This is a genomic window from Actinomadura opuntiae, assembly GCF_030283205.1.
GTDB lineage: Bacteria > Actinomycetota > Actinomycetes > Streptosporangiales > Streptosporangiaceae > Spirillospora.
Map to the genome: position 1 here is coordinate 1 of NZ_JASNWF010000001.1, position 53,385 is coordinate 53,385.

Here is a 53,385-nt window from a genome sequence, read left to right on the forward strand (position 1 = left end):
CGCCGACCTGTCCCGCGGCCTGACCGCCGGTCCCCGCGGCGGCCGCCGCGCCCTCGCCGACGCCCGCGCCCGCGGTGCGGGCGGTTCCCTGCGCGGCGCCGGCGGTGTCGCGCGCCGCGTCCGAGCCGGTCTCGGCCGCCGATTTCGCCGCGCCGGACGCGGCCGCGCCGACCCGTCCCGCGCTCTCGCCGATCTTTCCGGGGCCCTTGCCGGGCACCGAGGGGGTGTCCATCTTCATTTCCTTCCATCGAGGGGATTTCGGGGGTGTCCGGTTCCGGAGGGACCGCCGCACGGGGCCGGCCGCTCCGGGCCGGCGGCGCGGGGTCAGCCGCGCACGCGGGGCAGCACCTCACGGGAGTAGAAGTCGAAGAAGCCGTCCTGCTCGGGGCCGATCTGCGTGACGAACACGTCCTCGTACCCGGCGTCGACATAGGCGCGCAGCGCTTGGGCGTGCACCTCGGGATCGGGGCCGCACGGCACCCGCTCGGCGACCATGTCCTCGGTCACCAGCTGCGCCAGCTGCCGGAACTGCCGCGGCTGCGGCAGCAGCTGCGCGGCCTCCCCCGGCAGGTGGTCGCTGGCCCACAGCCGCAGCGCCGTCCGCCGCGCCCGCGCCTCGTCGGGCGCCCAGCACACCTTCAGACCGCCCTGCACCCGCCTGCCCTCACCGCCGGCGTCACGGAACACCTTCACCAGGTCCGCGTCGGGCATCATGCAGATGAACCCGTCGGCGATCCGCCCCGCCAGCGTCGCCGCCTTGTTCCCGAACCCCGACATGTAGATCGGGGGCGGCTCGTCCGGGACGCTGTACAGGCGGGCGGTGTCGAGCCGGTAGTGCTCGCCGCGGTGGGTGACCAGCTCGCCGGTGAACAGCCGCCGCATCAGCGCGACGGCCTCCTCCAGCATCTCCAGCCGCTCGGCCGCCGGGGGCCAGCGCGAGTCGACGATGTGCTCGTTGAGGAACTCGCCCGTCCCGACGCCGAGGGTGAACCGGCCGCCGGTCAGCAGCGCCGACGTCGCTGCGGCCTGCGCCACGATCGCCGGAGGGGTGCGCACCAGCGGGCAGGTCACCGCCGTGCCCACCGGCAGCGACGTCGCCTGCGAGATCGCGCCGACCACCGACCACACGAACGAGGACTGCCCCTGCTCGTCCAGCCACGGATGGAAGTGGTCGGAGATCCACAGCGCCTCGAACCCGGCCTCCTGCGCCAGCCGCGCCTGCCGCACCAGCTCGCCCGGAGCGTGCTCCTCGCTGGACAGGAAGTACCCGAACCTCGCCATCGGCGTCCCTCCCTCCCGTGCGCCGCATGCCCGACGGTCCTGCCCGGCAGTCGTGTCGGACGGTCGTGTCGGACGGTCGTGCCGGACGGTCCCGTAGCGCGGCCTACCCCGCCCGCCACGCGCAAACATTCCCCGGCATACGCCACGGACAGGTACAAAACGGCCCGCGGCCGGGCCGGCCGCGGCGCCCGGGCGCCCCCGATCACGGTTGGAACCGTCCGCCGGGGTATGCGATCGGCATGACGCCACCCACCCCGGAGCCGCCCGATCCGGCGCCGGATCCGCCGCCGGGGCGGTCGTCGCGCCTGCCGCAGGCCGGGCCCCGCGCCGCCCGCACCGTCCCGCTGACCCGCGGCGGCCCGGCGCGTCCGGCCGCCGAACCGCTGGCCTGGTGGGCCGTCCTGTTCGCGCTCTACCTGGCGCTGATCTCCACGATCGACATCATCGAGATCACCGTCGGCGCGGTCGTCGCCGCGTTCGCGGCCGCCGTCGCCACCGGCGGACGGCGCGCCCTGTTCAGCACCGGCACCGCCGGCGACCCCGCCGGTCCCCGCAGCCCCGCCGCCGACCTGGCGCCCGGGCTGCGGCCCGTCCCGCCCGCCCGGCTGGCGGCCCCGCTGGCGCTGCTGCCCGTCCAGATCGTCGCCGACAGCGCCCGCGTCGCCGTGCTCGGCACCTCCGGCGGCACCTGGACCCACGTCGGCGTCGCCCCCGGCGCCGCCAACCGGGGCACCGCCACCCTGCTGGTGTCCACCTCCCCCGCCACCTACGTCGGCGGCGTCGACCCCGAGCACGCGGTGCTGACCGTCCACCGCCTCACCCCGCACCCCTCGCCGTTCGAGCGGCGGCTGCGCGCCACCGGCCTCATCCGCACGCCCGACCGCCAGAACCCCGACGACCAGCACGAACGCGGCGGCGGGACAGGCGCGGAATGAGCATCGCCGTCCCTGCCCTGGTGATCCTGGTCGCCGCCGTGCTGCCCGCGCTGCTGACCACCCTGCGCGGACGCCCCGTCGACCGGCTCGCCGGCCTCATCGTCACCGGCCCCCTGGTCACCCTCGTGCTCGCCCTGCTCGCCTCCGCCTACGGGCGGACCTCCTACCTCGACGTCGCCCTCATCCTCGCCCTGCTGTCGTTCGCCGGGTCGCTGGTGTTCGCCCGGTTCTTCAGCCGGACCCTGTGACCCCGACGGGAGGCCCATGACCCTGCTCGCCGACACCCTCACCTGGGCCGGCACCGCCGTGTGCGTGCTGGCCGGGCTGCGGCTGGCGCTCACCCGCGGCGCCGCCGCCCGGCTGCACGCCGTCGCGCCCGTCACCGCGCTCGCCGCACCGCTGCTGCTGGCCGGGCTGGCCCTGCACCCCTGGTCGTCCTGGCACGACGTCGTCAAGATCGCTGTGATCGGGGTACTGCTGGCGGCCACCGGACCCGCCACCGTCGTCACCGCCGGCCAGGCCGTCACCCGCGCCACCAGCACCGGCACCAGCACCGCTACGGGCACCGGCAGAGGGGCGGGCGGCGTGAAGGACGGGGAGGCCCCGTGAGCGACCCGTTCTCCGGCCCCCTCGCCGACGCCCTCATCGTCACCGCGCTGCTCATGACCGCCCTCATGGCGACCGCCGTCGTGCTGACCCGCGACCCCGCCCGCCAGGCGATCGTCCTGTCCGGCTACGGGATGGTCCTCGGCGTGCTGTTCCTGATCCTGCAAGCCCCCGACGTCGCCATGTCGCAGATCGGCGTCGGCACCGTCGTCGTCCCTCTCATCGTCGTGCTCGCCCTGCACGCCACCCGCCGCCACCGCAAGGGCGGCGACACCGGCGAGGACGACACCTCCGGCACCACCGGCCGGGCCGGCCGGGCCGCCGCAAGCGGCGACGGCGGCGGCGCCCCGGGCGGGGACCCACGATGAGGACACCGGCATGAGGACCCGCACCCTGCTGTTCGCCGCCGGCGCCGCCGGCAGCGCCGCCCTGTTCACCGCCGGCGCCCTGGACCTGCCCCACTTCGGCGGCGCCCTGCACCCCTACGGCGACCGCGCCGTCCACCAGGCCCTGCGCGAGTCCACCACCAACACCGTCTCCTCGGTCAACTTCGACCAGCGCGCCTTCGACACCATCGGCGAGGAGCTGATCCTGATGGCGTCGGCGATCGGCGCGGTGGTGCTGCTGCGCGTCGTCGGCAAGGAGGCCGAGGACCAGGGCGCCACCCACCGGCACGGCCCCGCCGAGGTGTCGGACGCCCTGCGCATCGTCGGCTACCTGCTGCTGCCCGTCACTCTGCTGATCGGCGTCTACATCATCGCGCACGGCGCGCAGTCGCCCGGCGGCGGATTCCAGGGCGGCGTCGTCCTCGGCACCGCCATCCACCTGCTCTACCTCGCCGGCGACTACCCCGCGCTGCAGCGCCTGCGGCCCATCCCCGTGTTCGAGTCCACCGAGGCGCTGGCCGCCGGCGTGTTCGTCGCGATGGCCCTGGCCGCCGCCGGCGCCGTCCCCGCCCTCAACGGCGCCGTCGGCGTCGAGGTCGGCTGCGCTCTGGTCCTGCTCATCGGCAAGTTCTTCGAACAGGCACTGCTCGTGCGCGAACCACCCGGGGAGTCCTCGTGAGCCACCTGCCCTACCTGGTCGCCGGCTGGATCATCCTCGTCGGCGTCTACGGCATCGTCACCAGCCGCGACCTTATCCACGCCGTGGTGTGCCTGTCGGTCACCCAGTCCGGCACCTACGTGCTGCTACTGGCGATCGGGTACCGCTACGGCGCTACCGCCCCGGTCTTCTCCGACCGGCCGCCCCACGGACGCCCCGTCACCGACCCCGTCGTGCAGGCGATGACCCTCACCGACATCGTCGTCGGCGCTACCGTCACCGCCCTGCTGCTCGCCCTGGCCGTCCAGGTCGCCAAGCGGCGCGGCACCCTCGACCCCGGCGAGCTGAGGTCGCTGGAATCGTGATCCTGCAGATCACCGTCGCCGTTCCCGTCCTGACCGCCGCGCTGCTGGCCACCGCCGGACGGTGGCTGCCGCGGCTGGCCGTCGACCTGGCCGCCGTCCTGGCCGTCGCCGCCGTCGCCGCGCTGTCGGCCCTCACCCTCACCCGCGCCCCCCACCACGCCCAGGTCAGCTGGCTGGGCGGCTGGGGACCGGCCACCGGCGTCGGCATCCCCCTGGTCGCCGACCCCCTGGCCGCCGGCCTCGCCCTGATCACCGCGCTGCTCACCCTGGCCGCGCTGCTGTTCTCCTGGCGGTACTTCACCGAGGTCCAGGCGATCTTCCACACGCTGATGCTGCTGTTCCTGGCGGCCATGGTCGCCTACGTCTACACCGGCGACCTGTTCGACGCGTTCGTGTTCTTCGAGCTGATGAGCGTCGTGGCGTTCGCGCTCACCGGCTACCGCTCCGAGGAGCCCTCCACCGTCCACGGCGCCCTCAACTTCGGCATCATCCAGTCGATCGGCGCCTACCTCACCCTCGCCGGCATCGCCCTGGTGTACGCGCGGACCGGCGAACTCGGCATGGCCACCGCCGGCCGCCACCTGCTCGGCACCGGCACCGGGGCGGGCGGGCACGGCGACGCGCTCGTCACCGCCGCGTTCGTGCTGATCTGCACCGGCTACCTGGTCAAGGCGTCCGCCGTCCCGTTCCACTTCTGGCTCGCCGACGCCCACGCCGTCGCCCCCACCCCCGTCTGCGTGCTGTTCTCCGGCATCATGGTGCCGCTCGGCGTCTACGGGGTCGCCCGCACCTACTGGGCGGCGTTCGCCGGACTGGTCCCGCTGCGCGCCATCGCCGTCCTCGGCGCCGCCGCCGCGCTGCTCGGCGCCGTCATGTGCGTCCTGCAGCACCACATCAAACGGCTGCTGGCCTACTCCACCGTCAGCCACGTCGGGCTGCTGCTGGTCGGCGTCGCCGCCCACGGCCCCGGCGCCCTGGCCGGCACCGCCTACTCCCTCGCCGGGCACGCCGGGGTGAAGGGCGCGCTGTTCCTGGCCGCCGGCGCCCTGCTCAACCGGCACCAGACCGTCGACGAGCACGACCTGCGCGGACGCGGCCGCGGCATGCCCCTCACCGGCGCCACCTTCCTGCTCGGCGCGCTCGGCCTGGCCGGGCTGCCCCCCTCCGGGATGTACGCCGGGCACGCCGTCACCGAGCACGCCGCCGAGGAACTCGGCTGGTGGTGGTTCACCCCGCTGGCCATCGCCGCGTCCGCGCTCACCGCCGGCGCCGTCCTGCGCGTCTGGCTCGGGGTGTTCCGCGGCACCCCCGCCGAGGAGGACCCCGCCGGCGGCGGTCAGGACCCCGCGCACCCCGCCGGCGGCGGCCACGAGGACCCCGAGACCCGCCCCGCCCTGCGCAACCTGCCCTGGACGATGCTCACCCCCGGCCTCGCCCTCCTCCTGGCCGCGCTGCTGGCCGGGCTGATCCCCGGCGGGCCCGTCGGCGCCGCCGCCGCGATGTTCACCGACCGCGACGGCTACGCCGCGCTGGTGCTGGACGGCCGCGTCCCCCACCCCCACTCCGTCCCCGCCGACCCCTGGACCGCCTCGGGCATCGCCGGGTTCCTCATCACACTGCTGCTGGCCGCGCTGATCGCCGTGCACGCCGTGCGCCGCCGCACCTCCGAACGCGCCTGCGAACGCACCGGCGCCTCCCCGACGGTGCTCTCGCGCGCCGCGACCGCCACGGCCGTCCGCCTGCACGCCCTGCACTCCGGGCACATCGGCGACTACGCCGCCTGGCTCACCGTCGGCATCGCCGTCCTGGCCCTGCTCACCGCCCGCTTCTGACCCATTTCGTGCCCCTGCCCCGCGGATCGCGGGTTGCCGCAGCCCGCACCGGCACGCGACGCTGACACCCGGACACCGCCGGGCACACGGGAAAGGGGCGCGGACGATGGAGCACCGCACGGCCCGCCCCATGACCGCGGCCCGCCGCAGACCGCCCGGACGCGGCGGACTCGCCGCACCCGCCGCCCTCCTCGCCGCGGCGCTGCTGACCACCGCCGTGACCGTCACCGTCCTGCTGCACAAGGACGCGCGGCACCCGCCCGGCGCCGCGCCGCCCGCCCCCGTCCTGTCGCGCTACGAGACCGCCGCGTCCGGCAACACCATCGACCGCGACTGCGGCTACAGCGTCGCGCTCACCGGCCACCGCAGCCTCTGGCTGTTCTGCGACTCGGTCTGGAAGGGCACCCACCCCGGCCTGGTCTTCGGCGCCACCGCCGCCACCGGCACCGCCGCCCCCGGACGCGTCCCCACCGACCTCACCGAACTCCCCGCCCCCGCCCCCGCCCCCGCCACCGGTCGCACCGCGGCGCCGCGCTCCGCCGGCCCGGCCGACCGGCCCCCGCAGCCCCTGCTGGCCACCCCGCCCGGCCTCCTCCTGCCCGGCGGCGCCCCCTGCCACGTGCCCGGCACCGCCTACAGCGCATCCTGGATCTCCGGCGCCGCCCGCCTGCCCGACGGCAGCGTCCTGCTCACCTACACCGACGTGTGCGCGCAGAGCACCACCATCACCACCCAGGGGTACGGCATCGCCGCCTACCGCCCCGCCGACGGCACCCTGCACGGCCAGACCCGCGTGTTCACCCTCCCCGGCGGACTCCCGTTCCAGCTCACCCTCGGCTCCCCCGTCCTGCGCGACGGCCACCTCTACCTGTACGGATCGACCTGCGACACCTGGATCCCCGGTGCCTGCGCCGCCGGCCGCGCCACCCTGGCCCGCGTCCCCGCCGACCCCGCCGCCTGGCGCGACCCGTCGGCCTACCGGTACTGGTCCCCCGCCGGATGGACGCCCGACGCCTCCCGCGCCGCGACCGTCGTCCCCGGCGCCGCGCCCGCCGCCGTCCACGTCGCCGACTACACCGCCGCCGGCAAGGGCCTGGTCCTCATCGAGCAGCGCGGCCTGGACGGACGGTACCGGCTCTGGCGCGCACCAGCCCCGCAAGGCCCCTGGCGGCCCGCCGGCGAAGGCACCCTCCCCTGCTCGGGCGGCACCGGCAACGACCAATGCCGCGCCTTCATCGGACACCCCGAGCTCAGCACCCCCACCGCGCTGATGATGTCGCACTACAACCCCGCCAACCGGCACGTCACCCTCCGCGCCGTCCCCTGGTGACGGGCCGCGCCGGCGACCTCACACGCTCCACAGCCGGCGCCTGCGGTAGCGGGGCTCCCACCGCATCCGGTTCAGCTCCCGGATCTTGCGCGGCAGCGCCGTCAGGAACCGGCTGCGCTCGAGCGGCGCGATCCCGTCCACCATCCACGGCACCGTCCCCTCACCGCAGCCGCCGCCCGGCGCGGCCCAGGCCGACACCGTGTCCTCGGCGAACGCCGCCCAGTCCGCCGGCGTCAGCACCCGCTGCGCCAGCGGCAGCGCCCCGGCCTCCTCATGCCGCAGATGCACCTCCAGCGCCTCACGCAGCCGCCGCACCGCGGCGACGACCTCGCCGGGACCCTGCTCGCCGGGACCCTGCTCGTCGTCCTCCAGCGCGGCGTCCACCGCCGCGACCAGCACCTCGATCCGCGGATGCTCGGCCCGCAGTTCCGCCACGACCCCGAGCTCGGCGCGGCGCCCGGCCACCGCGCGCTCCACCCGCGGCCACAGCACGCCCTCCTGCAGCCGGTTGTGCAGGCGCAACTGCTCCTTCAGGTTCTCCCAGCCCGCCCGCACCAGCGGAGCGCGCGCCCGGCCCGCCGCCGCGGCCGCCGCCAGCCGCTCCAGATCCCGGCGGAACGCCACGTGCCCCGCGTGCGTGAACACGTCCATGAACCCCGGCCCCGCCACGTCCCGCATCCCCTCGGCCGCCCGCTCGCCGCCGGGCGCCGCCGCCGTGCCCCGCACCGCCCTCACCGGCCGTGCGACAGAAGAAACGTCCATACAAGGATGAGGGCTGAGGCCCCCGAAATGTGACGCACCGGCACCGAGATCTGGCTCACGTCGAGCCGCCCGCCGCGCCCGCGGCGGCTCACCGAGGTGCGGCCGAGGCGAGGACCTGCACGTAGTGCGGGTTGGTCATGACGCCCAGGACGTTGCCGAACGGGTCGACGACCGACGCCGTCGCAAAACCCGTGCCGTCCCCGCGCTCGGTGATCTTCTCGTGGATCCGGGCGCCCATCGCCACCAGCCGCTCCACCGCCGCCTCCAGATCGTCGACGTGCCAGTACGCCACCGCCCCACCCGGCCCGGCCGGGCCGGCCTCGCCGTCAGAGGACCCGGGGCGGAACCGGGCGTCGATCAGCCCGAGCTCGTGCCGGTAGTCCCCGATCCGGAACTCGCAGTACACCGCCCGGCCGTCCGGACCCGGAACCCGGAAGTAGGGCCGCGTCCCGAGCAGGTCGGCGTACCAGTCGACGGCCGCCTCCACGTCGTCGGCGAAGAAGCTGATCGTCGCGAGCCCACGCAGCATGGCAGTGCCTTCCGTTTCCCGGGGCCGGAGGTCCCGTCCCCTGCACAACGACGACGCTAGACCGCCATTAGGACAGTGAACGTCCTAATGGGACGGCAGGATGGGACCCATGCGCGACCCGTCCGGACGGCTGCTGCGGCTGCTGTCCCTCCTGCAGACGCCACGCGAATGGACCGGCGCCGAACTCGCCGGCCGCCTCGGCGTCACCGACCGCACCGTCCGCCGCGACATCGACCGGCTGCGCGCCCTCGGCTACCCGGTCGACGCCGCACACGGCAGCACCGGCGGCTACCGCCTCACCGCCGGCGCCGCGATGCCGCCGCTGCTGCTGGACGACGACGAGGCGACCGCCATCGCGATCGGCCTGCGCACAGCCGGCGCCGTCACCGGCGTCGAGGACGCCGCCCAGCGGGCCCTGGCCAAACTCGACCAGGTCCTCCCCCAACGGCTGCGGCACCGCGTCGCCGCGCTCGCGCAGGCCGCAGTGCCGCTCCCGCCCCACGACGACGCCCCGCCCACCGCCGACCCCGCCGTCCTTGCCCTGCTCGCCGCCGCCTGCGTCGCCGGCGAGAACGTCCGCTTCGCCTACACCGCCGCCGACGGCACCGAGACCCGCCGGCACGCCCAGCCGCACCGCCTCGTCACCGCCGCCCGCCGCTGGTACCTGGTCGCCCACGACGAGGACCGTGCCGACTGGCGCACCTTCCGCGCCGACCGCATCACCGGCCCGCAGCGCACCGGCGTCCGCGCCCCCGCCCGCACCCTGCCCGGCGGCGCCGACGCCACGTCCTGGGCCATGGACAACCTCGCCGGCGGGTCCGGCACGATCCGCGCCCGGCTGCTGCTGCACGCCCCCATCGAAGAGGCGGCCCGGCACGTCACCGCCTGGCACGGCGTCCTGGAACCGGTCGACGAGCGCAGTTGCCGCCTGCACACCCGCTCGGATTCCCTGCGCCACCTCGCGCGCCGCATCGCCCTGCTGGACGTCGACTACACCCTGCTCGACCCGCCCGAACTGGCCGACCACCTCACCGTCATCGCCGAACGCACCGCCCGCGCAGTCCGTACTTGACCCCGTTACGGCGGTCAAGGGCCGGCGGCGCCGTCCGTGATCGGACGGCCCGCACGGCCCCGCACCGGCTCCCGGCCGGTCACACGGTCACTTCTGCAGCGGGGCCTGCAGGCTCCACAGGCGCCCGTCAGGGTCGCGGACGGTCATCTCCCGCGTCCCGTAGTGCGTCTCCTCGAACGGCGACACCACCTCGACGGCCGAGTCGGCGCGGAACGCGTCCGCCTCGGGCACCCGCAGCGCCAGCCGCACCTGCGGCTCCCGGTCCTCGGGGATCTCGGCGATGAAGACGTAGGGGCCGTCGCCGTTGCGCAGCTGCCCGGAGTTGTGATCGGTCGAGAACTCCAGCTCGTACCCCAGCGCCTGGAAGAACTTCGCCGCCTTCCCCCAGTTGTGGGTCTCCAGGAACACGGCCTCGATGCCCTCGGTGCTCATCTCACGTCTCCTTCTCGGTCGATCGCCTTCGCGGCGCGCGGTCGTCATCGCGGTCGTCATCGCGGTCGTCGTCGAGATAGGCGCGCAGTGCCTGCGCGACCAGCGCCGACAGCGACAGCTCCGACTCGATGGCACGGTGCTTGACCTGCTTGATCAGCCCGATCGGCAGGTACACGTTGAACTGCTTGACGTCCTCGTCGCCCACACCGGCATGCTAGCAAACTACTTCACTAGACACTCGCGCCCCGGTAACCGGGAACCTGAACGAGCAGCCTCGCCCGGCGCTAAACCCGGCCGGCCGGGAAGGCGGCCCGGACGACGAGACCGCCGCCCGGGCGCGGCCGCGCGCTGAGGGTTCCGCCGTGCGCGAGGACGATCGCGTGCGCGATGGACAGGCCGAGCCCGTGGTGCCCGTCGCCGCGCGCCGACCGGTCCAGCCGCTGGAACGGTTCGAGCAGCCGCGCCACCTGCTCGGCCGGGACGACCGGACCGGTGTTGGACACGCTGACCACGGCGGTCCCGTCCCGCGATCCGGTCGCCACCTCGACGCTGCCGCCGGGCACGTTGTACCGCACGGCGTTGTCGACGAGGTTGGCGACCAGCCGCTCGACCAGCGCGGGGTCGCCCGCGGTCGCGGCGGGCGCGATCCGCGGGTCCAGGCGCGGGCCCTCGGCGGACGGCTCGGGCCGGGCGGCCAGCACCTGCTCGGTGAGCGCGGCGAGGTCCACCGGGACCCGGCTCTCCAGCCCGCGCTCGCTGGTCGCCAGCGTGAGCAGGGACTCCAGCAGCCGCGCCTGCTGGTCGCTGATCGTCAGGATCCGCTCGAAGGTCGCGCGGAACGCCTCGAGGGTCGGCCGGCGGTCGGTGAGCGTCTCCTCCAGCAGCGCGCGTTCGAGCGTGAGCGGGGTGCGCAGCTCGTGCGCGGCGTTGGCGACGAAGCGCTTCTGCGCGTCGAGCGCCGCGTCCAGGCGTCCGAGCAGGCCGTCCACGGTGTCGGCGAGGTCCTTCAGCTCGTCGCGAGGGCCGGCGAAGGCCAGCCGCTCGTGCACGTTGCGCGCCGAGATGTGCCGCACGGTGGCGGTCATCGTGCGCAGCGGGCGCAGCGCCCGCCCCGCGACGAACCAGCCGAGCACCAGGGACACCACCAGCATGATTCCCAGCGCGATCCCGGACTGGACCAGGAACTCGTGCAGCAGCGTGTCCTGCTGCCGCGCCAGCGCGCGCATCGGATCCTGCGGGCCGAGCGGCCGGTACGGGCAGTCCTCCTCGCGGCCGAAGCACGGCACCAGCACCTTGAAGACGGCGTTCCTCCGGACGAGCAGGAACGTGATCCCCAGCAGGCCCGCGCCCGAGACGGTGAACAGCGCCCCGTACAGCAGCGTGAGGCGCATCCGGACCGTCCGCGGCACGCCCCCCATGAGCGGCCTCATATCCGGTAACCGCTCTGCGGGACGGTCTCGATCACCGGCGGGGAGCCCAGCTTGGCCCGCAGCCGGTTGATGGTCGCCTTGACCGTGGTGGTGAACGGGTCCGCCGCCTCGTCCCACACCCGTTCCAGCAGTTCCTCGGCCGACACGACGCGTCCGCCCGCGGCGAGCAGGTACTCCAGCACCGCCAGCTCCTTGGGGCTGAGCGCCAGCCGCAGCCCGGCGCGGGTGGCGACGCGCTGGGCCGGGTCGAGCCGCAGGTCGCCGTGCTCCAGGATCGGCGGCAGCGCCGGCTGCGCCCGCCGCCCGAGCGCGCGGATCCGCGCGACCAGCTCGGCGTAGGCGAACGGCTTGGGCAGGTAGTCGTCGGCGCCGAGGCTGAGCCCCTCGACCCGGTCGGCGATCGTGCCCGACGCGGTGAGCATCAGCACCCGGGTCCGGCGGTGCGGCCCGGCCGCCAGGGCGCGGCAGACGTCGTCGCCGTGCACGCCGGGCAGGTCGCGGTCCAGCACGACCACGTCGTAGTCGGTCAGCGCCGTGCGGTCCAGCGCCGCCCGGCCGTCGAGGGCGACGTCCACCGCCATCCCCTCGCGGCTCAGGACCCGGGCCACCGAGTCCGCCAGCTCCGCGTGGTCCTCCGCCACCAGCACTCTCATCGCCGGTCAGCCTGCCCGACGCGCGGTCACAGCCGGGTCACAGCCTCTCGCACCGTCATGTGACCGCCCCTTCCCTAGAACTGGCCCCGCGAGAACGTCCTCGGAAAGGGGAACGATGAACAGGGCTTCCATGTTGCTGGCCGCCGCGGCCGCTGTCGCGCTGACCGCCGCGGGGTGCGGCGGTTCGGACTCCGGCTCGTCCGGCTCGGACGCGAACCCCGCCGTGGAGCAGGCGGTGAAGTACGCGCAATGCATGCGCAAGAACGGCGTGACCGATTTCCCCGATCCCGACAAGGACGGGAGGTTCACGATCGCGGCGGGAGGGCCGAAGAAGACGTCGCCGCAGTTCATCAAGGCGAAACAGGCGTGCAAGTCCCAGGAGCCCCCCGGTGTGGAGGACAACCCCGCGCAACGCTCCAAGGCCCAGCAGGAATGGCTGAGGTACGCGCAGTGCATGCGCAGGAACGGCGTCCCGGACTTCCCCGACCCGCAGGACGGCCGCCTCCTGGTGCCCAGAGACAAGATCAACGTCAACTCGCCGCAGTTCAAGAAGGCACTGAACGCCTGCCGCAACGTGTCCGTGGGAGGTTCCGAGCATGGCAACGGCTGAGATCGGAACCCCGGCGGGCGCCGGCGGTTCCCCTCAGGCGCCGGAGCGGCGGCGGCGGTGGTGGCGCAGGCGCCGCCGGATGATCGGCGGCGGTGCCGCGCTCGTGGCCGTGGCCGCGGGCGGCGGCGTGGCCCTCGTCGTCACGAGCCCGCACGGCGGCGACGGCACGTCCGCCGCGGGCACCGGTGACGGGACGTCGCTCGCGGCGGTCCAGGAGGGCCCGCTGTCCTCGCAGGTCGAGCAGAACGGGACGCTCTCCTACGCCGGCGGCGCCGACGGGAACCCCTATCCGGTGGTCAACCAGGCGAAGGGGACCTACACCTGGATACCGGCGGCGGGCACCCAGGTCGACTGCGGCGAGACGCTGTACAAGGTCGGCCAGAAGCCGGTGCTGCTGATCTGCGGGAGCACGCCCGCGTACCGGGACCTGGCCGCGGGCGACGACGGCAAGGACGTCCAGGCGCTGAACAAGACCCTGGTGAGCGAGGGCTACGCCGACAGATCCGTGCTCGATCCCGGCTCGCGCCACTTCGGCTGGACGACCGCGGCGGCCCTGGAGAAGCTCCAGGACGAACGCGGCGCCCAGGTGACGGGCGAGCTGGACCTCGGCCAGGCGGTGTTCCTGCCCGGCCCGCTGCGGATCGGCAAGGTGACGGCGCAGAACGGCACGAACGCCGCCCCGGGCCGTCCGATCATGGAGGCGTCGTCGAACCGGCGCGAGGTGACCGTCAAGCTCGACCCCTCCCAGCAGTCCGAGGTCCGAAAGGGCGACGCCGCGCAGATCACGCTGCCCGACAACCGGACCACGTCCGGTGTGGTCAGCCGGATCGGCACGGTCGCGACGTCCTCGTCCTCCGACAAGGACGACTCCGGCGCGCAGGCCGCCACCCTCCCGGTCCACATCACGCTCAAGCACCCCAAGGACGCCGGAACCCTCGACCAGGCGCCCGTCCAGGTGCAGATCACCACCGGCGGCGTCGAGCACGCCCTCATCGTGCCGGTGACCGCGCTCATCGGCCGGGCCGGCGGCGGCTACGCCGTCGAGGTCGCGGCGGCGAACGGCGGCCCGGCCCGGACCGTGCCGGTCACGCTCGGACTGTTCGACAACGCCAACGGACGGGTGCAGGTCTCCGGCGCCCTGACGACCCGCGACCGAGTGGTGGTGCCGTCGACATGAGCGGAACGAACGTCCTCGAACTGGAGCGGGTCACCAAGACCTACGACACCCGGCCGCCCGTCCACGCGCTGCGCGGCGTGAGCTTCACCGTACGGAGCGGGGAACTGGTCGCGATCGTCGGCCCGTCGGGCTCGGGCAAGTCCACCCTGCTGCACATCCTCGGCACGCTCGACCGGCCCAGCAGCGGCACGGTGCGCATCGACGGGCAGGACGCCGCGACGCTCACCGACCGGCAGCTCGCCGCGCTGCGGGCGCGCAGCATCGGCTTCGTCTTCCAGCAGTTCTTCCTGTCCGAGCACACCACCGTCCTGGAGAACGTCGCCGACGGCCTGCTGTACCGCGGCGCGCCCCCCGCCGAGCGGCGCGAACGCGCCGCCGAGGCGCTCGACCGGGTCGGCCTGCAGGACCGGGCGGGCTTTCGCCCGAGCGAGCTGTCGGGCGGGCAGCGCCAGCGCGTCGCGATCGCCCGCGCCCTGGTCGGCCGCCCGGCCATCGTGCTCGCCGACGAACCCACCGGCAACCTCGACAGCAGGACCGGAGCGTCGATCATCGAGCTGCTGCACGAGCTCAACGCCGACGGCGCGACGATCCTGGTGATCACCCACGACGGCGAACTCGCCGCCCGGTTCCCCCGCCGGCTGAACGTCCTGGACGGGCAGATCGTCGCCGACAGCGCGGCGCGTTCACTGGAGGGCGTATGAGGCTGTCCGACCAGCTGCGCGTGGCCGGCATCGGGATCCGGTCCCGCCGCCTGCGGGCCGCCCTGTCCGCGCTCGGCATTGCGATCGGGACAGCGGCGATCGTGGCGGTGCTCGGCCTGTCCGCGTCCTCCCAGGCCGGGCTCCTGGCCGAGATCGACCGGCTCGGCACCAACCTGCTGACCGCCAACACCGGCCAATCGCTCAGCGGCGGGACGGCGCAACTGCCGGTCGCCGCGCCGCAGCGGATCTCGCACCTGCCCGACGTCGAGCACGTGGCGCACGCCGCCGCCATCGACGACGCCAACGTGTACCGCAGCCCGCTGATCCCGGCGATCAACACCAACGCCCTGAAGGTCCGCGCCGCCAGCCTCAACCTCCCCGACGTCATCGGGACCGGTGTGGCGCAGGGCCGCTGGCTGAACCCGGCGACCGAGCGGCAGCCGGTCACCGTGCTCGGCGCGCTGGCCGCGCGGCGCCTCGGGATCGACCGCGTCCATCCCGACGAACGGATCTGGCTGAAGAACCAGTGGTTCTACGTCGCCGGCATCCTGAAGCCCGCGACGCTGTCGACCGACATCGACACCAGCGCCCTGATCGGCTACCCGGCCGCCGAGCGCTACCTCAGCTACACCGCCGTCGACCGGGGCAAGGCGGTGGCCGGCCCTCCGACCACGGTCTACGCGCGGGCCCGGACCGACAAGGTGGACTCGGTGCGGGACGCGCTCGCGCAGACCGCCAACCCCGAATCACCCGGCGACGTCGACGTCAGCCGGCCATCCGACGCGCTCACCGCCCGCGCCGCCGCCAAGGGCGCGTTCAACAGCCTGTTCCTCGGACTCGGCGTGGTGGCGCTGGTCGTGGGCGCGGTCGGGGTCGCCAACATCATGATCATCTCGGTGCTGGAACGGCGCTCGGAGATCGGGCTGCGCCGCGCGCTCGGCGCCACCCGGGGACACATCCGCACCCAGTTCCTGTCCGAAGCGGTCATGCTCGCGCTGCTCGGCGGCGTGACCGGGGTGTTGGCCGGAGCGCTGGCCACCGCCGTCTATGCCGGCGCCAAGGGCTGGGCGGTGGTCGTTCCGGCCCAGGCGTGGGCCGGCGGGATCGGCGCCGCGATCGTCATCGGTGCGATCGCCGGCCTGCTGCCGGCCCTGCGGGCCGCCCGCCTCTCCCCCACCGAGGCCCTGCGGACGCTGTGACGTAGGTCTTCAGATTTTTTCCGCGGTGATGTCGAAAGGCGTCGAGGTCGTTCGTAGCCAAGGTGAGAGACCGGCAACGGCCGGTCGCCGCACACTGGAGGACCGCGATGTCCGTCACCACCACCGCCACGACCGTTCCCGCCAAGCCGCTGATCGTCGGTGGCCTGACCGCCGCGGCCGTCGCCGCCGCGGCAACCGCGAGCATCGCCGCCGTCGGGAAGGCCGCCGGGATCAGCCTCACCGTCGGCGGCGCGCCGATCCCGGCGTCCAGGTTCGCCGTGCTGACCGCCGTGTTCTCCGTGGTGGGCCTGGTGCTCGCCCTGGTGCTGGCCCGCACGGTCCGCCGCTCGCGCATGGTGTTCGTCCGCGCCACGATCGTGCTCACCGCGCTGTCGCTGGTGCCGGATGTGCTCGCGGACGCCTCCGCGGCCACCAAGATGCTGCTTATGCTGACGCACCTAGTGGCCGCCGCGATCGTGATCCCGGCCGTCGCCCGCCGCCTGCCGGCCTGACCTCCCTGAGGAGTCGCCATGACGAACTACCTGCTCGCCGTCCGGTTCGACGAGAACACGCCGGCGCTGTCCGAGGAGGAGATGCGGGAACAGCAGGCCCGGACGGCCAAGGTCACCGACGAGATGCGCTCCGCCGGCTCGTGGGTGTTCGTCGGCGGCCTGCTGCCCTCGCACGCCACCACGGTCGTCCGCCCCGGCGACGGCATGACCACGATGACCGACGGCCCGTTCGCCGAGACCAAGGAGCAGCTCGGCGGGTTCTGGGTGATCCGCTGCGACGACCTCGACCAGGCGCTGGCCTGGGCCGACAAGTGCGCACTGGCCTGCGGCGCCCCCATCGAGGTCCGCCCGTTCCAAGACGCCCAGTGGACCTGAACACAGACAACCGGCACGCGGCGCGTAGACCGCGCCCACCACCCCCAGGCGCTGCTGCAACGCGGCCTGCACCCACTGCGTGACCCGGCGACCGTCCACCTCGACGAGGACGAGGAGAGCACCCGCCGTGACCGAGTGCCCGGTGGGTGCCCTCGACGCGTTTTTCAGGGTGTGGGTGCGGTGAGATACCGCTGGATCGTGGGGCCGAGCCAGTCCACGATCTCCTCGCGGGTGAGCGCCACGCTCGCCGGGAACCGCAGCACGTAGCGCGTCAGCGCGAGCCCCAGCACGGTCGAGGCGCACAGCGCCGCCCGCGCCGGCGCCTGCTCCGGTTCGGGGCCCACCCGGCGGGCCAGCGGGATCAACTGATCGCGCAGCACGCTCTGCATGCGATCGGCGGCGGCCGGGTCGGTGGCGCCGACCCGGATCAGCGCGGTGAGCTCCCCGTTCTCCTCCCACAGGGTGAGGAAGTGGCGCACCAGCGTACGGCCGATCGCCTCGCGCGGTTCGACGGACAGGCCGGGCAGTTCGGGGTCGATCGCGACGGCCGCCGCGAACAGGCCCGCCTTGTTGCCGTAGTAGCGCATCACCATCGACGGGTCGATCTTCGCGTCGCGCGCGATGGCCCGGATGGTCGCCTTCTCGTAGCCGTCCGCCGCGAACCGCTCGCGCGCCGCGGCGAGGATCGCCGCGCGGGTGGCGTCTGAGCGCCGTGCGGCCTGCTGGCCCTCCGTGGTGCCGGTCACGCCAACAAGCGTAGGCCAACACGTGTTGACAGTCCAGCGCGGCGGCCCTACGTTTGCCAACAAGCGTTGACCAACAAGCGTTGGCAGGACGCAGCCGTTGGTGACCGGCACCAGCGATGCCCCTTGAGCGCCCCGTGAATCTCCCGCGTTCCACAGATAGCGAGCGTCGTGAGCGTCGCCGGATCCAGTACGGCGGCGACCGGCCGCGGTGCCGTGAGACAACCGATAGCGAGAGGAAGTACCGACAATGGCCAAGCTGCAGAGCCTTGACCCGCACACGCCGATGTTCGCGCAGTTCAAGGAGGAGACCGGGCCCATCGTCCTGGCCAACACCTTCATCGTCCCAAAGGAGAGGACTGAAGCGTTCCTTACCCTCTTTCAGAGACAGGCGGAGTTCATGAAGGCTCAGCCGGGATTCGTCTCCCTGCAGATGCACAAGGGAACGGCCGACAGTCAACTTCTGATGAACGTCGCGGTCTGGGAATCGACCGAGGCTCTCGCCACGGCGTTCGGCAGCCCGGAGTTCCAGCGCATGGCCGCCGAGTTCCCCGACGACATCGTGTCGTATCCGCACATCTTCGAGCAGATCGACGTATGAGGAGTCACTATGACCGTGGAACTGAACCACACCATCGTCCCCGCCCGTGACCCGCAAGCCTCGGCCCAATTTTTGGCCGAAATCCTCGGCCTGAGTGTCGATCCGCCGGTGGCGCACTTCACGCCGGTCACCCTGGCCAATCGGGTCAGCCTGGACTACGACCAGCTCGACGACTTCGAGCCACACCACTACGCGTTCATGGTCAGCGAGCAGGAGTTCGACGCCGCCCTCACTCGCATTCAGCACGCCGGCATCACTTACTACGGCGATCCCGCATGCCGAGAAATCGGGCAGGTCTATCACAGCAAGCGCACCGAAGGCCGCAGGGGCGTCTACTTCCACGACCCCGACAGGCATCTCATGGAAATCCTCACCCCGGGCCGCACCAGGTCGTGAGGCCAATGGCGATCCGGCGAATCACGGCTTCCAGGGCCTGTCTTCAATCAGCACGTGGTCCGGGAGAGTGCGCGGCCAAGGTCACGGTCGCCTTGTAGAAATCGGCTTGTTGCCCAGCCGCGTCCGCGCCGGCTTACCAAGCTCACGAAGACTTGCAAGGAGAAGAACAGTGTCGCTGAAGAAGATCAACACTGTCCTGGTCGCCGCCTTCATCCTTTTCATCCTCTGGTTCGGGACGGAGTTCATCCTGAGCCCGGAGACGGCGGTGCAGGGCTTCGGTCTGCCGAACCGGCCGTCCGGCGACGGCGGCGGTTTCCTGGTCGTCAAGGGAATCCGCGACGTCGTCTTGGCCCTGGTCCTGGGTGCCCTGCTGGTGACGGGCCACCGCCGGGCGCTGAGCTGGGTGCTGCTGGTGGAGGCCCTCGCCGCGTACGGCGACATGACCACCGTCCTTGCCCACCGCGGCTCCGTGGCCGCCGCGCTCGGCGTCCACGGCCTGACCGCGACGCTGATAGTGGTCAGCGGCCTGCTGATGATGCGCGAGACCCGCAAGATCGCGGTCGCTCCGGTGACGCCCGCCCCGCAGCCCGCCTGATCCCACCGATCCAAGGTGGCCCGCATCCCGGTCGGGTCACCTTTGCGCGTGCTGGTATTTGCGGGTCAGCTTCCGCCGGGAATCAGAAGAAGACCGCCAAGGCGGATTTCAGCGCGGAAGGGGGGTCGCCGTAGTACTCGGGAAAGACCGGGCGGATATAGCTGACCGGCGAAGACGGCACCGAGTTTCAAGGGGCCGGTCCGCGCCGACCTTCAGTCAGGCGGGCGTGTCACATCGGCCCAGCGGAGGTCTTCGCTGGGTCCGTCGTCGCCTTCCCCGGCCACCCGGGCCCGACCAACGCGGCGACCCTCGCGGCCGCGGTCGACCACTACCTGGATTTCATCCAGACGGCCACCACCCGCGCCAGCTACGACGACACCCTCGCCCGCCTCATCGACGTGGCCGGCGGCGCCAGCCTCGTCGCCGACTGACCCCCGAGGACTTCGCCGCGGTGATGGAGCGGTGGAACACCGCAGCGGCCACCACCTGGAACCGGCACCTGTCGGCGCTCACCTCGTGCACCACCTGGGCGCAGCGCCAAGAAGTGCTGGAGAGCAACCCGGCCCGGCGGCTGACCCACCGCAGGCCCGCCCGCCGCGGCGACCGCGCCATCCCCCGCGCCCGCCTATACCAGCTGTTCACCGGTGATGACCACGGCCTGCGCGAGCGGGTGTTGTGGCGGATGCTGTACGAGACCGCCGTCCGGGCCGAGGAGATCCTCTCGCTCAACATCGAGGAGTGGACGCTGCACCAGTTGCGTCACTCGGCGCTGCAGCACCTGGCGGCCGTCGGCCGGACCGCCGCCGAACTGCAGGCCAAGAGCCGCCACGCCCACCTGGCCAGCCTCGGCGCCTAGGTCCGCCTCGGCGAAGCCACCTCTGCGGCAGTCGGCACCGACCCGCACTCCCCGCCGCCGCGTCCGCTGACCAGCTTGATCCACGGCACCTCGTACGACAACGAGACGGCAGGGAGATGTCGCCTGGTGACCATCAGGTGGCCGCTGTCTGCCGGACGATGTGTCGGCTCCCGGGGAAGGATGGGAGAGCGTCACCGTAAGCAAGCAGTCGCCGACATATCGCGCGGTAACCCAAGCCGCGCCGGAGGGAATCCGCATGACCGCCACCGCGTCCACGGCCCCGGCTGCGCCAGGGGTGCGGTCCTGGTGGGGAATCCCGTACGCGACTGCCGAGCGCTGCCGTCGGCCCGTGCTCGCGGATTTCGATCCGGACCGCCGCTACGACCGCAAGGGCGTCGCCCCGGTCCAGCCTGACAGCGGTGACTGCCTCGAAGCCGACAGCGGAACCGGTGAGGACTGCCTGAATCTGAACGTCTGGGCTCCTGCGCAGCCGGCCGCCGAGGCGCTGCCGGTGGCGGTGTACGTTCACGGCGGCGGGTTCGAGTTCGGCGCGAACACGCAGACCACTTCGAACGCGGCTGGTCTGGCCGCGACGGGGCGCGTGGTGGGCGTGTCGATCAACTACCGGCTCGGCGCGCTGGGCGCGGTCTCACTGTCGCAGTACGGCGGGCGGCTGGCGGAGGCCAGCAATCTCTTCCTGCAGGACATCATTGCCGCGCTGACCTGGGTCAAGCAGAACATCGCCGCCTTCGGCGGCGACTCCGGACAGGTAACCGTCTTCGGCCACAGCGGCGGCGGCTATGCCGCCTTCGGGCTGCTCGGCGCTTCCTGCGCCAACGGCCTGTACCGGCGCCTGGCGGGATTCTCCGCCGGGCCCTCGCGCATCATCCCGGCCTGGTGGGTGGCCAACGGCCTCGACCGGTTCGACCCGCACACCGTCGACCGCGTCATCGACGAGGTCGCGGGGTGGCGCATTCCCCGCTCCCGCGCCAGGAAGATCGTCGATGCCTACGACCAGGGCGGCCGCACCCCGGCCGAGGTCCGCGCCCCGCTCCTGACCGACTACATCTTCACCCTCCCCGCAGCCCCGAACAAGCCGACCGTGACAGGCGTATCGGCGACGTCGTGCTCGACTTCGCCACCGGCGAGCAGACCCGTCTGTGGCCCCGCCGTCACCGACCAGCCCGCGTCCGGAACCGTCGGCGACCCTCCCACGAGCCCGGCGCTCATTACCAGACGGTCCTCGACCTGTTCGACGACATCGCCCGCCCCTGACGGCCATTGGGCGATGCGCAACAGCGCAGCCTCACCACTGACTGATCAGGTGGATTCCTGCGTCTGCACCCCCGGCTCGGCCTTTCAATTTCCAGGAGATGTACACAGGGAAGGAGCCAGGTATGAACCAACCTTCAGCAGCCGGTGACGCCGCGCCTGCGACGATGCGGGCCGTCGTCGTCACCCGGCCCGGGGGTTTGGACGCACTCCAGATCCAGGACGTTGCGGTGCCCGCACCTCAGCCCGGCTGGGTGCGGATCAAGGTGAAGGCGTTCGGCGTCAACGAGTCCGAGGTCGCCACCCGCAAGGGCGAGTCGGACCCGGAGGTCACCTACCCGCGCGTCCCCGGCATCGAGGGTGTGGGGATCATCGATCAGGCCCCGCACGGCAGTGGGCTGCGCCCGGGGCAGCAGGTGGCGACGTTGATGGGCGGCATGGGCCGCTCGTTCGACGGCTCGTACGCGCAGTACGTGACCGTCCCCGCGGCGCAGGTCATCCCGCTGGAGACCAGCCTGCCGTGGGACGTGGTCGGCGCGCTGCCGGAGATGTTCCAGACCGCCTACGGGTCGCTGAAGACCGGCTTGGACCTTCAAGCCGGGCAGACGCTGCTGATCCGCGGCGGCACCTCCACGGTGGGACTGAGCGCGGCGACGATGGCCAAGGACATCGGCGCCACCGTCATCTCCACCACGCGTCATGCCGAGCGTGCCGACGACCTGCGGGCCATGGGCATCGACCACCCGATCGTGGACGAGGGGACGATCGCCGGGAAGGTCCGAGATCTCGCGCCCGAGGGCGTGGACGCCGCGCTGGAACTGGTGGGCTGCACAGTCCTGCCCGACACCCTCGGATGCGTGCGCGCGCACGGTACCGTCTGCTTCACCGGCGCCTTGGCGGGCGGGTGGTCCATCCCCGACTTCACCCCGTTCGTGATCCCCAGCGGGGTGCGGTTGACCAGCTACGCGGGTGAGGCTACCGACCTGCCCGCCCAGGTGTTCGCCCAGCAGCTCCAGGCCATCGCCGACGGCCGGCTCAAGGCACCGATCGCCAAGACCTACCGGGGCCTGGAGCAGGTTCGCGATGCCCAGGCCGGCGTTGAGTCCGGCACGACGCCGGGCAAGCACGTGGTTCTGCTCGACGACTGAGACATCCCCAGAGCCTGATCCGCGCCGGTCAGCGGCCTCCCGTGGCCGAGGGTCCAAACCGGTGGTCATCCGGGGCGGCGGCCTTGCGCAACCGTCTCCAGGACGAGGTGGTAGGAGTGGTCGACGAGTTCGGCGACCAGGTCGGCGGTGATGCCTCGCCCGGCTCCCACGGAGATCCAGTGCCGCTTGTTCAGGTAGCGGCCCGCGGTGATCGAGGCGTACGTGCGCTGCAGCAGCCGCCCGTGCTCGGGTTCGGCCTTCAGGGTGATGATGAGTTCGTCCGGGTCTTCGGTGATGATCAGGAAGACCTTTCCGGCCACCTTGTGCACCTCCAGGTGCTCGGTGAACGGGTGTCCCTGGTCCGTCCCGGGCAGCGCGAGGGCCGTGGCGCGCGCGCTGTCCTGGAGCTCGTGGCCGCTGAGAGGCATGACGCGGTTCAGGTGCGGCGGCCGTAGGTGTGCGGGTCGACGGGTTGCCGGGCCTTGGGGAGATGGCCGACCACGAGCCGGTAGGACTCGGTCACCAGCTCCTTGACCAGCCCCGCGTCGATCGCTTCCCCGCCCTCCAGCGTGATCCAGTGCTTTTTGTTCATGTGGTAGCCGGGGGTGATGTTCGCGTTCTCCTCGCACAGGGCGCGTGCCTCGGCGGGCTCGGACTTGAGGATCACCACGGGGCGTCCGGGAACCTCGGTCATCAGCATGAAGACCTTGCCGCGCACCTTGAAGACCTCCCAGTCATCGCCGAAGGGGTGCTCCAGCCCGCTGCCGGGCAGCCCTTCGGCGCAGCCCGCCGCGGTCTTGCGCAGCGTGCCTCCGTCCATGACGATCAGCTCCTCAAAGCAGATATCTGCGCCCGAGCCGGCGGTTCACAGGAACCGCCGGTCCTCTCCGGCCTGGCCAGCGCCGGCCATCTCGATCGGTTCCCACGCGTGACAGGGAGCACGCCCGCCAAGGACGGTCGTGGCCCTCGCCTCTGCCATCCTTGCCCGGAAACAGACCATCCTGGCGGTAAGCTGCGGACACATGGTGGTCGACAGGCGACAATCCGCGCCGCCGGCGCCGGGAACGTCCGCCGCACCGGCCGGCCCCATCTCCGTCCCCCTGCACGACTTCCAGCCCCTGGCAGGTACTCCGTACGGCCTGGAAGTCACCACCGTCGAGGACTTCCACACCGACCACGACGACTGGCCGTGGAACCCGCCTCGTCCTGGCCGGGCCACCTTTCACTACCTGATCCTGGTCACCCAGGGCGTACTACGGCACGACGTCGACCACCTCACCCGCACTGTCACACCCGGCCAATGGCTGTGGGTTCGCCCCGGGCACGTGCAGCGCTGGCACGACCCCGGCACCGCCCACGGGATCTTCGTCCTGTTCGAACCGGACGTGCTGCGGCCCGACACCGCCCGCCAGCTGGCCCCGCTCACCGCTCACGACGCCCCGGCCGTCCTGACCCCGCACCCCGACGACGCCCCCTGGCTGGAGGCGACCGCGCTCCAACTCCTCGACGAACACCGCGCACTGGGACGTCGCCCGCTCGCGGCCCACCACGCCCTGCGCCGCAGCCTGCTGGAAGCCCTCCTCCTGCGCCTCACCCACTCCCCAGGCATCCACCCGGGCAGCCAACCGGGCATCACCACCGGCCGTCGCCCCGTCTACCAGCAGTTCCTGGACGCCCTGGAGCTGCATTTCCGTGAGCTGCACCGCGTCGACGACTACGCCCGGCTGCTCGGCTGCTCGGTCCGCACCCTCAGCCGAGCCGCCCAGGCCGCCGCCGGCAAGGGAGCGCGAGAGATCATCAACGACCGGCGCCTCCTCGAAGCACGCCGCCTGCTCGGGCATGCCCAGTGGAGCGCCCAAGCGGTCGCCGCTCACCTCGGCTTCACCGACACCGCCAACTTCGGCCGCTTCTTCCGCCACCACACCGGCCTCACCCCCGCCGCCTACACAACCCGCCAAGCCCCCCGCACCTGATCGTCGACGCGCCGCCCGGCCGCGCGCACCGAGGCCACCGCCAGCCCTTAGTACTCGATCGTCCAGGTCACCACCGCGTTGGTGACCAGCGTCAGGCACCAAGCCTGCTCGGTCTGCCGCTCCAAGTGCCGGGCACGTACCCCGCTGAATCGTCATGGCTGAATGTTCCGCAGCGCGCGCGTAGCGGGCCGTCTCCTCCTGGCCCTGGTACAGGAAGCCGTCCCCGCCTTCGCCGAAGAGCGCCCGCTGGCTGGTTCATGACCCTCGTTCACCTGGGCATAGGGTTGGGCGGCATGGCGCTGCGACTCGTTCAGGTGAACTTCAAGGCTCGGGACGACTCGGCCCTCGGCCGGTTCTGGGCGGAGGCGCTCGGCTGGGGCGTTTCCAGCGAGGGTCCTGGCGTGACCAACGTCGAGCCCGTGGGCTTCGACTGGCCGGATCCCTCCGCCGTCTGCGTCGATGTCGTCACCGTCCCGGACCCCGAAACGGTGAAGTACCGCGTGCACCTCGATCTCGCCACCACCTCGGCGGCCCATCATGCGGAGTTGGTCGCGCGCCTGAAGGACCTCGGTGCCACGCCCGCCGACGTGGGCCAGGGCGACGTCCCGTGGACGGTCCTGGCCGACCCGGAGGGCAACGTGTTCTGCGTCCTGGAGCCTCGCGAGATCTACCGGGACACCGGGCCGATCGCGGTGGTGGTGGTCGACTGCGCGGATCCGCGGGCGATGGCCCGGTTCTGGGACGAGGCGTTGGACTGGACCCTGCACGAGGTGACCGACGACCACGCGGTGCTGCGTTCCGCCGAGGGCGTCGGCCCGTACCTCGAGTTCCTCCGCACGCCCAGCGTCAGGACCTGGTGGAACCGCGTGCATCTCGACCTGCTGCCGTATCCCGTTGACGAAAAGGACGCGGAGGTGGCCCGGCTGCGGGCTCTCGGCGCCGCCGACATCGACCTCGGCCAGGGTGACGTGCCGTGGACGGTCCTGGCCGACCCGGAAGGCAACGAGTTCTGCGTCCTCGGCCGCGGCTGACGAGGGCTCGGTCGGAAAACGGTTGAGTCTTCCTTCCGCGTTCCCGTAGGTTGCCCGCGGCCCCGTCGCAGCGAGGACAGAGGACAGAACCGCGTGACCCCGCCTGCTCTTTAGACCTGACACCTTCTTCCGCTCACCTGTAGCCGACGCTCTCGTCGGTTCCGCCGGGCTGCTTATGCGCGCCCGGTCATTCGGCGTTTGGGGCCGCGCGTAATCGGCCTCGTGTCAGGTCCAGAGAGATCATGTCTTCACAACCTCATACCGTGCTGCCCTGGGTCGTTCGTCGGACCAGGCTGCCCCTGCTCGCATTGCGGTGCGCGGACTGCCGATCGGAGTCGGCCACCACCGGCGAGGGCAGATTCCGCGTCAACGCCAACGGGAAGCTGCTGGACGTGTGGCTGCTGGTTCGCTGCGTGTCCTGCGGACGGACGAGCAAGCTCACCGTGCACGAGCGAGCACCGGTCAGATCCTTCGATCCGGCCGAACTCCACGGCTACCGCGTCAACGATCCCGAACTGGTGGCGTCCAGGCTGCTCGATCCGCTGCTCGCCCGACGCAACCACTTCGTCCTGAACTGGACGGCGGCCTGGCGGCTGGACACCCCGTCGGCGTGCCTCGACGAGGCGTGGCCCGTCCAGGTGCAGGTCGTCCTCGAGGATCCGGTACCGGTGCGCCCTGATCGGCTCATCGCGCAAGGGCTCGGCCTCAGCCGAAACGAGGTGCTGCGCCGGGTCAAGTGCGACATCTCGCTGCGCCGTCCGACGAGCGCCGGATTCACCTTCACCGTGATGGCCAGGGACTAAGGAGGGCGTAGCCGCGGCGGCCCACCCAGGCCCGCCGCGGCTACACTCCCGCAACCACGCCGATACCAGACGCGGAGTGTCGACCCGAAGAACGTCCCGTTGAAACCCCGGGTCGCGGTCTGCGCGCCAGGAAGGATCTGCGTCCGGCCATGCTGCATGGTGAGGTCGAAGTTCCGCATGCCCTTGGCGTCCCGCTTCGGGGAGCGCTCCGGCGCAGTCGACCAGAGAGCCTCCGCAAAAACCCGTTGGCGGGCCGCGGCGACCACTGCTACCTTGCCGGAGGCCGTGCCAGAGAACGAGGAGGTGGTACCCGTGAACAAAGTATCGACATGGGTGCTCCCCTCTGGGGTCACGGTCGGGCGATAGGTCGTCCGGGAGCGCCGTTCACGAGCACTCCCGAAAGGCACGACCATGCAATTCACCTCCGAGCAGCGCCTCGACGACGGCGTCCTCGAACGAGAATTCACCCTCGACGAGATCCCCGGCATCCTGTGGACGCCCGGGTCCGCATCCGCGTCCGCACCGGTGCCGCTGATCCTGATCGGCCACCCCGGCGGAGTGCACAGGATGTACCCCCGGCTGGTGGGCCGGGCCCGGCAGTGCGCGGCGGACGGTTTCGCCTCGGCCACCATCGAACTCCCCGGAAGCGGTGACCGGCCCCCTTCCGCCACCGCCGAGCAGGCCCGCGCCGACCTGCGCCGGGCACTGGAGGCCGGCGAACGGGTCAGCGAGGAGATCATCGACCGGCTCATCCTCCCGCTGGTCGAAAAGGCCGTCCCGGAATGGCAGGCCACACTCGACGCCCTCCTGTCCCTGCCCGAGATCGGCGGCCCGGTCGGGTACTCGGGAGGAGTGATCGCCATCGGCGTCCGGCTGGCGGTCGTCGAGCCGCGCATCGCGGCCGCCGGTCTGTTCGCCGGGAGTTTCGTACCCCGCGCCACGTTCGAGGAGGCCCGCCAGGTCACCATTCCGCTGCACGTCCTGCTGCAGTGGGACGACGAAGGGAACGACCGGCAGGCGGCCCTGGACCTGTTCGACGCCTTCGGCTCCAAGGAGAAGACGCTGAACGCCAATATGGGCGGGCACACCGGCGTCCCTGCGTCCGCGGGAGACGCCGCGGCCCGGTTCTTCACCCGGCATCTGAGCTAGCCGCCGACCCCTCGCCGTCAGGCCAGCAGCAGACGGTAGGCGGCGCCGGCCCTCCCGGATGAAGGTGGCAGACAGATGCAACAAACCGCCCTGATCGCGACGGTACCGCCGCGATCAGGGCGCCGCCGTACCGGGGCTACTCGGCGGGCCATGCCTGCATGGCGATGGCGGCGATGTCCTCCAGGTCGGCTCGGGTCGCGCCGTCGCGCGCCTGTTGGGACATGCCCTGCAGGACCGCGGAGCTGAAGCGGGCCAGCGCCGGGGCCGAGGTGGCGGCGGGGAGCCGTCCGGTGTCGATGTCGGCCTGGATCTTGTCCTGGACGTCCCGGACCGTGCGGTTGCGGTAGCCGCGCAGTCGTTCGGCGATCCCGGCGGCTTTGTCGCCGACGTTGGTCGCGGCGGTGGTGACCAGGCAGCCGGGCGGGTGGCCGGGGGCGGTGTACTCGGCGGCCGCCTCGCGCAGCATCCGCGCGACGGCCCGGCGGGCGGTGGGCTCCTGGGCGAGGGCACGGCGGGAGAAGTCTCCGTAGGTGCGCCCGTAGGTCTGCACGACCTCCTCGAACAGGGACTCCTTGTCACCGAAGGCCGCATACAGGCTGGGCGCGCCGATGCCGGTGACCCGGGTGAGCCTGGGGAACGAGGTCGTCTCGTAGCCGTGCTCCCAGAACTCGCGCAGGATCACCTGGAGCACCGAGTCCCGGTCGAACTCGCGGGGGCGCCCCCGTCGCTGGCTGGCCATGCCCCCATTCTATGACGACCTTTACAGAACGTGCTACGGTCCTCTTCTGTAACAGCCTTTAGAGAAATGGAGGGCGGCCATGACCGCACCCACCGCATCCCCCGCGTCGGCCGGTTTGACCGGCAGGACGGCGCTGGTCACCGGAGCCACCCGAGGCATCGGCCGGGCGATCGCGCAGCGGCTCGGAAGCGACGGCGCCAACGTCGTGGTCAACTACCGGGCCTCCAGCGAGGCGGCGGCCGACCAGGCGCGCCAGGTCGTCGAGGAGATCACCCGGGCGGGCGGCCACGCGGTCGCGGCGCCGGGCGACGTGGGCCGGGCCGCCGACGTGGCAGACCTGTTCGACGCCGCCGAGCGCGCGTTCGGCGGCGTGGACATCCTGGTCAACAACGCCGCCATGTTCGCGGCGGCGCCGATCGAGCACCTGCCCGAGGACGTGTTCGACGCCCTGGTCACCACGAACCTCAAGAGCGTCTACCTCACCGGGCGGCAGGCGGCCTCCCGGCTGCGCGACGGGGGCCGTGTCATCAACGTCTCCGCCGGCATCCCCAACGGCGGAGTGGCGTTCATGGGCGTCTACGGGGCGACCAAGGCCGGGGTGGAGACGCTGACGCGGTCGCTGGCGCACCAGCTCGGCGCACGGCAGATCACCGTCAACGCCATCGCGCCCGGCCCGACCGACACCGCGATGCTCGCCGACGAGGCGCGGGCGATGGCCGACCAGATCATCGGCTCCACTCCCCTGGGCCGCCTGGGCCTGCCGACCGACCTGGCCGACGCGGTCGCCCTGCTGGCCTCCGAGGACGCACGCTGGATCACCGGCCAGGTCATCGGCGTCAACGGAGGCTTCGAATGAGCCCGCGAACCCGCGCCCGCTCCGCGTCCGGCACCGGCCACGGCCCCGTGCCCGGCTCGGCGGTGCGGGGCCGGGCGGAGACGGGGCGATGGGCGGCGTTCTGGCTCCTGGTGCTGATCGAGTTCATGACGATGCTCGACACCTCGATCGTCAACGTCGCCCTGCCGTCGATCCAGCGCGACCTGAGGTTCTCCACCGCAGGGCCGGCCTGGGTGGTTGACGGCTACCTGCTCGGGGGCCGTCCGAAGGGGAAGTGCTATTTGGTCCGGCACCGCGATGCCGACCGCCCCAACGAGATCTTGCAGGCCGATCACATTGTGGCCCCTCGCTGCTGATTGGAAACGCGGCCTAGAATCGGCGGGGATGTCACGCGCACCGAACGAACCCGCTGTGTTCGCACAGCGGTGGTATCTGCGGGCGATGAACATAATCGCGGCGTCCGTCGGAGCGACGTTCTTTCTCGGGATTGCGCTCGACCGGCCTTCGCCTCGTCCAGTGCTGATAGCCCTTGCCGGGGTTGCGGCCGCGGCGTGCATGCTTTTCGGCGTCCGCGGCATGCTCTCGCAGGTTGTCGTCACCTCCGACTCCGTGCGTTACAGGGGGATTGTCGGCACTCGTACGATCCCGCTGTCGCAACTCCTCGGCTTCCAGCGCGATCGCTCCTGGCTTGCCCTGCTAGCGGGCGATGTTCCGAGCTTGCTGTGGAGACACGAGGATGGAACCGTCGCGACGACGACCCTCTGGTGCTTCGTGATCTCCCGACAAGCCCGAATCGGACGCGGTTCGACCTACGAGGTACGCGAGGCACTGCGACTGGCTTTGGATCCGTACATCCAGAGAAACCTGTGACCCGCCGGCCGTCGCATGGCGGTGCCTCCGACTGAACGGCGCGTCGCCCGGGCTACCGCTCGGGCTTCGACAAGGTCGTCCTGATGCGGTCGCGGATGTGGGTCAGGTGGTCGGCCATGATGTCGGCCGCGACGTCGGCGTCGCGGGCGCGGCAGGCGCGCAGTAGCCGCTTGTGCTCGTCGAACACCGACTTCGCCGGGCCGGTGCCGTGGTCGCTCGTGCGGTGGTCCAGCAGGCGGTACCGCTCGCAGTTGATGGCGAGCTGGTCGACGATCCGCAGCATCCACTGCGAGTCGCAGTCGACGCGCATGAGGCGGTGGAAGGAGTTGTGGAGCGCCGAGGCGTCCGCCTGCCTCGCCGGGTCGCACATGGCGGCGAAGGCGGCGTCGATCTGCGCGATCCGCTCGTCGCCCGCGCGGGGCAGGGACCTGCGGATCGCCTGCGGCTCGAGGATCAGCCGCAGCTCGTAGAGCTGTTCGGCCTCGGCGAGGTCGATGCCGGGGACCTCGGCGCCGTGCTGCGGCGTGATGATCACCAACCCCTCGCTCGCGAGCCGTTGCAGCGCCTCGCGCAGGGGCGTCGCCGACATCTCGTACCGCTCCTGGAGGTCGCGGTTGCGCAGCCGCGTGCCCGGCGGGATCAGGCCGGTGAAGATGTCGTGACGCAGCCGGTCGGCCACCCACGCCGCGCGGGACGGCGGGGCACCGGCCGCCGGATCGGCCAGCGGATCCTTCATGGTCTCCCTCTTGACAGGACGGCGGCGGGTCCGCTCTCCTTCGAATCATAATCTATAAATTACAGATTCGGAGGACGCGGATGAGCGAACGACCCCGAGTCGGTAGCCCCGTGCTGGCGGAGGTCGCCCCTGGCGTGCACGCCTACGTCCAGCCCGACGGCGGATGGATGCTCAACAATACCGGCGTCGTCACCGGATCCGGCGGCGAGCAGATGCTCGTCGACACCACCTCCACCGAGGCCCGCAACCGCGCGATGCTCGACGCCGTCGCCGCGCTCGCCGACCGGCCGCCCAAGGCCCTGGTGAACACCCACCACCACGGCGACCACGTGTCCGGCAACTGGCTGATGCCGCCCGGGACGCCGATCTTCGGCCACAGCGACTGCCGCGCGGAGGTGCTGCGCGCGAGCCGGGCCGGGACGAGCGGGATCCCCGGCCCCGACTACGGCCGCACCGAGGTCCGCCCGCCCGATGTCACCTTCTCGGCGATCACGACCCTGTACGTCGGCGACCGGCCGATCGAGCTGATCCCGGTGGGTCCCGCCCACACCCGCGGTGACGTCCTGGTCTGGCTGCCCGAGGACAAGGTCCTGTTCAGCGGCGACATCGTGTTCAACGGCGGGCAGCCGTTCCTGGTGGAGGGCAGCCTGCCCGGGTACCGCCGCGCGCTGTCGCTCGTCCGCCGCCTGCTGCCGGACGTACTGGTGCCCGGCCATGGCCCGGTGTGCCGCGGCGAGGAGATCGCGACGATCCTCGACGAGCTGAACGCCTACACCGAGTTCGTCGAGGCGCTGGCCCGCGAGGGCCTCGATTCGGGCCGTAGCCCCTTGGAGATGGCCGAGTCCGCCGCCGGCAGCCGGTTCTCCGGATGGCAGGAGGCCGAGCGGCTGGCCGGCAACCTGCACCGCGCCTACAGCGAGTTCGGCGGCGACCCGTACGGAGCGCGGATGGACGCGCGACGGATGTGGTCGGACATGGCGCGGATCCATGGCGGCCCGATCAGGAGCCGGGCATGACCGCGCTGCTGGAGGTCGAGCGGCTGTCGGTGTACTTCCGCGGCGTGGTCGCCCTGGACGAGGTGACCGCGTCGGTGTCCGCCGGCGGGACGACCGCGCTCATCGGGCCCAACGGCGCCGGGAAGACCACCCTGTTCAACTGCGTCACCGGCATCTCCCAGGGAACCGGCCGGATCGCCTTCGGCGGACGCGACATCAGCACCATGCCGCCGCACCGCCGGTCGCTGCTCGGCATGACCCGCACGTTCCAGACCCCGGCGCTGGTCGACTACCTGTCGGTGACCGACAACGTCCTGATCGGCGCGCAGTCGGCGGGCCACCGCGGCATCTGGTCTGCGGTGGCGCGGCCGCCCGCGGCCCGCCGCAGCCTGCGGGCGGCGCACGAGCGGGCACTGGAGCTCCTGGACGCCCTCGGCCTGACCCGGCACCGCGGCGCCGAGGTCGGGGCGCTACCGCACGGGATCCGCCGCCGGGTCGAGATCGCGCGGGCGCTGATGGCGTCCCCCTCGCTGCTCCTGCTGGACGAACCGGCCGCGGGCATGGACGTCTCCGAGGCGCTGGAGATGTGCCGGTGGCTCACCGGCTACGCCGCCGAGCACGACATCACGCTGTTGCTGGTCGAGCACTCGGTCGGACTGGTCATGCGGCTGGCCCACACGGTCCTGGTACTGGACGCCGGCCGGCTCATCGCCTCCGGGACGCCGGAGGAGGTGCGCGAGGACCCGCAGGTCGTCGCCGCCTACCTGGGGAACGACCGATGAGCGCCGCACCGTCTGAGGCCGCGCTGTCGGTGGACGGCCTGTACGTGACGTACGGCAGGGTCGAGGCGCTGCACGGCGTTTCCCTCACCGTCGGGCCCGCCGAGGTCGTCGCGCTGCTGGGCGCCAACGGCGCCGGCAAGACCAGCCTGCTGCGCGCGGTGAGCGGCGCGGTGCGGGCGCGCGGCACCGTCCAGGTCTACGGCCGGAAGGTCACCGGCATGCCCGGGCACCGGATCGCCGCGCTCGGCGTCGGGCACGTCCCCGAAGGCCGCGGCACCTTCGTCGACCTGACGGTGGAGGAGAACCTGCGGCTCGGGGTGATGGCCCGGCGGCGCAGCGCGGTCGGGCTCACGCTGGAGCAGGCGCTGGAGCTGTATCCCGAGCTGGCCGGGTTCCGCGCCCGCAAGGCCGGTGCCCTGTCGGGTGGGCAGCAGCAGATGCTCGCGCTCGCTCGCGCCCTTCTCGCGGCACCGCGGCTGCTGCTGATCGACGAACCGTCCACCGGGCTGGCGCCGCTGGCGGTCGCCGAGGTGTACCGGACCATCGCCTCCCTGTGCGCACGGCACTCGTTGGCGGTGCTGCTGGCCGAGCAGAACGTGACGCGCGCGCTGGAGGTCGCCGACCGCGCCTACGTGCTCGGTTCCGGCATGGTCGCCGCCGAGGGCGCCGCGTCCGACCTCGCCGGCGACCCGGCCGTCCAGGCCGCCTATCTGGGCACCGACACGGGAGGCGGCGACCGGCCATGACCGAGTTCCTGCAGCAGATCCTCAGCGGGTCGGCCACCGGCTGCATCTACGCCGGCCTGGCGCTCGCGCTCGTCGTCATCTACGAGGGCACCGGCGTGATGAACTTCGCTCAGGGCGAGCTGGCCACGCTGAGCGCCTTCCTGTCCTGGCAGATGATCTCCGCCGGGCTGGACTTCTGGGTCGCCTTCGCACTGTCGGTCGCGGCGTCGTTCGTGATCGGCGTCGCGGTCGAGCAGGTGTTCATCCGGCCGGTGCAGCACTCGATGGAACTGACCATGCTGATCGTGTCGCTCGCGCTGATGCTCGCCGTCAACTCCCTCGACGGCCTGATCTGGGGCCACATCGGCAAGAGCGTGACCAGCCCGTTCGGCGACGGCGCCGTCCATCTCGCGGGCACCACGCTGACCTGGCAGCAGGTCGGCACCGCGGGCGTGATCCTGTCGACCGTCGGGGTCGTCGCCGCGTTCTTCCGGTTCACCGGCCTCGGGCTGAAGATGCGCGCCGCGGCGATGAACCCCGCCTCCGCCCACATGCTGGCGATCAACACCGGCTGGATGCTCGCGCTCGCCTGGGGCTTCGCCGCCGCCACCGGCGCGGTGGTCGGCATCGTCATCACCCCGGTCACCGGCGTGCATCCCGACGTGATGGGCGGCACCCTCCTGCTCGCCTTCGCCGCGTTCACGCTCGGCGGGACGGGCAGCAGGAGCGGCGCGCTCGTCGGCGGCCTGCTCGTCGGCGTGCTCACCGACCTCGCGATCGCCTACGTGCCGCATCTGACAGGCGATCTGGCCAATCTGGTGCCCTTCGCGGTGATCATCGCGGTCCTGCTGCTGCGGCCGCAGGGACTGTTCGGCCGGCTGTCGGCGGTGCGGTCGTGAGCACCGGCACGCGCACCGCCGTGCGCCGCCTCCTCGGTACGCGCGTCCTCGTCCCCGCCGCGTTCGCCGCGGCCGTAGTGCTGCCGTTCGTCGTGCAGGACTACACGCTGTTCCAGTTCGGCCGCGTCATGTGCATCGCCATCGCCGTCATGTCACTGGACCTGCTGTCCGGGCACGCGGGCCAGGTCTCCGCGGGCCACGGCGCGCTGTTCGGGCTCGGCGCCTATACCACCGTGATCTTCATCCACCACCTGTCGGTGCCCTATCCCCTCGCCGTGGTGGCGGGCGTCATCGTGTGCTTCGCCGTCGGGCTGCTGCTCGGGTTGCCGGCCCTGCGCATCCGCGGCATGACGCTGGGGCTGGTCACGATTGCGGCGGCGATCCTGTTCCCCGCCGTGCTGAAGGCCGTGCCGGACCTCACCGGTGGCGTGTTCGGGCTGGGGCTGCAGCCGCCCGGCGCGCCGCTCGGCATCCCGCTGACCAGCGCGCAGTGGCTGTTCCTGGTGAACCTGGCGTGCCTGGCGGTCGCCCTGGTGATCGTCCAGAACCTGGTCCACTCCCGATTCGGGCATGGCCTGGAGGCCATCCGGACCAACGAGAACATGGCGGTGTCGCTCGGCGTCGACGTGCGCCGCTCCAAGGTCCTCGTCTTCGCCCTCAGCTCGGGCCTCGCGGGCTTCGCCGGCGGCCTCTACCAGCTCGGCATCGGCACGGCCACACCCGACACCTTCACCTTCACGCTGTCGCTCACGCTGCTGTTCGCGGCGATCGTGGGCGGCCTGCGCTCGCGGGCGGGCGCGCTCATCGGCGCCGCGTTCGTGGTGTTCGTCCCCGACTACACCGCCGCACTCGGCGACCGCGGCCCGCAGCTGATCAACGCGGTCGCGCTGCTGCTGGTCGTCTACCTCCTTCCCGGAGGGATCGCCCGGATCCTGCACCGGCCGGCCGAGGTGTCGGCCCGGCTCCGGCACGTCCGATCGGCGCGGCGCCCCGTCCCCACCCCCGGGTCACCGCCAGGGTGACCGACGACCAAGGAGACAGACGATGACCAGCACCAGCGTGCGGAAGGTGATCGCGACCACAGCGGCACTGGGCCTCGCGCTCGCCGCGACGGGCTGCCGCGGGGGCGGCGGCTCGAAGGACCCCGGGATCTCCGCAAAGAAGATCACGATTGGCGGCAGCTTCCCCTTCAGCGGACCGCTCGCCGGCTACGGCTCGCTGTCCAAGGGCATGCAGGCCTACTTCGGCGTGATCAACGCCAGGGGCGGCGTGAACGGACGCAAGATCCACTACATCGCCCTCGACGACGCCTACGACCCGTCCCGGCTCGCCGGCAACGCCCGCAAGCTCGTCGAGCAGGACAAGGTCTTCGCGCTGGCGAGCTTCGGCGGCACCAACCTCGCCATCCGCGACTACATGAAGACCCAGAAGGTCCCCCAGTTCGTCTTCGCCGGCAACAGTCCCCTGTCGGACGTCAAGCACTACCCCACCACGCGGGCCTGGTGGCCGGACATCAAACTCGAGGGCTCGATCGCGGCGAGATACGCGCTCTCCAAGGACCCGAACGCCAGGCTCGGCACCCTGGTGGTCAACAACGACCTGTCCGCGAGCCTGGTCGCCGGCGTCCGCGACGGCCTCGGCGTCAAGCGCGGGCAGCTGACGAGCGAGCAGACCTTCGAACCGTCCTCCACCGACCTGACCGGGCAGGTCAACAAGCTGCGGGCGGCCGGCGTCACCACGCTGATCTCGGCGATCGGCGGCACGCAGGGAGCCGCCGCGCTGAAGTACATGCGGCAGACGGGCTGGAGGCCATTGGTGATCAACTACTCGGTCACCTCCTCGCGGGTCGCGCTCACCGACGCCGCCGGCAGCGCGGCGGCCGGCGTCCACACGGTGCAGTGGGCCAAGGACCCGGCCGAGCCGCGCTGGGCCGGTCAGCCCTGGATGACCGCCTACCGCGAAGCCCTGGGCAGGTACGCCAAGGGCACCCGGCCCGGCGACCCGGGCGCCCTGAACGGCTACGCCTTCGCGCAGGCGCTGGTGAAGGTGCTCGAACGCATGAAGGACCCGACCCGCGAAGGGCTCCTCAAGGCCTGGGACTCCATCGACGGCGTCCAGCTCGACCCCCTGATGCCTGGCGTCGTGCTCAAGGCGGGACCGGACGGCCGCCTCGTGCATGCCTACCAGCCGGCCCACTTCGACGGCCGGTCGTGGATCCCCGACGGCCCCGTCGTCTCCGCCCGCTGACGATCACTACTCCTGACGAAAGGCATCGCTGTTGCGCTGGGTCACCTACCGGTCGGCCGACGGAGCCGATCACCCCGGACTGCTCGACGGGGACCGCGTCCTCGGCCTCCGCGACCCCGGCTCCGTGTTCGACCTGCTGACCGGTGAGGGCCTGGCCGCCGCGGCCGAACGGGCACGCCGCGATCCCCGCGAGGTGGTGCCCGCGGACTCGGTGCGGCTCCGGGCGCCCGTCCCGGCCCCTCCGTCCGTCCGCGACTTCATGTCCTTCGAGGCCCATGTCGTCAATTCCGCGAACTCCGAGGGCCCGGATCCGCTGTGGTACGAGCAGCCGACCTTCTACTTCACCAACCCCGCGGCCATCACGGGCCCCGACGAGGAGATCGAGATCTCCCCCGGCTCAACGGCCTTCGACTACGAGCTGGAGATCTGCGCCGTGGTCGGCCGGGCCGGATCGAACCTGTCACCCGAGCAGGCCGAGGAGCACATCGCCGGTTACATGCTCTTCTGCGACTGGAGCGCCCGCGACCTCCAGGGCGAGGAGATGAAGCTGGGGCTGGGCCCGGCGAAGGGAAAGGACGGGGTGACCAGCACCGGACCGGCGCTGGTCACGCCGGACGAACTGGCCGAGTTCCGCAGCGGACGGGGCTACGACCTCGCGATGACGGCGTCGGTCAACGGCGAGCGCCACGGCGGCGGAAGCTGGGCCGACATCCACTGGTCGTTCCCGCAGATGCTGGCGTACGCCTCCCGCGGCACCACCCTGCGCCCGGGAGACCTCATCGCCAGCGGCACCGTCGGCACCGGCTGCATCCTCGAACTGTCCCGGCTGCACGGCGCGGACCGGTACCCCTGGCTCGAACCGGGCGATGTGGTGACACTGCAGATCGAGCAACTCGGCGCGATCACCGGCAGGATCACTTCCGGACCCGCCCCGATCCCCCTCTAGACGCCCCGGAGGACAGGCGATGAGCAGCAGAACACTGTGGACTCCCTCGCCCGAGCAGATCGAGGCGACCCGGCTGACCGCGTTCGCCCGGCGGGTCGCCGAACGGCACGGCGCGGACGTGTCCGACTACGAGTCGCTGTGGCGCTGGTCGGTCGAGCACTTGGAGGAGTTCTGGGCCGAGGTCTGGGACTTCTTCGAGATCGCCCCCGACACCGCCTACTCCGCCGTCCTGGCCGAGCGGAGCATGCCCGGCGCGGTCTGGTTCCCCGGAGCGCGGCTCAACTACGTCGACCACATCCTTCGGCAGGCCACCGGACGCGAGCACGAATCCGCACTGATTTCGGTGCGCGAAGACGGCACCGAAAGCCGGCTGACGTGGGGAGAACTCGTCGCGCAGGTCGGCGCGGTGGCGTCCGCGATGCAGCGGATGGGGGTGGGCCAGGGCGACCGGGTCGTCGGCTACCTCCCGAACGTGCCCGCCGCCGTCGTGGCGTTCCTCGCCGCCGCCTCCATCGGCGCCGTCTGGTCGGCGTGCGGACCGGAGATCGGCCGGGACGGTGCCGTCGCCCGCTTCGCCCAACTCGAACCCGTCCTGCTGATCGCAGCCGACGGCTACCGGTTCGGCGGGCGGCTGCACGACCGGCGTCCGGTCGTCGCCGGCATGGCGGCGAGCCTGCCCACCTTGCGGCATGTCGTCACCGTGCCCGTGGCCGGACTGCCGTCCACCGGCACGCAATGGGCCGACCTCCTCACCGAACCCTGCACGCCGCGGCCCGTCCCGGTCCCGTTCGACCATCCCCTCTGGATCGTCTACTCCTCCGGCACCACCGGCCTGCCCAAAGGCCTGGTGCACGGACACGGCGGCATCCTGATCAGCGCACGGGCACAGTCGGGCCTGCAGTCCGACGTGCATCCCGGCGACCGCTCGATGTCCTACACCTCCACCTCATGGATCATGTGGAATGCGACCGTCAACGGCCTGCTGTCCGGCGTGACCGCCGTCCTGTACGACGGCAACCCGATGCACCCGTCGATCGGCCGGCTCTGGCAGCTCGCCGCCGACCAGCGGCTCAACAGCCTGGGAGTGAGCCCCGGATACCTCCTGGCGTGCGAGAAGGCGGGTGTGCACCCGGCCACGGAACACGACCTGTCCGCGCTGCGCAGCGTCGGAGTGACCGGATCCCCGGTCCCCGCACGCTCCTACCGCTGGGTCGCCGAGGAGTTCGGCCCGGCGGTGCAACTGCGGGCGTTCAGCGGCGGCACCGACTTCGCCGCCACCCTTGTCGGCGGCGCGCCCTGGCTCCCGGTGTACGAGGGCGAGATGTCCTGCCGCTCGCTGGGCTGCCATGTCGAAGCCTGGAACGAAGCCGGACATGCCGTCATCGGCGAGATCGGCGAACTCGTCATCCGCTCCCCCATGCCGTCCATGCCCCTGCGCATCTGGGGCGACACCGACGGCCGCCGCTACCGCGAGGCCTATTTCGCCCACTATCCCGGAGTGTGGCGGCACGGCGACTGGCTGACGATCACCAGCCGCGGCACCGCGATCATCCACGGCCGCTCCGACTCCACGCTCAACCGCAACGGCGTCCGCATGGGCAGCGCGGACATCTACCAGGCGGTCGAAGCACTCCCCGAAGTGACTGAAGCCCTGGTGATCGGCGTCGAACAACCCGACGGCGGCTACTGGATGCCGCTGTTCGTGCACCTGGCCGACGGCGCGACGCTCGACGACCACCTCACCGCCCGGATCCGCTCGGCCGTCCGGGAACACGCCTCCCCTCGCCACGTCCCCGACGAGGTCCTGGCCGCTCCCGCCATCCCGCACACCTTCACCGGCAAGAAACTCGAAGTACCCATAAAGCGCATCGCCCAAGGAGTTCCGCCCGAACGAGCATGCAACATCGACTCGGTCGACGACCCCGAAGCCTTGAGCTGGTTCGCCGCCCTCACCGCACGCCGCCGCACAGAAGCCGCGAGCCGGCCCGCACTTGAGTAGGCCACCGGAGTGAACGCCGTCACTCGCGCATGCCGGGCGGGTATGGGAGGCATCACGGATGGGCACGACAATGGCGGTTTTCGTGGACAGCGACGCGGTGGTGCCTCGCTCACGGAAATGTACGGCATCGTCCACCCGAACCATGGCAACTACTTCGCCCAGTTCCACGAAGGTGGAGGGCCAACTCGACCAGTGCCCGGTGCCGGGCGGCACCGGGCCCCCGACGGTCAAGGCCGAGGGCCTACCGGTAGGCCTGTCGACCGATTCCGGCACCTTCACCTGGACGATCACCTGGTACTGACGCCCAGAACGCGGCCGTGTTCATCCTGCTCACCAAGCCCTGCAGATCACCATGGCCAGCGACCCGCACAAGCAGGAGACCAGCTTCGCCTCCTCGCACGACCGCCTGCCATTGGCGGACGGCTGATATCCCAGGCGTTCGCCGCCCTGGCCAACATCCTCCGCGAACTCATGGCCCAAGACACCCCCGAGTGCCTGCCCGCCACCGCGCCCGCCCCACCGTCGTCGACGCCAAACTCCTCAAGGCGTGAATCACCACCGCAGTAGCGCCGACGGTATTGCGCTGGCGGTCAGCAGGATGGAGCTGGAAAGCCCTGAGGCGATGTCGCGCATGCTCTCGACGGCTGGCTAAGACTGAAAGCTCCGGGGCACCACTGCCGAGGAGTGCACGCAGTTCCGGGCCGACCTCAGCGGTTCAGAGCTGTACACCCTCGCGCACCTCGACAACGGTGATCGCGTTGCCGTCGGGGTCGGTGACCTGGGCGAACAAGACGTTGTCGGACGTGGTGGTATCGAGGTCGATCTTTGGTCCACCTCGTTCGGCCAGATGGGCCAGAGCCTGCCGGGCATCGGGGACCCAGAGGGTGATCAGCGACCCACCGGCGCGCCGCGAGTCGGCAATGAGCTGCACGACACCGCCAGGGGTGTGCCACTCCGCCAGGCCGGCCATGGGCTCAGCGTCGACGGGACGGCCGAAGAACATCTCGTACCAGCGCTGGGCACGTGGGAGGTCCGACACGGCCACTCCAGCCAGCACCTTGTTGATCTGCATGGCGACTCCTCCTCGAGTTTTCCTCCCAGCAGGTTCGCGCATACAGACCAGGCGGACCTCCGGAACTCATCGGACGGCTTCGCTCGGACCCCAAGACGGCAACGGGGAGACAGCACGGATAGGACCGTACTGACTCCATTGAGCCGCAGTTGCACAAACGCAAGACTCATTCAGCTCAGCACACTTAATGCTTGCCACGTCCGAGAAGCCCTCGTTCTCGCAGCCCGGATTCTGCCGTTGTACGGAGCACCGATGTAGCCAAGGTAATTGGCGCACCATTCCCAGCATGTCGTGCGCTGATGGCTGGTGGCCGTTCGTCCCCTCCGTCGGACATCTGGAACTCGCTCATGTCGCCCGCAGGCGCGGCTTGCCCGTTGCGAACTTTCGCATGCGTCAGGGCGCATGGCCGGTAGGGCCCGAGGCCTTCGTGATCGCCGACATCGGGCGCGCCTTCTGAACCGCTGAAGAGCCAAGAAGGCGCTTTAACTCGTACTCGGGGGTTCAGCGGAAGCGTCTGGATCGTGATCCTTGCGGCTGTGCTGGTCGGCTGAGGCAGCGCGGAGGGCCTGCTCCGCTGAGACTTCGGCGCGCGCGGCGCGTTCGCGTTGCTCTGCTGCCTCGGCGCGGGCGGCAGCCAGGTCGGTCTGGAGTCGGTCGCAGAGGGCCTCGCGAGAGGCGAGCGCGCTTTGCGCGGTGGCCAGCTGCTGGGTGGCCTGTTCGGTGGTGGTCTGAAGGTCTTGCAGGCGACGTTCCAGTGCCTCGACGCGAGCGGCGGCTTCGCGTCCGTGCCGTACCGCGTCGTCGCGTGCCTGCTCGGCGGCCTCCGCCTTGGACTGCTGGGTGCGGGCCTCGCCGTGGGCGGCGGCGAGCGCCTCCCGCAAGGTCGCCAGTGCTGCCGTGCTTTCGGCCAGCTCGTTCTGGAGGGTCTGCACGTGGTTGGCCTGGGCGCGGGCGGTCGCCTCGAACCGGACGCGTTCTTGTTCGTGGGCGTTCCTGGCGTCGCGGAGCTCAGCGGCCTTGGCGTCGCGGGCGGCTTCAGCGGCAGCCCGGGCCTCCCGGGCGGCGTCGCGGGCGCTCTGGTGCGCGGCTATCGCCTCGGCGGTGTCGGCGCGGACCTGCTCTAGGGCTGCGCGGTCGCGGGCCGCGGCCTGCTCGGCCGCCCGTTGAGCGGCGCGGGCGGCCTCGGCGGCGGTGACCGCTTCCTCGCGCGCCTTGTCGGCGGCGAGGGCGCGGGCCTCGGCGTCGGCCTCGGCCTGTCCGGCCGCGGTCGCCTCGGCCTCAGCGCGCCGGACCCGGGACAGGGCTCCATCCTGGGCCTTGGTGAGGAAGTCCTTCAGTTCGGTCAGCTGGTCCTGCAGAGCGTTGATGGCCGCCGGCACCTGCTGGGCGAGCGCTTCGGCCTGGTGGAGCGGTTCGTCGACCGCGGCGGCGTCGGCGGCGCGCCGGTCCCGGCTGGCCTGGTCGGCGTGAGCCTTGCTGCAGTACTTGGGGGGACGGCCGCGGCCGCGCACCGGAAGCGGCTCGAAACATCCGGCCAGTGCGCACTCCCCCGCCGCCCGCGGTACTCCTTCTTCCGCCTGTCCGACGCGTTCAGCATCAGCATCGACTGCCGGATCGGCGGTAGGCACTGCTGGCGGCTCGGCCACACCGCCTACCAGGTCACCTCGCTGCGCCGATGCTCCGCCAACTGCGGAGGAGCCTGCCGAAGCGGTCGCGCTCGTGCCCGTTGACGCCTGTGAGGGCACGGACGGGATGACGCCCGGCTCGCTGGCCGGCTGGGCGGCCGCTGCGGCATTCGTGGACTCGCCGGTGTCGCTGCTCGTCTCGCTGCTCGTCTCGCTGGTCACCCGCGCCATCCTAGCCATCTTTTCGCTACGCGACATGGTTAACGATTAGCGCGACACGCGAAACGCTTAATGCGGAGAACGTTTAGGCTCCGGGATAATGACGGTTATCCTGGTGGGCATGATCAACGGTGGCGGACGGCGCGCGATCGGCCTGGAGCGCAGCGTCCGGCGGGCAGGTGGCGATGTGGGAGCCGCGGAGGCGGCGGTGGACGGCGGCCCTCTACGCGCTCCGGCACGGCCCACGGCGCAGGCTCCAACGGCTGTGACTCAAAGCGCCGAATCGCCTGGTGGAGGCACCATTTCAGCCGGTGTCGTCACACCGCGCACGAAGGTCGTGCGCGCATGACCGTGCAACCGCCGCCCGTTCCGGATGCCCCGTTGGAAGCCACGACGCTGTTGCCCGCGCAGGCATCGGCACCGCCTACGTCGACGGCGTCGGCTCCAGAGGCGATGCCGGCGGCCTCCGGGCTGGCGCTGGATCCGATCGGGCAGGCCGTCACACTGTTGCCCGCGCTGCCGCCCGACGATCCGGGCGACCGTTACGGTCTGCGGGTGCTGACCGCCGCCTGGCTGCGCAGCCAGAGCAGCGACGCGACCCGCCGCGCCTACTACCGGGACCTGGCCGGCTGGCTGGACTACTGCGCCCGCACCGGGCTGGACCCGCGGGCGGCGCGTCGCGCGGACATCGACGACTGGTCGGCGTCCATGACCGTCACCGTCGGCGATCGGTCACGCCCGCCGAGCGCTGCGACCCGGGCGCGGCGGCTGGCGGCCGTCTCGTCGTGGTACACCTACCTGCAGTCCAACGACGTCACCGACCGCAACCCGACGCTGCTGGTCAAGCGGCCGACCAGCGCGCAGATCGCCGCGTCCGCGCACAAGGCGCCCACCCTCAGCGTGGCCGAGACCGCGCTGCTGCTCGACACCGCGGAGGGCCGCGCCGTTGACCTGGGCACCGAAGCGGCCTGGCGCGACGCGGCCGTGATCGCGCTGCTGTTCTACACCGCGCTGCGCGTCTCGGCGTTCACCGGCGCAGACCTCACCGACCTGAGCACCGAAGCCGGGTACCGGGTGCTGTGGCACGGCACCAAAGGCAAGGGACCCGAAGGCCGCGATTATGTACGCCTGGACGGCGAACTCTGCCGCGTCCTCGACGCCTACCTCGCCACCCGCGCCGACCGCCACCCGGACGGCATCACGCCACCCGGACCGCTGCTGGTGACCACCCCGCATCCCTATGACCCGGCCAAGCCCGGCGACAAGCGCCTCACCCAACGCGACGTCACCAACATCCTGCGACGGCAGGCCAAACTCGCCGGATTGCCCGCCGCTTCCAGGCTCAGCCCGCACAGCGGACGCCGCACCGTCATCACCACCCTGCTCGGCAACGACGTCCCGCTCGCCAAGGTGCAGGACCTGGCCGGCCACGCCGACCCCCGCACCACCCGCGGCTACGACGACACCAACCACAAGCTCGCCTCCTCCCCCGTCACCGACCTCACCCGCATCCTCGCCGGCCACCGCACCACCACCCCCGCCACTCCGTCCAAGGCAAAGCACAATGACCAGGCCGCAGACCATTAACTGTGACTGTGGCTCCAAGGCATGGCGCGACACCCGATGCAAGCGCCTTCGCAGGCGGACCCGCTGGATGCGTCCCAAGCGGGCGGTGAGAGTGCAGACGTTGGGCCGCACCCGTCGCCAGTAGTGAGGGCCCGGAGCGTTGGGGCGCCTAGGGCGTGATCGAGTGCCTGCTGCGCGGGGTGGATTGTCCAGTCACCCCCGAGCACAACCTGGAAGAGGAGAGCGTTCGTCCTGTTGCCCTGCCACACCGTGTGAGGACGGCGGCGCCGGTCTGCTCGGCCGAAATGCACTCCGGGTTTGCGGGCGGGCCGCCGTGGTGTCGGTCAGGGCGCGGGAGGCGACCAGCTTCCGCGGCGGCGTTCATGCAGGGGGTTATCGCTGGGAACGGCCGGGGGCGGCTCGTGGTGTCGGTGGAGCTTCTGCGGATTGGTCACCCGGCGGGCCACCACGTCGGTCCGGTGGGGGCGTCCTTCACGAACACGATGCCGTCGATGCTCGGCAGGTGAGTTGGGTCGAGCGGGGAGTAGGCGAACCAGGGAGAGACGCGGGGAACGGGCGTTGTGTCGCCGAGCGCGGCGGCCAGGCGCTGGGTGTCGACGATGTATCGGTCCTCTGGGAGGGCGTGCAGGAGTCCTTCGATGGTCTCCGGGGGCGGGGTCTCCACTCCGCGGTGGCGGATCGTGCCGAGGGCCGTGGCGATGAAGGCGTAGCCCTCGCCCAGCCGGGCGCTGACGATCGCTCCGGCGCTCCACCAGCCCAGCAGCAGCTCACCCATCCGCATCGTGCTCTTGGGCCGCTGGAGATGCCCGTTGTTGGCATGGGCCATCGCCGGGCCTCGCTCGGCGATGGCGAGGAGGTTGGCGGCCATCATCGAAGCCCGCAGGTCCAGTAGCCGCGCCATGCGGCTCGGTGAGGTGTCGGCCATCCAGAAGTGGTAGCGCAGCAACCCGAGGGCGGTGCGGCCGTACAGCTGGGCGCGGTCCCAGTCGTCTCGCGAGGACGCCGCGATCAGGTGGGGTGTGTGCGCGTCGAGGAGGGCTGACAGGTCGTCGGCGAGCAACCGCAGCCGTTCGGCCTCGGGCGTCTGCCCAACGGACTGGGACGGGTCCATCATCGCGGCGGGATTCGTCCACCGGTCGTCGGCGCCGAGCAGGCGGTCGAGCGTTTCCGCGGTACAGGGAAGTAGGCCGGCGTCGATCCGGGCGGCGAGGTAGGCGTGGAGTGCGGTGAGGGCCTGCCGAGGGCTCGCGGCGCTGGTGATCTCCAGCGGGCCGTCGAAGCCGGCGAAGCGCAGACGCTCGGACGGGGGCCGTCCGTCGTTGTAGGCGCGCATCCAGCTCACCAGGTCGCGGTTGGCCGCGGACACGCCGAACCCGTGGCTGAAGCCGCGCTCCATGACCTCGTCGAGGGTGCCCGTGCCCGAGGTGACGTAGTCGTCCACGACCAGGCCCATCAGACAGTCGCTCTCGATCGCGATCGTCCGGTAGCCCTCTTGTTCGGCGAGTTGCCGGAAAAGCTCGTTGCGCACCTCAAGCAGGACGTCCTCCCCATGGGTGGGCTCTCCGAGAGCGAGCAGCCGTGGCCGGGCTGGAAGCAGCTTCATGACGGAAGCAGCGTCGATGACATGAGCGGCGTCTTTGATACCGGAAGTCATACCTTTGACGCTATCGTTGAACCTTCGAGTGAAAGTTATGCGCGATATCGGCAGGACAGTGCGGCGAAACTTTCAAAACGGTGGTCAACTCAGGCCGGTTGACCTGGCGCGTCCGCATGGTCTGTCCACGCAAGCGATCAGGAATTACGAGGCGGCCGGGATCCTTCCGGACGCCGAACGAAGCCCGCACGGCTACCGCACTTACACGCCGCTGCACGCCTATGCATTGCAGGCCTTCCTCGCCCTGGTACCCGGGCACGGACATCAGACGACGGCGTCGATCATGCAGGCGGTCAACCGCGACGCGACCGAAGACGCGCTTCGCCTCGTCGACGAGAGTCACGCCCAGCTTCTCGACGACCGTCACACTCTCCAGGCCGTCGAGGCCGCGCTCCACGACCTCGATCCCGTGCCGCAGGAACGCGGCGACATGTTCGTCGGCACGCTGGCGAGAAGGCTCGGCATTCACCCGGCGACCTTGCGCAAATGGGAACGCGCGGGCTTGGTCCGACCACGCCGCGACCCACACACCGGCTACCGGGTCTACAGCGCGGCGGATGTGCGCGACGCCCTGCTCGTTCACCAGCTCAGACGGGGCGGTTACCTGCTGGAGCGGATCGCGCCGCTGATCGTCCAGGTCCGCTCCGCCGGAGGCGTCGCGCCGCTGGAATCGATGTTGCGCGACTGGCACGCCCGTCTCTCGGCCCGCAGCCGCGCCATGCTCACCGGTGCCGCCGCATTGGACGCCTACCTCGACTGCCGATCTGCCCCTGACCGATGACGCCTTCCGGATGCCGCGCAGAGTCGGGACGCTGTCGCTAATAGCCGAGTACCTGCTGCAACGTAGTGACCTTGCGCAGGCGTCGTCGGTTCCTCAGTGGCGGCCGATCCAGCGGTGATAGGCGTCCATGTCGACGTTGCCGCCGCACACGATGGTGACCACGTGCCGTCCGGCGAAGCGGTCGCGGTCTTCGAGCAACGCTGCGATGCCAAGCGCGGCCGAGGGCTCCACGACGAGCCCGGCATGGTCGAGGAGCATCCGCATGCCGGCGATGATCGACGCCTCCTCGACCAGGACGGCGTCGTCGGCGACCACAAGGAGGTCGTCCAGGACGGCCGGGATGGGGCGCCGGCCGGCGACGCCGTCGGCGATGGTGTCGGTCGAGTCGGTGGTGACGACGCGCCGCTGGCGCCACGAGTGCGTCATCGCCGGTGCCCCCAGCGGCTGGACGCAGATTACCTCGACTTCGGGCGCCAAGGCCTTCACCACGTGGCCCACGCCGGTGGCCAACGCACCGCCGCCGAGAGCGATGAGGACAGTGTCGAAGGACGGCGCGGCGTCCACCAGTTCCAGGCCAATGGTCGCCGCACCTTCGCAGGTCTCGAGGTCCAGGCTGTCTTCGACCAGCCGGATGCCGTCATGCCTTGCGATAGCCGCGGCCCGCTCGCGGGCCATGTCGAAGTCGCCGTCCACGAGTTCCAACTTGGCTTCGAGGGCGCGGATACGGTCGAGCTTGGCCGCGGGTGCGGATCGGGATGCGACGACGGTGACGTCGAGCCCTCTGCCGCGGCCGGACCAGGCGAGGGCTTGGCCGAGGTTGCCCGCGCTGGCGCAGACCGCGGCGCGCGAGCCGTTGCCGGCGAGCAGGCTCGCGACGACCTCGGTGCCGCGGCCCTTGAAGCTGCGGACGGGATTCGCCGTCTCGAGCTTGATGCTCACCGCGCACCCGAGATCGGGCTCCAGCGCCTCGCAGCGGTACAGCGGAGTGTCGAGGAAGACCGGATCGATCATCCGGCGAGCCGCTCGGATCCGAGCGGTGTCGAGGCGCGTGTCCGGCACGGCACAGCAGCGTAGCCGGGTCGGCGCTCCTGCAGGCGCCCGCAGTCGCCGCAAGTGACCGTCCGCCCTGTTGAAGAGCTATGCCGGACAGTGGTTCCAGGACGCCAGCAACGCCGAGCCCCCTGCTGCATGCCGCGACCGCGAGGAGACCCCGCGCGGACGTCGCCGCGATAGTCCGGTTGCGGCCGAGCATTGGGGTCGATGGAGGCTGGCACCACCGAACGCGCCACTGCGGCGGACGTCGCTGGCGGCATCCACTACGCGAGTAAGCCCGTGCGGGGATCACGCCGACACTCCACGACGGGACGTGCCGCACATGCCGAACGACCACGCCATCGCGCGATTCATTCGGAGGTGTAGGCGCCCGGTAAGTATGAAGGTGGCGTGGGCACCAGCCGAGGTTCCGCCGCCATGCCGGTGCACGGCGGCGATGGTCGCGCCGCCGAGGCCGCTGAGCAGGGCGGCCGCGAGCGTCTGCGCGAATTGGAGAGCAGCGCTGACCTCGCCCTGCCGGTCAGGTGGCGCCCGCCACATGGTGCCGGTGGTGGCCGCGTTGAAGGCGATCCCATCCCGATTCCGCCGAGCGCCCAACCCACGACGGCCACCAATGCGAGCAGCGCGTCCCACAGCACGCCGACCGCCAGGCCCACCAGGCCCACCAGCAGAACGGCCGGCCGCCGCCTGGCAAACGCGCCTTGATCAGCTCGAAGGGCGGGTGCCGGCCCTCATTGTGGTCGAGGCTGCCAGCGTCACAGTCTGTGCGGTACGACCGGTACCCGTCGACCACGGGGCGGGAGACGGCCCAGCCGCCTTCAACGGCTGATCCCTCACGGCAGCGCCAAGTCTTGGTGCCGCGCGGGCTGTGGCTGTATCCGGGTTCGGCGGGTGGACCTCTCGGAGCTCGGTCCGCGTGTCGGTCGCTGGCCTTCTCGGCAACCGCCCGCGCGACTTCGCCGACTTCGTCCGTGACCAGGCCGCAATATTCACCTTGGCCGGCGACGATTGAAACCGCGACTCGCCGACAAGCGTGACCGAGCTCTCTTCGTGGACGGTCGCGCGACCCTGCCGTGGCACGGTGCGGTGCCGGCCTGGCGGGGTCATCCCGCCCCGGACGGTCAGCCCTTGCCGAAGAGCGCGGCGGGGAAGGCGCCCGCTGCCCTGAGGGACGTGGTGAAGGCGCCGGCCAGCTCGGTGAGGCGGGCGGTGGCGGCCGGGCCGAGGTGGTCGTACGGGGCGGTGTCGAGGCGGTCGGTGAGCGCCTCGACCTCGGCGCGCAGGGCCGCGCCCGAGTCGGTGAGGTCTCCCGCCTCGTCCAGAAGGCCGCGCTCGCGCAACCGGTCGCGGGCGGCGGCCCACTGCGCCGCGGACCAGCCGCGGGTCTGCATGAACACCGCCGAGGTCGGCGCCCTGCCGGTGGCGTTGTGCAGGACCAGCGCCTCGAGTCCGGACAGGACGGCGATCGCCAGGGCGGCGAGGTGGCCGTCGCCGCGGTGCTCGCGCAGCAGCGTCGCGGCGTGCCACAGGGCCAGGTGCGGTTCGGTGGGCACGGGGAGGTCGGCGTTCGCGGAGTACAGCGGCCGCGCCTCCCGGGGGCCGGCCTTGGCGGCGCGCAACGCCAGCTCGGCCGCCTCGGCCATCTCCTTCGAGGCGAGGACCTCGGCCCCGAGTAGCCGCCGCAACGTTCGATCCGCACCGCGGAGCCGGGCCGCCAGCACTGCCTCCGGCGGGGCGATGCGCCACGCGGCCGGAATGTACCGCCGCACGTGCTCGTGGTCGAAGTTGTAGAACGTGGCCGTGACGGTTCCCGCGTCGACCGCCCCCAGCGGGGCCGCGCGACCCGCGTAGTACGCCATGGATCCGCGTTCCAGCCCGAGCACCGCGAGTTCGTCCTGCATTTCCGGGGCGAAGTAGACGCATGAGTGCAGGGGTGCGACGGCGTCGTGGCAGCGGCGTCCCGCGGTCGGCTCGGGCGAGTGTGTGCGGGCGGACGCCCCGGTGCCGGTGGACAGGGGCAATGGCCGGGCCGAATCGGTGAGGAGCATCAGGCTTCTTTCTCGGCTGCGTGGTCGGGGCAGCCGGTCAGCCCGGCCGCGGTGAGGGTGAGGTGCCGGGTCAGGACTTCGGCGGCGGTGTCGGCGTCGCGGGCCAGCGCCACCTCCTCCAGCCGGCGGTGCTCGGCGACGGCGTCGCGGTAGGGGGCCCGGAGCGCCGACAGGCGGCGGGCCAGCTCGCTGGCGGTCCACAGCCGGTCGAACGTCTCCAGCAGGACGGGGTTGCCGCACCCCTCCAGCAGGGTGCGGTGGAAGACCCGATGGGCCTCGGCCCATGCGTCGCTGTAGTACTCGCCTTCCTCCGGCACGTGCGTCGGAGTGCGGGCCAGCCGGTGCTGGGCGGCTCGTACGCGGGCCTCCCAGTCGACGTCCCCGCGCTCGATGGACATGCGCAGGATGACCGGCTCGATGGTCCGGCGAGCCTCGGCGATCTCCTGCCAGCGGCGGTCGGAGAAGGCGGGGACGGCAAAGCCGCGGTTGGGCAGCCGCTCGGCGAGGCCCTCGCCGACCAGCCGCACCAGCGCCTCGCGCACGACGGCCAGGCTGACACCCTGCCGTTTGGCCAGGTCCTGCGGTTTGAGGGCGGTACCGGGGGCGTGCTCCCCGTGCATGATCGCGTCCCGCAGGTGCGCGTGGACCTGCTCGGAGAGCATCTGCTTCCCCGACGCGGCCGAGGAGTGGATCGTCTGGCTCATGCCGTCATCATAGACGATCTGGTTGATAATCGATTATTAGTGTTATGGTCGATTTGGTGGCGGACGGGAGACGGCACCCCGGCAGCGGCACCTCCGCGCCGGCTCTCTGTCCCCCCGCACCGCCGCCGCCCTCACGGCACGACCTGAAAGGAACGACGCGATATGACCGCCAACGACCCCTTCGCCCGCCTCCCCGAGGCGGCGTCCTTCACCGTGACCAGCCGCACCGTCGCCGACGGCGCCGCCTGGCCGCCCGAGCAGTACTCCTCCGGCGTTCCCGGCGGCAAGGACGTCTCCCCGCAGCTGTCCTGGAGTGGTGCGCCGGAAGGCACGAAGAGCTACGCCGTCACCGTCTACGACCCCGACGCCCCCACCGGGTCGGGGTTCTGGCACTGGGCGGTCGCCGACATCCCCGCCACCGTCACCGAGCTGCCCGAGGGTGCCGGCGACGACACCGGGTCGGGCCTGCCCGAAGGCGCCTTCCAACTGCCCAACGACGCCCGGCTGGCCCGCTTCGTCGGCGTCGCCCCGCCGGCCGGGCACGGGCCCCACCGCTACTTCGTCGTGGTGCACGCCCTCGACGTCGACTCCATCGGCGTCCCGGCCGACGCCACCCCGGCCCTCCTCGGCTTCACGATGACCGGCCACATCCTCGGCCGCGCGGTCCTGACCGCCACCGCCGAAACCCCCGCCTGACCGATCGGGACGGGCCCGCGGCCGGCGGCCGGGGCCCGTCCTTGTTGCGACAGCTGGTTGATCGTCGACTCGGGTCGGTCGTCGGCCGGATCGCGGGAGGGAGCGGTCAGGGGGCCACCGCGTCGACGGCCGGGGTGCGCAGCATCCTGGTGACCGCGCCGGCCAGGACGCCCAGGACGGTGCCGGTCGCCACGATCACCAGGCTTTCAGTGCGGACCGTCCGCAGTACCTGGCCGGGCGCGGCGCCGGCGAGCCGCAGCTGGGCGAACTCGCCGCGGCGGAAGGTGGTCGAGGCGACCAGGGTGTTGATCAGCATGATGCAGGCGAACACCACCCACGCCGCGAGCGCGCAGCAGCCGGCCGGTGACGGCGGCGGAGGCGGGGGCCAGGACGGCCAGGCCCATGGAGGTCAGGATGGAGGGCTGCCCGGCGACCGGCATCGCGTCGGGTCCCTTGTCGGTGAACGCGGCGACGGTCAGCACGCCCAGGTAGAGGCCGCCGGCCAGGAGCACGGTCGCCCACGCGCGCCCGGGCGGCCTGGCGGGCCGTTCACAGTGCGGCGATCACGGCCGAGCACGCGGTGACCCCGAATCCGCAAGACGTGATCACTTGGTGGCAGATTCCAGCTGCCCCCAACCTGCTCTTCATCAGCATTGATATCTGAATCGATATCGAGCTGACAGAGATATCAGTATTGGACACATTGGCGTCTGTCCTGATCTGCTCTGCGGTATGGCAACCTCACATCATTTCCGCAGGGTCACTGCGATCGCCGTTTCCGCCGCCGTGGGTCTGGCCGGTCTCGCCGCGTGCGGGTCGGACGGGAGCGGCGGTGAGCGCGTCGCTTCGCGCAGCGCCGTCGCCTCGCTCGGCAGGCAGTCCGACCTGCGGCCCGCCGCGTCCCAGGCGAGAGTCGGCAAGCAGTTGAGCGCGCTGGAGCAGTCTCGCAAGGACCGCATCGGCGTCTACGCGCTGAACACCGGGACCGGACGCTTCGTCGCCTATCGCGCCGACGAACGGTTTCTCTTCGCGTCGACGTTCAAGGCCATGGTGTGCGGCGGGGTTCTGCAGAAGGCGCGCCGGTCCGACCCGGGGCTGATGCATCGGGTCATCCATTACGGCAAGGGCGATCTCGTGGCCAACTCGCCGGTCACCGAGAAGCACGTGAAGAGCGGCATGACCGTGTCCGCCCTCTGCAAGGCAGCGATCACCCAGAGCGACAACACGGCCGGCAACCTGGTGCTCAAGCAGCTCGGCGGGCCGGCAGGCGACACCGCCTTCCTCCGCTCGCTCGGCGATCGCGTCACCCGCCACGACCGCTGGGAAACCGACCTGAACCTCTGGAAGCCGGGCGCCGTCCTCGACACCACCTCGCCGCGTGCCTGGGCCGGCGACCTGCGCTCGCTCACCGTGGGCGACACGCTCGTCCGCGCCGACCGCGACCGCCTGATCGGCTGGATGAAGCAGACGCTGACCGGTGACAACCGCATCCGCGCCGGTCTCCCCAAGAACTGGACGGTCGGCGACAAGACCGGCACCGGGAGCGGCTACGGCACCGCCAACGACATCGCGATCGCCTGGCCCCCGTCCGGCGCGCCGCTGATCATCGTGATCACGACGAACCGTCTCAGCGAGGACGGCGCGGCTGACGAGCCCGCCATCGCCGAGACCGCCGGCATCCTCGCCAAGGCCCTCGGCTAGGCGGCCGGGCGGGGCGTCAGGCGCGTTGCTTCGCTTTGGGGCGGGCGCGGAGGTGGGCGCGCTCGCCCTGGCTGCCGAACAGCACGAGGAACTCGACCGGGTCGGCGTCGACGGCGCCGAACCAGTGCGGCAGGCGGGTGTCGAACTCGGCGGCCTCGCCGGGTGACAGCTGCAGGTCGTGCTCGCCGAGGATGACCCGCAGCCGTCCGTTGAGGACGTAGAGCCACTCGTAGCCCTCGTGGGTCTGCGGGGCGGGTTCGCGGCGGTCGCTGCCGGCCGGGATGACGAGCTTGTAGGCCTGGATGCCGCCGGCGCGGCGGGTCAGCGGCAGCATGGTCATGCCGTTGCGGACGACGGGGCGCAGGTGGATCCGCGGGTCGCCGGTGGGCGGGGCGTCCACGAGCTCGTCGAGGGTGACGCCGTAGGCCTTGGCCAGCGGCAGCAGCAGTTCGAGGGTCGGGCGGCGGGCGCCGGACTCCAGCCGCGACAGCGTGCTCACCGAGATGCCCGTCGCCGCCGACAGGTCGGTCAGCGTGATCTCCCGCTGGTTGCGCAGGGCGCGCAGGTGCGGGCCGACCGCGTCGAGCGCGTGGTCCAGATCGTCGTCCATGCCCACCAGTTTGCCACATCGGCAAACAGGTTTGCGGTTCCCGGCGGCGGGTCCGCATAGTGGCCGCGGAGGTGGTCGAGATGACCGAACGGCTGAGGGACGGCTACGACGCGGTGGTGATCGGCGGCGGCGCCGCGGGACTGAACGGGGCGCTGATGCTCGCGCGCTCGCGGCGGTCGGTCGTGGTGCTGGACGCGGGCTCCCCGCGCAACGCGCCCGCCGAGGGCGTGCACGGGCTGCTTGCCCGGGACGGGATGCCACCGGCCGAGCTGCTGGAGCGCGGGCGGGCCGAGGTCCGCGGGTACGGCGGGCAGGTGGTGACCGCGACGGTCACCGGCGCCGCACGCGACGCCGACGGCTTCACCGTCGAGCTGGCCGACGGGCGGACCGTCCGGGCGCGCCGGCTGCTGGTGACCACCGGGCTGGTCGACGAGCTGCCGGACGTGCAGG

63 protein-coding genes (1 of these 63 only partly in view) are annotated in these 53,385 nt (G+C 71.7%); 42 read left to right on the top strand and 21 right to left on the bottom strand.

Annotated elements, in window-relative coordinates; all coding sequences use genetic code 11:
• A partial coding sequence (locus QP089_RS00005; protein ID WP_446473998.1) for a hypothetical protein occupies nt 1-232 on the bottom strand: 232 nt, incomplete at its 3' end.
• A gap of 92 nt (nt 233-324) precedes the next feature.
• A complete protein-coding gene (locus tag QP089_RS00010; RefSeq protein ID WP_285908991.1) occupies nt 325-1,281 on the bottom strand; it encodes a TIGR03557 family F420-dependent LLM class oxidoreductase in 957 nt (318 codons plus the stop codon).
• A 239-nt stretch (nt 1,282-1,520) separates the two neighbouring features.
• Between QP089_RS00010 and QP089_RS00015 the strand changes: the two genes are divergently transcribed.
• The 8 genes from QP089_RS00015 to QP089_RS00050 all read left to right on the top strand — a co-directional run bounded on the left by QP089_RS00015 (nt 1,521) and on the right by QP089_RS00050 (nt 7,393).
• On the top strand, nt 1,521-2,216 hold the full coding sequence (locus tag QP089_RS00015; protein ID WP_285908992.1) for a hypothetical protein: 696 nt from the start codon (nt 1,521-1,523) through the stop codon (nt 2,214-2,216).
• Entirely contained in the window at nt 2,213-2,464 is a 252-nt protein-coding gene (locus tag QP089_RS00020; protein ID WP_285908993.1) for a monovalent cation/H+ antiporter complex subunit F, read from the top strand. The genes QP089_RS00015 and QP089_RS00020 overlap by 4 nt, the downstream gene beginning before the upstream one ends.
• 16 nt (nt 2,465-2,480) lie before the next feature.
• Nucleotides 2,481-2,825, top strand: coding sequence for a monovalent cation/H(+) antiporter subunit G (locus QP089_RS00025; RefSeq protein WP_285908994.1), 345 nt, complete (start codon nt 2,481-2,483; stop codon nt 2,823-2,825).
• Nucleotides 2,822-3,190, top strand: a complete 369-nt coding sequence (locus QP089_RS00030; protein WP_285908995.1) for a Na(+)/H(+) antiporter subunit B — start codon at nt 2,822-2,824, stop codon at nt 3,188-3,190. The genes QP089_RS00025 and QP089_RS00030 overlap by 4 nt, the downstream gene beginning before the upstream one ends.
• 10 nt (nt 3,191-3,200) lie before the next feature.
• On the top strand, nt 3,201-3,887 hold the full coding sequence (locus QP089_RS00035; RefSeq protein ID WP_285908996.1) for an MnhB domain-containing protein: 687 nt from the start codon (nt 3,201-3,203) through the stop codon (nt 3,885-3,887).
• A complete protein-coding gene (locus QP089_RS00040; protein WP_285908997.1) occupies nt 3,884-4,231 on the top strand; it encodes a sodium:proton antiporter in 348 nt (115 codons plus the stop codon). The genes QP089_RS00035 and QP089_RS00040 overlap by 4 nt, the downstream gene beginning before the upstream one ends.
• Nucleotides 4,228-6,063: a complex I subunit 5 family protein gene (locus QP089_RS00045; protein ID WP_285908998.1), complete on the top strand. Its 1,836-nt coding sequence runs from the start codon at nt 4,228-4,230 to the stop codon at nt 6,061-6,063. Before QP089_RS00040 ends, QP089_RS00045 begins: the two co-directional genes overlap by 4 nt.
• Nucleotides 6,064-6,169: 106 nt before the next feature.
• Nucleotides 6,170-7,393 carry a glycoside hydrolase family 183 protein gene (locus QP089_RS00050; RefSeq protein ID WP_285908999.1) on the top strand — a complete coding sequence of 408 codons (1,224 nt, stop codon included), beginning with the start codon at nt 6,170-6,172 and terminating at the stop codon, nt 7,391-7,393.
• Nucleotides 7,394-7,411: 18 nt separating this feature from the next.
• On the opposite strand, the gene QP089_RS00055 is transcribed toward QP089_RS00050, so the two are convergent.
• Both QP089_RS00055 and QP089_RS00060 read right to left on the bottom strand, forming a co-directional pair.
• The gene (locus QP089_RS00055) at nt 7,412-8,128 is read right to left on the bottom strand and encodes a hemerythrin domain-containing protein (RefSeq protein ID WP_285909000.1); all 717 of its coding nucleotides are present in this window, start codon (nt 8,126-8,128) and stop codon (nt 7,412-7,414) included.
• 115 nt (nt 8,129-8,243) lie between these two features.
• Entirely contained in the window at nt 8,244-8,684 is a 441-nt protein-coding gene (locus QP089_RS00060) for a VOC family protein (protein ID WP_285909001.1), read from the bottom strand.
• A 109-nt stretch (nt 8,685-8,793) separates the two neighbouring features.
• Here QP089_RS00060 and QP089_RS00065 point away from each other — a divergent pair, with 109 nt between their 5' ends.
• Nucleotides 8,794-9,756 carry a helix-turn-helix transcriptional regulator gene (locus QP089_RS00065; protein WP_285909002.1) on the top strand — a complete coding sequence of 321 codons (963 nt, stop codon included), beginning with the start codon at nt 8,794-8,796 and terminating at the stop codon, nt 9,754-9,756.
• A gap of 87 nt (nt 9,757-9,843) precedes the next feature.
• Here QP089_RS00065 and QP089_RS00070 read toward each other — a convergent pair whose 3' ends face one another.
• The 4 genes from QP089_RS00070 to QP089_RS00085 all read right to left on the bottom strand — a co-directional run bounded on the left by QP089_RS00070 (nt 9,844) and on the right by QP089_RS00085 (nt 12,271).
• On the bottom strand, nt 9,844-10,188 hold the full coding sequence (locus tag QP089_RS00070; protein ID WP_285909003.1) for a VOC family protein: 345 nt from the start codon (nt 10,186-10,188) through the stop codon (nt 9,844-9,846).
• 1 nt (nt 10,189) lies between these two features.
• Complete coding sequence (locus tag QP089_RS00075) at nt 10,190-10,393, bottom strand: ribbon-helix-helix domain-containing protein (RefSeq protein WP_285909004.1); 204 nt, start codon at nt 10,391-10,393, stop codon at nt 10,190-10,192.
• A 79-nt stretch (nt 10,394-10,472) separates the two neighbouring features.
• On the bottom strand, nt 10,473-11,606 hold the full coding sequence (locus QP089_RS00080; protein ID WP_285909005.1) for a sensor histidine kinase: 1,134 nt from the start codon (nt 11,604-11,606) through the stop codon (nt 10,473-10,475).
• Nucleotides 11,607-11,614: 8 nt separating this feature from the next.
• The gene (locus QP089_RS00085; RefSeq protein ID WP_285909006.1) at nt 11,615-12,271 is read right to left on the bottom strand and encodes a response regulator transcription factor; all 657 of its coding nucleotides are present in this window, start codon (nt 12,269-12,271) and stop codon (nt 11,615-11,617) included.
• A 115-nt stretch (nt 12,272-12,386) separates the two neighbouring features.
• On the opposite strand from QP089_RS00085, the gene QP089_RS00090 reads away from it, so the two are divergent.
• From QP089_RS00090 to QP089_RS00115, 6 genes are all read left to right on the top strand, one after another.
• Complete coding sequence (locus tag QP089_RS00090; RefSeq protein ID WP_285909007.1) at nt 12,387-12,881, top strand: hypothetical protein; 495 nt, start codon at nt 12,387-12,389, stop codon at nt 12,879-12,881.
• Nucleotides 12,868-14,058, top strand: coding sequence for an efflux RND transporter periplasmic adaptor subunit (locus QP089_RS00095; protein WP_285909008.1), 1,191 nt, complete (start codon nt 12,868-12,870; stop codon nt 14,056-14,058). The genes QP089_RS00090 and QP089_RS00095 overlap by 14 nt, the downstream gene beginning before the upstream one ends.
• Entirely contained in the window at nt 14,055-14,759 is a 705-nt protein-coding gene (locus QP089_RS00100; RefSeq protein ID WP_285909009.1) for an ABC transporter ATP-binding protein, read from the top strand. The genes QP089_RS00095 and QP089_RS00100 overlap by 4 nt, the downstream gene beginning before the upstream one ends.
• Complete coding sequence (locus QP089_RS00105; protein WP_285909010.1) at nt 14,756-15,958, top strand: ABC transporter permease; 1,203 nt, start codon at nt 14,756-14,758, stop codon at nt 15,956-15,958. Before QP089_RS00100 ends, QP089_RS00105 begins: the two co-directional genes overlap by 4 nt.
• Nucleotides 15,959-16,065: 107 nt before the next feature.
• Complete coding sequence (locus QP089_RS00110; protein ID WP_285909011.1) at nt 16,066-16,470, top strand: DUF6069 family protein; 405 nt, start codon at nt 16,066-16,068, stop codon at nt 16,468-16,470.
• 18 nt (nt 16,471-16,488) lie between these two features.
• Nucleotides 16,489-16,845: a YciI family protein gene (locus tag QP089_RS00115; RefSeq protein ID WP_285909012.1), complete on the top strand. Its 357-nt coding sequence runs from the start codon at nt 16,489-16,491 to the stop codon at nt 16,843-16,845.
• Between the two features lie 164 nt (nt 16,846-17,009).
• Here QP089_RS00115 and QP089_RS00120 read toward each other — a convergent pair whose 3' ends face one another.
• Nucleotides 17,010-17,591 (bottom strand): TetR/AcrR family transcriptional regulator, encoded by a 582-nt coding sequence (locus QP089_RS00120; RefSeq protein WP_285909013.1) that lies wholly within the window; start codon nt 17,589-17,591, stop codon nt 17,010-17,012.
• A gap of 247 nt (nt 17,592-17,838) precedes the next feature.
• Between QP089_RS00120 and QP089_RS00125 the strand changes: the two genes are divergently transcribed.
• The 6 genes from QP089_RS00125 (at nt 17,839) to QP089_RS00150 (ending at nt 22,456) form a co-directional block, all read left to right on the top strand.
• The gene (locus QP089_RS00125; RefSeq protein ID WP_285909014.1) at nt 17,839-18,189 is read left to right on the top strand and encodes an antibiotic biosynthesis monooxygenase family protein; all 351 of its coding nucleotides are present in this window, start codon (nt 17,839-17,841) and stop codon (nt 18,187-18,189) included.
• Nucleotides 18,190-18,198: 9 nt separating this feature from the next.
• Complete coding sequence (locus tag QP089_RS00130; RefSeq protein WP_285909015.1) at nt 18,199-18,585, top strand: VOC family protein; 387 nt, start codon at nt 18,199-18,201, stop codon at nt 18,583-18,585.
• Nucleotides 18,586-18,754: 169 nt separating this feature from the next.
• A complete protein-coding gene (locus tag QP089_RS00135) occupies nt 18,755-19,180 on the top strand; it encodes a DUF4267 domain-containing protein (protein WP_285909016.1) in 426 nt (141 codons plus the stop codon).
• Nucleotides 19,181-19,631: 451 nt separating this feature from the next.
• The gene (locus QP089_RS00140; RefSeq protein ID WP_285909017.1) at nt 19,632-20,036 is read left to right on the top strand and encodes a site-specific integrase; all 405 of its coding nucleotides are present in this window, start codon (nt 19,632-19,634) and stop codon (nt 20,034-20,036) included.
• A 256-nt stretch (nt 20,037-20,292) separates the two neighbouring features.
• Nucleotides 20,293-21,459 carry a carboxylesterase family protein gene (locus QP089_RS00145; protein WP_285909018.1) on the top strand — a complete coding sequence of 389 codons (1,167 nt, stop codon included), beginning with the start codon at nt 20,293-20,295 and terminating at the stop codon, nt 21,457-21,459.
• Nucleotides 21,434-22,456 carry an alcohol dehydrogenase catalytic domain-containing protein gene (locus QP089_RS00150; protein WP_285909019.1) on the top strand — a complete coding sequence of 341 codons (1,023 nt, stop codon included), beginning with the start codon at nt 21,434-21,436 and terminating at the stop codon, nt 22,454-22,456. The genes QP089_RS00145 and QP089_RS00150 overlap by 26 nt, the downstream gene beginning before the upstream one ends.
• 65 nt (nt 22,457-22,521) lie before the next feature.
• On the opposite strand, the gene QP089_RS00155 is transcribed toward QP089_RS00150, so the two are convergent.
• Both QP089_RS00155 and QP089_RS00160 read right to left on the bottom strand, forming a co-directional pair.
• A complete protein-coding gene (locus QP089_RS00155; RefSeq protein WP_285909020.1) occupies nt 22,522-22,884 on the bottom strand; it encodes an MmcQ/YjbR family DNA-binding protein in 363 nt (120 codons plus the stop codon).
• 8 nt (nt 22,885-22,892) lie between these two features.
• Nucleotides 22,893-23,276 carry an MmcQ/YjbR family DNA-binding protein gene (locus QP089_RS00160; RefSeq protein ID WP_285909021.1) on the bottom strand — a complete coding sequence of 128 codons (384 nt, stop codon included), beginning with the start codon at nt 23,274-23,276 and terminating at the stop codon, nt 22,893-22,895.
• A 202-nt stretch (nt 23,277-23,478) separates the two neighbouring features.
• Between QP089_RS00160 and QP089_RS00165 the strand changes: the two genes are divergently transcribed.
• From QP089_RS00165 to QP089_RS00180, 4 genes are all read left to right on the top strand, one after another.
• Nucleotides 23,479-24,429 (top strand): helix-turn-helix domain-containing protein, encoded by a 951-nt coding sequence (locus QP089_RS00165; RefSeq protein ID WP_285909022.1) that lies wholly within the window; start codon nt 23,479-23,481, stop codon nt 24,427-24,429.
• Between the two features lie 293 nt (nt 24,430-24,722).
• Nucleotides 24,723-25,460 (top strand): VOC family protein, encoded by a 738-nt coding sequence (locus tag QP089_RS00170; protein ID WP_285909024.1) that lies wholly within the window; start codon nt 24,723-24,725, stop codon nt 25,458-25,460.
• Nucleotides 25,461-25,723: 263 nt separating this feature from the next.
• The gene (locus QP089_RS00175) at nt 25,724-26,263 is read left to right on the top strand and encodes a DUF1062 domain-containing protein (protein WP_285909025.1); all 540 of its coding nucleotides are present in this window, start codon (nt 25,724-25,726) and stop codon (nt 26,261-26,263) included.
• 411 nt (nt 26,264-26,674) lie between these two features.
• On the top strand, nt 26,675-27,412 hold the full coding sequence (locus QP089_RS00180) for a dienelactone hydrolase family protein (protein ID WP_285909026.1): 738 nt from the start codon (nt 26,675-26,677) through the stop codon (nt 27,410-27,412).
• Nucleotides 27,413-27,548: 136 nt separating this feature from the next.
• Here QP089_RS00180 and QP089_RS00185 read toward each other — a convergent pair whose 3' ends face one another.
• Nucleotides 27,549-28,151 (bottom strand): TetR/AcrR family transcriptional regulator, encoded by a 603-nt coding sequence (locus tag QP089_RS00185; protein WP_285909027.1) that lies wholly within the window; start codon nt 28,149-28,151, stop codon nt 27,549-27,551.
• Between the two features lie 79 nt (nt 28,152-28,230).
• On the opposite strand from QP089_RS00185, the gene QP089_RS00190 reads away from it, so the two are divergent.
• The 3 genes from QP089_RS00190 to QP089_RS00200 are packed head-to-tail and all read left to right on the top strand — an operon-like array spanning nt 28,231 to nt 29,856.
• Complete coding sequence (locus QP089_RS00190; RefSeq protein WP_285909028.1) at nt 28,231-29,007, top strand: SDR family oxidoreductase; 777 nt, start codon at nt 28,231-28,233, stop codon at nt 29,005-29,007.
• Complete coding sequence (locus tag QP089_RS00195) at nt 29,004-29,342, top strand: hypothetical protein (protein ID WP_285909029.1); 339 nt, start codon at nt 29,004-29,006, stop codon at nt 29,340-29,342. Before QP089_RS00190 ends, QP089_RS00195 begins: the two co-directional genes overlap by 4 nt.
• A gap of 28 nt (nt 29,343-29,370) precedes the next feature.
• Nucleotides 29,371-29,856, top strand: a complete 486-nt coding sequence (locus QP089_RS00200; RefSeq protein WP_285909030.1) for a PH domain-containing protein — start codon at nt 29,371-29,373, stop codon at nt 29,854-29,856.
• Between the two features lie 52 nt (nt 29,857-29,908).
• On the opposite strand, the gene QP089_RS00205 is transcribed toward QP089_RS00200, so the two are convergent.
• Nucleotides 29,909-30,592: a GntR family transcriptional regulator gene (locus QP089_RS00205; RefSeq protein WP_285909031.1), complete on the bottom strand. Its 684-nt coding sequence runs from the start codon at nt 30,590-30,592 to the stop codon at nt 29,909-29,911.
• 80 nt (nt 30,593-30,672) lie between these two features.
• Between QP089_RS00205 and QP089_RS00210 the strand changes: the two genes are divergently transcribed.
• From QP089_RS00210 to QP089_RS00250, 9 genes are all read left to right on the top strand, one after another.
• Complete coding sequence (locus tag QP089_RS00210; protein ID WP_285909032.1) at nt 30,673-31,608, top strand: MBL fold metallo-hydrolase; 936 nt, start codon at nt 30,673-30,675, stop codon at nt 31,606-31,608.
• The gene (locus QP089_RS00215; RefSeq protein WP_285909033.1) at nt 31,605-32,369 is read left to right on the top strand and encodes an ABC transporter ATP-binding protein; all 765 of its coding nucleotides are present in this window, start codon (nt 31,605-31,607) and stop codon (nt 32,367-32,369) included. The genes QP089_RS00210 and QP089_RS00215 overlap by 4 nt, the downstream gene beginning before the upstream one ends.
• On the top strand, nt 32,366-33,115 hold the full coding sequence (locus tag QP089_RS00220; protein ID WP_285909034.1) for an ABC transporter ATP-binding protein: 750 nt from the start codon (nt 32,366-32,368) through the stop codon (nt 33,113-33,115). Before QP089_RS00215 ends, QP089_RS00220 begins: the two co-directional genes overlap by 4 nt.
• On the top strand, nt 33,112-33,993 hold the full coding sequence (locus QP089_RS00225) for a branched-chain amino acid ABC transporter permease (RefSeq protein ID WP_285909035.1): 882 nt from the start codon (nt 33,112-33,114) through the stop codon (nt 33,991-33,993). Before QP089_RS00220 ends, QP089_RS00225 begins: the two co-directional genes overlap by 4 nt.
• Nucleotides 33,990-35,015: a branched-chain amino acid ABC transporter permease gene (locus tag QP089_RS00230; RefSeq protein ID WP_285909036.1), complete on the top strand. Its 1,026-nt coding sequence runs from the start codon at nt 33,990-33,992 to the stop codon at nt 35,013-35,015. Before QP089_RS00225 ends, QP089_RS00230 begins: the two co-directional genes overlap by 4 nt.
• Nucleotides 35,016-35,037: 22 nt before the next feature.
• Nucleotides 35,038-36,240, top strand: coding sequence for an ABC transporter substrate-binding protein (locus QP089_RS00235; protein WP_285909037.1), 1,203 nt, complete (start codon nt 35,038-35,040; stop codon nt 36,238-36,240).
• A 31-nt stretch (nt 36,241-36,271) separates the two neighbouring features.
• The gene (locus QP089_RS00240) at nt 36,272-37,186 is read left to right on the top strand and encodes a fumarylacetoacetate hydrolase family protein (RefSeq protein WP_285909038.1); all 915 of its coding nucleotides are present in this window, start codon (nt 36,272-36,274) and stop codon (nt 37,184-37,186) included.
• 19 nt (nt 37,187-37,205) lie between these two features.
• Nucleotides 37,206-39,185, top strand: a complete 1,980-nt coding sequence (locus QP089_RS00245) for an acetoacetate--CoA ligase (protein WP_285909039.1) — start codon at nt 37,206-37,208, stop codon at nt 39,183-39,185.
• Between the two features lie 142 nt (nt 39,186-39,327).
• The gene (locus QP089_RS00250; RefSeq protein WP_285909040.1) at nt 39,328-39,486 is read left to right on the top strand and encodes a hypothetical protein; all 159 of its coding nucleotides are present in this window, start codon (nt 39,328-39,330) and stop codon (nt 39,484-39,486) included.
• A 414-nt stretch (nt 39,487-39,900) separates the two neighbouring features.
• Here QP089_RS00250 and QP089_RS00255 read toward each other — a convergent pair whose 3' ends face one another.
• Both QP089_RS00255 and QP089_RS00260 read right to left on the bottom strand, forming a co-directional pair.
• Nucleotides 39,901-40,257, bottom strand: a complete 357-nt coding sequence (locus tag QP089_RS00255) for a VOC family protein (protein ID WP_285909041.1) — start codon at nt 40,255-40,257, stop codon at nt 39,901-39,903.
• Between the two features lie 482 nt (nt 40,258-40,739).
• Nucleotides 40,740-42,104, bottom strand: a complete 1,365-nt coding sequence (locus tag QP089_RS00260) for a hypothetical protein (protein ID WP_285909042.1) — start codon at nt 42,102-42,104, stop codon at nt 40,740-40,742.
• A gap of 450 nt (nt 42,105-42,554) precedes the next feature.
• Between QP089_RS00260 and QP089_RS00265 the strand changes: the two genes are divergently transcribed.
• Complete coding sequence (locus QP089_RS00265; RefSeq protein ID WP_285909043.1) at nt 42,555-43,688, top strand: tyrosine-type recombinase/integrase; 1,134 nt, start codon at nt 42,555-42,557, stop codon at nt 43,686-43,688.
• Nucleotides 43,689-44,118: 430 nt separating this feature from the next.
• Here the strand turns inward: QP089_RS00265 and QP089_RS00270 are convergent, their stop codons facing one another.
• Complete coding sequence (locus QP089_RS00270; RefSeq protein ID WP_285909044.1) at nt 44,119-45,342, bottom strand: erythromycin esterase family protein; 1,224 nt, start codon at nt 45,340-45,342, stop codon at nt 44,119-44,121.
• 37 nt (nt 45,343-45,379) lie between these two features.
• Here QP089_RS00270 and QP089_RS00275 point away from each other — a divergent pair, with 37 nt between their 5' ends.
• Nucleotides 45,380-46,123 carry a TioE family transcriptional regulator gene (locus QP089_RS00275; RefSeq protein WP_285909045.1) on the top strand — a complete coding sequence of 248 codons (744 nt, stop codon included), beginning with the start codon at nt 45,380-45,382 and terminating at the stop codon, nt 46,121-46,123.
• A gap of 93 nt (nt 46,124-46,216) precedes the next feature.
• Here QP089_RS00275 and QP089_RS00280 read toward each other — a convergent pair whose 3' ends face one another.
• From QP089_RS00280 to QP089_RS00290, 3 genes are all read right to left on the bottom strand, one after another.
• Entirely contained in the window at nt 46,217-47,182 is a 966-nt protein-coding gene (locus tag QP089_RS00280; protein WP_285909046.1) for a threonine ammonia-lyase, read from the bottom strand.
• Nucleotides 47,183-48,297: 1,115 nt separating this feature from the next.
• Nucleotides 48,298-49,224, bottom strand: a complete 927-nt coding sequence (locus QP089_RS00285; protein ID WP_285909047.1) for an SCO6745 family protein — start codon at nt 49,222-49,224, stop codon at nt 48,298-48,300.
• On the bottom strand, nt 49,224-49,928 hold the full coding sequence (locus QP089_RS00290; protein ID WP_285909048.1) for a GntR family transcriptional regulator: 705 nt from the start codon (nt 49,926-49,928) through the stop codon (nt 49,224-49,226). Before QP089_RS00290 ends, QP089_RS00285 begins: the two co-directional genes overlap by 1 nt.
• A 162-nt stretch (nt 49,929-50,090) precedes the next feature.
• Here QP089_RS00290 and QP089_RS00295 point away from each other — a divergent pair, with 162 nt between their 5' ends.
• Nucleotides 50,091-50,624, top strand: a complete 534-nt coding sequence (locus QP089_RS00295; RefSeq protein WP_285909049.1) for a YbhB/YbcL family Raf kinase inhibitor-like protein — start codon at nt 50,091-50,093, stop codon at nt 50,622-50,624.
• 106 nt (nt 50,625-50,730) lie between these two features.
• On the opposite strand, the gene QP089_RS00300 is transcribed toward QP089_RS00295, so the two are convergent.
• Nucleotides 50,731-50,958 (bottom strand): FtsX-like permease family protein, encoded by a 228-nt coding sequence (locus QP089_RS00300; protein ID WP_353070320.1) that lies wholly within the window; start codon nt 50,956-50,958, stop codon nt 50,731-50,733.
• A 590-nt stretch (nt 50,959-51,548) separates the two neighbouring features.
• On the opposite strand from QP089_RS00300, the gene bla reads away from it, so the two are divergent.
• Nucleotides 51,549-52,325, top strand: a complete 777-nt coding sequence (gene bla / locus QP089_RS00305; RefSeq protein WP_285909051.1) for a class A beta-lactamase — start codon at nt 51,549-51,551, stop codon at nt 52,323-52,325.
• Between the two features lie 16 nt (nt 52,326-52,341).
• Here the strand turns inward: bla and QP089_RS00310 are convergent, their stop codons facing one another.
• Nucleotides 52,342-52,935, bottom strand: a complete 594-nt coding sequence (locus tag QP089_RS00310) for a helix-turn-helix domain-containing protein (protein WP_285909052.1) — start codon at nt 52,933-52,935, stop codon at nt 52,342-52,344.
• 80 nt (nt 52,936-53,015) lie between these two features.
• Between QP089_RS00310 and QP089_RS00315 the strand changes: the two genes are divergently transcribed.
• Nucleotides 53,016-53,385: the start of an NAD(P)/FAD-dependent oxidoreductase gene (locus tag QP089_RS00315; RefSeq protein WP_285909053.1), read on the top strand. Its footprint extends 590 nt past the window's final position; 370 of the gene's 960 nt are visible here — the first part of the coding sequence; it begins with the start codon at nt 53,016-53,018; its stop codon lies off the right edge, out of view.

What these genes read in the sequence shown, in the direction of transcription:
- QP089_RS00010 (WP_285908991.1), bottom strand. Translation starts at nt 1,281, where the DNA reads ATGGCGAGGTTCGGGTACTTCCTGTCCAGCGAGGAGCACGCTCCGGGC.
- QP089_RS00015 (WP_285908992.1), top strand. Translation starts at nt 1,521, where the DNA reads ATGACGCCACCCACCCCGGAGCCGCCCGATCCGGCGCCGGATCCGCCG.
- QP089_RS00020 (WP_285908993.1), top strand. Translation starts at nt 2,213, where the DNA reads ATGAGCATCGCCGTCCCTGCCCTGGTGATCCTGGTCGCCGCCGTGCTG.
- QP089_RS00025 (WP_285908994.1), top strand. Translation starts at nt 2,481, where the DNA reads ATGACCCTGCTCGCCGACACCCTCACCTGGGCCGGCACCGCCGTGTGC.
- QP089_RS00035 (WP_285908996.1), top strand. Translation starts at nt 3,201, where the DNA reads ATGAGGACCCGCACCCTGCTGTTCGCCGCCGGCGCCGCCGGCAGCGCC.
- QP089_RS00050 (WP_285908999.1), top strand. Translation starts at nt 6,170, where the DNA reads ATGGAGCACCGCACGGCCCGCCCCATGACCGCGGCCCGCCGCAGACCG.
- QP089_RS00060 (WP_285909001.1), bottom strand. Translation starts at nt 8,684, where the DNA reads ATGCTGCGTGGGCTCGCGACGATCAGCTTCTTCGCCGACGACGTGGAG.
- QP089_RS00065 (WP_285909002.1), top strand. Translation starts at nt 8,794, where the DNA reads ATGCGCGACCCGTCCGGACGGCTGCTGCGGCTGCTGTCCCTCCTGCAG.
- QP089_RS00070 (WP_285909003.1), bottom strand. Translation starts at nt 10,188, where the DNA reads ATGAGCACCGAGGGCATCGAGGCCGTGTTCCTGGAGACCCACAACTGG.
- QP089_RS00080 (WP_285909005.1), bottom strand. Translation starts at nt 11,606, where the DNA reads ATGGGGGGCGTGCCGCGGACGGTCCGGATGCGCCTCACGCTGCTGTAC.
- QP089_RS00085 (WP_285909006.1), bottom strand. Translation starts at nt 12,271, where the DNA reads ATGAGAGTGCTGGTGGCGGAGGACCACGCGGAGCTGGCGGACTCGGTG.
- QP089_RS00090 (WP_285909007.1), top strand. Translation starts at nt 12,387, where the DNA reads ATGAACAGGGCTTCCATGTTGCTGGCCGCCGCGGCCGCTGTCGCGCTG.
- QP089_RS00095 (WP_285909008.1), top strand. Translation starts at nt 12,868, where the DNA reads ATGGCAACGGCTGAGATCGGAACCCCGGCGGGCGCCGGCGGTTCCCCT.
- QP089_RS00100 (WP_285909009.1), top strand. Translation starts at nt 14,055, where the DNA reads ATGAGCGGAACGAACGTCCTCGAACTGGAGCGGGTCACCAAGACCTAC.
- QP089_RS00105 (WP_285909010.1), top strand. Translation starts at nt 14,756, where the DNA reads ATGAGGCTGTCCGACCAGCTGCGCGTGGCCGGCATCGGGATCCGGTCC.
- QP089_RS00110 (WP_285909011.1), top strand. Translation starts at nt 16,066, where the DNA reads ATGTCCGTCACCACCACCGCCACGACCGTTCCCGCCAAGCCGCTGATC.
- QP089_RS00115 (WP_285909012.1), top strand. Translation starts at nt 16,489, where the DNA reads ATGACGAACTACCTGCTCGCCGTCCGGTTCGACGAGAACACGCCGGCG.
- QP089_RS00125 (WP_285909014.1), top strand. Translation starts at nt 17,839, where the DNA reads ATGGCCAAGCTGCAGAGCCTTGACCCGCACACGCCGATGTTCGCGCAG.
- QP089_RS00130 (WP_285909015.1), top strand. Translation starts at nt 18,199, where the DNA reads ATGACCGTGGAACTGAACCACACCATCGTCCCCGCCCGTGACCCGCAA.
- QP089_RS00145 (WP_285909018.1), top strand. Translation starts at nt 20,293, where the DNA reads ATGACCGCCACCGCGTCCACGGCCCCGGCTGCGCCAGGGGTGCGGTCC.
- QP089_RS00150 (WP_285909019.1), top strand. Translation starts at nt 21,434, where the DNA reads ATGAACCAACCTTCAGCAGCCGGTGACGCCGCGCCTGCGACGATGCGG.
- QP089_RS00155 (WP_285909020.1), bottom strand. Translation starts at nt 22,884, where the DNA reads ATGCCTCTCAGCGGCCACGAGCTCCAGGACAGCGCGCGCGCCACGGCC.
- QP089_RS00160 (WP_285909021.1), bottom strand. Translation starts at nt 23,276, where the DNA reads ATGGACGGAGGCACGCTGCGCAAGACCGCGGCGGGCTGCGCCGAAGGG.
- QP089_RS00165 (WP_285909022.1), top strand. Translation starts at nt 23,479, where the DNA reads ATGGTGGTCGACAGGCGACAATCCGCGCCGCCGGCGCCGGGAACGTCC.
- QP089_RS00170 (WP_285909024.1), top strand. Translation starts at nt 24,723, where the DNA reads ATGGCGCTGCGACTCGTTCAGGTGAACTTCAAGGCTCGGGACGACTCG.
- QP089_RS00180 (WP_285909026.1), top strand. Translation starts at nt 26,675, where the DNA reads ATGCAATTCACCTCCGAGCAGCGCCTCGACGACGGCGTCCTCGAACGA.
- QP089_RS00185 (WP_285909027.1), bottom strand. Translation starts at nt 28,151, where the DNA reads ATGGCCAGCCAGCGACGGGGGCGCCCCCGCGAGTTCGACCGGGACTCG.
- QP089_RS00190 (WP_285909028.1), top strand. Translation starts at nt 28,231, where the DNA reads ATGACCGCACCCACCGCATCCCCCGCGTCGGCCGGTTTGACCGGCAGG.
- QP089_RS00195 (WP_285909029.1), top strand. Translation starts at nt 29,004, where the DNA reads ATGAGCCCGCGAACCCGCGCCCGCTCCGCGTCCGGCACCGGCCACGGC.
- QP089_RS00200 (WP_285909030.1), top strand. Translation starts at nt 29,371, where the DNA reads ATGTCACGCGCACCGAACGAACCCGCTGTGTTCGCACAGCGGTGGTAT.
- QP089_RS00205 (WP_285909031.1), bottom strand. Translation starts at nt 30,592, where the DNA reads ATGAAGGATCCGCTGGCCGATCCGGCGGCCGGTGCCCCGCCGTCCCGC.
- QP089_RS00210 (WP_285909032.1), top strand. Translation starts at nt 30,673, where the DNA reads ATGAGCGAACGACCCCGAGTCGGTAGCCCCGTGCTGGCGGAGGTCGCC.
- QP089_RS00215 (WP_285909033.1), top strand. Translation starts at nt 31,605, where the DNA reads ATGACCGCGCTGCTGGAGGTCGAGCGGCTGTCGGTGTACTTCCGCGGC.
- QP089_RS00220 (WP_285909034.1), top strand. Translation starts at nt 32,366, where the DNA reads ATGAGCGCCGCACCGTCTGAGGCCGCGCTGTCGGTGGACGGCCTGTAC.
- QP089_RS00225 (WP_285909035.1), top strand. Translation starts at nt 33,112, where the DNA reads ATGACCGAGTTCCTGCAGCAGATCCTCAGCGGGTCGGCCACCGGCTGC.
- QP089_RS00235 (WP_285909037.1), top strand. Translation starts at nt 35,038, where the DNA reads ATGACCAGCACCAGCGTGCGGAAGGTGATCGCGACCACAGCGGCACTG.
- QP089_RS00245 (WP_285909039.1), top strand. Translation starts at nt 37,206, where the DNA reads ATGAGCAGCAGAACACTGTGGACTCCCTCGCCCGAGCAGATCGAGGCG.
- QP089_RS00250 (WP_285909040.1), top strand. Translation starts at nt 39,328, where the DNA reads ATGGCAACTACTTCGCCCAGTTCCACGAAGGTGGAGGGCCAACTCGAC.
- QP089_RS00255 (WP_285909041.1), bottom strand. Translation starts at nt 40,257, where the DNA reads ATGCAGATCAACAAGGTGCTGGCTGGAGTGGCCGTGTCGGACCTCCCA.
- QP089_RS00265 (WP_285909043.1), top strand. Translation starts at nt 42,555, where the DNA reads ATGCCGGCGGCCTCCGGGCTGGCGCTGGATCCGATCGGGCAGGCCGTC.
- QP089_RS00270 (WP_285909044.1), bottom strand. Translation starts at nt 45,342, where the DNA reads ATGACTTCCGGTATCAAAGACGCCGCTCATGTCATCGACGCTGCTTCC.
- QP089_RS00275 (WP_285909045.1), top strand. Translation starts at nt 45,380, where the DNA reads ATGCGCGATATCGGCAGGACAGTGCGGCGAAACTTTCAAAACGGTGGT.
- QP089_RS00285 (WP_285909047.1), bottom strand. Translation starts at nt 49,224, where the DNA reads ATGCTCCTCACCGATTCGGCCCGGCCATTGCCCCTGTCCACCGGCACC.
- QP089_RS00290 (WP_285909048.1), bottom strand. Translation starts at nt 49,928, where the DNA reads ATGAGCCAGACGATCCACTCCTCGGCCGCGTCGGGGAAGCAGATGCTC.
- QP089_RS00295 (WP_285909049.1), top strand. Translation starts at nt 50,091, where the DNA reads ATGACCGCCAACGACCCCTTCGCCCGCCTCCCCGAGGCGGCGTCCTTC.
- QP089_RS00310 (WP_285909052.1), bottom strand. Translation starts at nt 52,935, where the DNA reads ATGGACGACGATCTGGACCACGCGCTCGACGCGGTCGGCCCGCACCTG.